Origin of the sequence: Noviherbaspirillum sp. (genome assembly GCF_035254865.1) — a bacterium.
Classification (GTDB): Bacteria; Pseudomonadota; Gammaproteobacteria; order Burkholderiales; family Burkholderiaceae_D; genus Noviherbaspirillum.
Window position 1 is genome coordinate 1 of record NZ_DATFAF010000054.1, and the last position, 57,671, is coordinate 57,671.

General features: G+C 61.5%; 48 protein-coding genes and 1 pseudogene (1 of these 49 running past the window's edge). 34 read left to right on the forward strand and 15 right to left on the reverse strand.

The window, feature by feature from the left end; all coding sequences use genetic code 11:
- Positions 1-151: 151 nt before the first annotated feature.
- Positions 152-544 (reverse strand): YkvA family protein, encoded by a 393-nt coding sequence (locus tag VJ651_RS13400; RefSeq protein WP_324107928.1) that lies wholly within the window; start codon positions 542-544, stop codon positions 152-154.
- 260 nt (positions 545-804) lie between these two features.
- Between VJ651_RS13400 and VJ651_RS13405 the strand changes: the two genes are divergently transcribed.
- From VJ651_RS13405 to VJ651_RS13455, 11 genes are all read left to right on the forward strand, one after another.
- Positions 805-2,691, forward strand: a complete 1,887-nt coding sequence (locus VJ651_RS13405) for a glycosyl transferase (RefSeq protein WP_324107929.1) — start codon at positions 805-807, stop codon at positions 2,689-2,691.
- Positions 2,692-2,968: 277 nt separating this feature from the next.
- Entirely contained in the window at positions 2,969-5,218 is a 2,250-nt protein-coding gene (locus tag VJ651_RS13410; protein ID WP_324107930.1) for a polysaccharide biosynthesis tyrosine autokinase, read from the forward strand.
- An 85-nt stretch (positions 5,219-5,303) separates the two neighbouring features.
- A complete protein-coding gene (locus VJ651_RS13415) occupies positions 5,304-6,164 on the forward strand; it encodes a formyltransferase family protein (protein ID WP_324107931.1) in 861 nt (286 codons plus the stop codon).
- 14 nt (positions 6,165-6,178) lie between these two features.
- The gene (locus VJ651_RS13420; RefSeq protein ID WP_324107932.1) at positions 6,179-7,300 is read left to right on the forward strand and encodes a hypothetical protein; all 1,122 of its coding nucleotides are present in this window, start codon (positions 6,179-6,181) and stop codon (positions 7,298-7,300) included.
- An 11-nt stretch (positions 7,301-7,311) separates the two neighbouring features.
- The gene (locus VJ651_RS13425) at positions 7,312-8,466 is read left to right on the forward strand and encodes a GNAT family N-acetyltransferase (protein ID WP_324107933.1); all 1,155 of its coding nucleotides are present in this window, start codon (positions 7,312-7,314) and stop codon (positions 8,464-8,466) included.
- Positions 8,467-8,498: 32 nt separating this feature from the next.
- The gene (locus VJ651_RS13430; RefSeq protein WP_324107934.1) at positions 8,499-9,056 is read left to right on the forward strand and encodes a sugar transferase; all 558 of its coding nucleotides are present in this window, start codon (positions 8,499-8,501) and stop codon (positions 9,054-9,056) included.
- Positions 9,053-10,027 carry a methionyl-tRNA formyltransferase gene (locus VJ651_RS13435; protein WP_324107935.1) on the forward strand — a complete coding sequence of 325 codons (975 nt, stop codon included), beginning with the start codon at positions 9,053-9,055 and terminating at the stop codon, positions 10,025-10,027. Before VJ651_RS13430 ends, VJ651_RS13435 begins: the two co-directional genes overlap by 4 nt.
- Complete coding sequence (locus VJ651_RS13440; RefSeq protein WP_324107936.1) at positions 10,024-10,701, forward strand: PIG-L deacetylase family protein; 678 nt, start codon at positions 10,024-10,026, stop codon at positions 10,699-10,701. The genes VJ651_RS13435 and VJ651_RS13440 overlap by 4 nt, the downstream gene beginning before the upstream one ends.
- 74 nt (positions 10,702-10,775) lie before the next feature.
- Positions 10,776-11,474 carry an acetyltransferase gene (locus VJ651_RS13445; RefSeq protein ID WP_324107937.1) on the forward strand — a complete coding sequence of 233 codons (699 nt, stop codon included), beginning with the start codon at positions 10,776-10,778 and terminating at the stop codon, positions 11,472-11,474.
- Complete coding sequence (locus tag VJ651_RS13450) at positions 11,431-12,621, forward strand: DegT/DnrJ/EryC1/StrS aminotransferase family protein (protein WP_324107938.1); 1,191 nt, start codon at positions 11,431-11,433, stop codon at positions 12,619-12,621. The genes VJ651_RS13445 and VJ651_RS13450 overlap by 44 nt, the downstream gene beginning before the upstream one ends.
- A 25-nt stretch (positions 12,622-12,646) precedes the next feature.
- Positions 12,647-13,243 (forward strand): membrane-associated phospholipid phosphatase, encoded by a 597-nt coding sequence (locus VJ651_RS13455; RefSeq protein ID WP_324107939.1) that lies wholly within the window; start codon positions 12,647-12,649, stop codon positions 13,241-13,243.
- Between the two features lie 71 nt (positions 13,244-13,314).
- On the opposite strand, the gene VJ651_RS13460 is transcribed toward VJ651_RS13455, so the two are convergent.
- From VJ651_RS13460 to VJ651_RS13480, 5 genes are all read right to left on the reverse strand, one after another.
- On the reverse strand, positions 13,315-15,042 hold the full coding sequence (locus VJ651_RS13460; protein WP_324107940.1) for a hypothetical protein: 1,728 nt from the start codon (positions 15,040-15,042) through the stop codon (positions 13,315-13,317).
- A gap of 308 nt (positions 15,043-15,350) precedes the next feature.
- Positions 15,351-16,475: a DegT/DnrJ/EryC1/StrS family aminotransferase gene (locus VJ651_RS13465; protein ID WP_324107941.1), complete on the reverse strand. Its 1,125-nt coding sequence runs from the start codon at positions 16,473-16,475 to the stop codon at positions 15,351-15,353.
- A gap of 35 nt (positions 16,476-16,510) precedes the next feature.
- The gene (locus VJ651_RS13470) at positions 16,511-17,944 is read right to left on the reverse strand and encodes a UDP-glucose/GDP-mannose dehydrogenase family protein (RefSeq protein WP_324107942.1); all 1,434 of its coding nucleotides are present in this window, start codon (positions 17,942-17,944) and stop codon (positions 16,511-16,513) included.
- A 52-nt stretch (positions 17,945-17,996) separates the two neighbouring features.
- A complete protein-coding gene (locus VJ651_RS13475) occupies positions 17,997-19,268 on the reverse strand; it encodes a glycosyltransferase family 4 protein (protein ID WP_324107943.1) in 1,272 nt (423 codons plus the stop codon).
- Positions 19,269-19,305: 37 nt separating this feature from the next.
- Complete coding sequence (locus VJ651_RS13480; protein WP_324107944.1) at positions 19,306-20,700, reverse strand: hypothetical protein; 1,395 nt, start codon at positions 20,698-20,700, stop codon at positions 19,306-19,308.
- Positions 20,701-21,175: 475 nt separating this feature from the next.
- Here VJ651_RS13480 and VJ651_RS13485 point away from each other — a divergent pair, with 475 nt between their 5' ends.
- From VJ651_RS13485 to VJ651_RS13550, 14 genes and pseudogenes are all read left to right on the forward strand, one after another.
- Positions 21,176-22,411, forward strand: coding sequence for a hypothetical protein (locus VJ651_RS13485; protein ID WP_324107945.1), 1,236 nt, complete (start codon positions 21,176-21,178; stop codon positions 22,409-22,411).
- Positions 22,412-22,671: 260 nt separating this feature from the next.
- The gene (locus VJ651_RS13490; RefSeq protein ID WP_324107946.1) at positions 22,672-24,654 is read left to right on the forward strand and encodes a nucleoside-diphosphate sugar epimerase/dehydratase; all 1,983 of its coding nucleotides are present in this window, start codon (positions 22,672-22,674) and stop codon (positions 24,652-24,654) included.
- 81 nt (positions 24,655-24,735) lie between these two features.
- Complete coding sequence (locus tag VJ651_RS13495; protein ID WP_324107947.1) at positions 24,736-26,046, forward strand: nucleotide sugar dehydrogenase; 1,311 nt, start codon at positions 24,736-24,738, stop codon at positions 26,044-26,046.
- An 18-nt stretch (positions 26,047-26,064) separates the two neighbouring features.
- Positions 26,065-27,138, forward strand: coding sequence for a Gfo/Idh/MocA family oxidoreductase (locus VJ651_RS13500; protein WP_324107948.1), 1,074 nt, complete (start codon positions 26,065-26,067; stop codon positions 27,136-27,138).
- A 1-nt stretch (position 27,139) separates the two neighbouring features.
- Positions 27,140-27,712 (forward strand): annotated as a pseudogene (locus tag VJ651_RS13505) (acyltransferase); the annotation flags it as partial.
- 36 nt (positions 27,713-27,748) lie between these two features.
- Positions 27,749-28,840 carry a DegT/DnrJ/EryC1/StrS family aminotransferase gene (locus tag VJ651_RS13510; RefSeq protein ID WP_324107986.1) on the forward strand — a complete coding sequence of 364 codons (1,092 nt, stop codon included), beginning with the start codon at positions 27,749-27,751 and terminating at the stop codon, positions 28,838-28,840.
- Positions 28,841-28,867: 27 nt separating this feature from the next.
- Positions 28,868-30,769, forward strand: a complete 1,902-nt coding sequence (asnB, locus tag VJ651_RS13515) for an asparagine synthase (glutamine-hydrolyzing) (protein ID WP_324107949.1) — start codon at positions 28,868-28,870, stop codon at positions 30,767-30,769.
- Complete coding sequence (locus tag VJ651_RS13520) at positions 30,735-31,910, forward strand: glycosyltransferase (RefSeq protein WP_324107950.1); 1,176 nt, start codon at positions 30,735-30,737, stop codon at positions 31,908-31,910. Before asnB (VJ651_RS13515) ends, VJ651_RS13520 begins: the two co-directional genes overlap by 35 nt.
- A 16-nt stretch (positions 31,911-31,926) precedes the next feature.
- Entirely contained in the window at positions 31,927-33,186 is a 1,260-nt protein-coding gene (locus tag VJ651_RS13525) for a lipopolysaccharide biosynthesis protein (protein ID WP_324107951.1), read from the forward strand.
- Positions 33,174-35,186 carry an asparagine synthase (glutamine-hydrolyzing) gene (gene asnB / locus VJ651_RS13530; protein ID WP_324107952.1) on the forward strand — a complete coding sequence of 671 codons (2,013 nt, stop codon included), beginning with the start codon at positions 33,174-33,176 and terminating at the stop codon, positions 35,184-35,186. The genes VJ651_RS13525 and asnB (VJ651_RS13530) overlap by 13 nt, the downstream gene beginning before the upstream one ends.
- 35 nt (positions 35,187-35,221) lie before the next feature.
- A complete protein-coding gene (locus tag VJ651_RS13535) occupies positions 35,222-36,361 on the forward strand; it encodes an acyltransferase family protein (protein WP_324107953.1) in 1,140 nt (379 codons plus the stop codon).
- Between the two features lie 947 nt (positions 36,362-37,308).
- Positions 37,309-38,637 (forward strand): carbohydrate porin, encoded by a 1,329-nt coding sequence (locus VJ651_RS13540; RefSeq protein WP_324107954.1) that lies wholly within the window; start codon positions 37,309-37,311, stop codon positions 38,635-38,637.
- 18 nt (positions 38,638-38,655) lie between these two features.
- Positions 38,656-40,389 carry an ABC transporter permease subunit gene (locus tag VJ651_RS13545; RefSeq protein ID WP_324107955.1) on the forward strand — a complete coding sequence of 578 codons (1,734 nt, stop codon included), beginning with the start codon at positions 38,656-38,658 and terminating at the stop codon, positions 40,387-40,389.
- 9 nt (positions 40,390-40,398) lie between these two features.
- Positions 40,399-41,706 carry a nitrate/sulfonate/bicarbonate ABC transporter ATP-binding protein gene (locus tag VJ651_RS13550; RefSeq protein WP_324107956.1) on the forward strand — a complete coding sequence of 436 codons (1,308 nt, stop codon included), beginning with the start codon at positions 40,399-40,401 and terminating at the stop codon, positions 41,704-41,706.
- A gap of 318 nt (positions 41,707-42,024) precedes the next feature.
- On the opposite strand, the gene VJ651_RS13555 is transcribed toward VJ651_RS13550, so the two are convergent.
- The 7 genes from VJ651_RS13555 to VJ651_RS13585 form a co-directional block, all read right to left on the reverse strand.
- Complete coding sequence (locus VJ651_RS13555) at positions 42,025-42,762, reverse strand: hypothetical protein (protein WP_324107957.1); 738 nt, start codon at positions 42,760-42,762, stop codon at positions 42,025-42,027.
- On the reverse strand, positions 42,759-43,868 hold the full coding sequence (serC, locus tag VJ651_RS13560; protein WP_324107958.1) for a 3-phosphoserine/phosphohydroxythreonine transaminase: 1,110 nt from the start codon (positions 43,866-43,868) through the stop codon (positions 42,759-42,761). Before serC ends, VJ651_RS13555 begins: the two co-directional genes overlap by 4 nt.
- A gap of 4 nt (positions 43,869-43,872) precedes the next feature.
- The gene (locus VJ651_RS13565; RefSeq protein ID WP_324107959.1) at positions 43,873-44,379 is read right to left on the reverse strand and encodes a urate hydroxylase PuuD; all 507 of its coding nucleotides are present in this window, start codon (positions 44,377-44,379) and stop codon (positions 43,873-43,875) included.
- Positions 44,380-44,481: 102 nt separating this feature from the next.
- Entirely contained in the window at positions 44,482-45,627 is a 1,146-nt protein-coding gene (pqqE, locus tag VJ651_RS13570; protein ID WP_324107960.1) for a pyrroloquinoline quinone biosynthesis protein PqqE, read from the reverse strand.
- A gap of 166 nt (positions 45,628-45,793) precedes the next feature.
- Positions 45,794-46,720, reverse strand: a complete 927-nt coding sequence (pip, locus tag VJ651_RS13575; protein ID WP_324107961.1) for a prolyl aminopeptidase — start codon at positions 46,718-46,720, stop codon at positions 45,794-45,796.
- 23 nt (positions 46,721-46,743) lie between these two features.
- The gene (locus VJ651_RS13580; protein ID WP_324107962.1) at positions 46,744-47,391 is read right to left on the reverse strand and encodes a response regulator transcription factor; all 648 of its coding nucleotides are present in this window, start codon (positions 47,389-47,391) and stop codon (positions 46,744-46,746) included.
- On the reverse strand, positions 47,388-48,782 hold the full coding sequence (locus VJ651_RS13585) for a HAMP domain-containing sensor histidine kinase (RefSeq protein WP_324107963.1): 1,395 nt from the start codon (positions 48,780-48,782) through the stop codon (positions 47,388-47,390). The genes VJ651_RS13580 and VJ651_RS13585 overlap by 4 nt, the downstream gene beginning before the upstream one ends.
- Before the next feature lie 268 nt (positions 48,783-49,050).
- Between VJ651_RS13585 and pqqB the strand changes: the two genes are divergently transcribed.
- From pqqB to VJ651_RS13620, 8 genes are all read left to right on the forward strand, one after another.
- Complete coding sequence (pqqB, locus tag VJ651_RS13590) at positions 49,051-49,977, forward strand: pyrroloquinoline quinone biosynthesis protein PqqB (protein WP_324107964.1); 927 nt, start codon at positions 49,051-49,053, stop codon at positions 49,975-49,977.
- A gap of 2 nt (positions 49,978-49,979) precedes the next feature.
- Positions 49,980-50,732 carry a pyrroloquinoline-quinone synthase PqqC gene (gene pqqC / locus VJ651_RS13595; protein ID WP_324107987.1) on the forward strand — a complete coding sequence of 251 codons (753 nt, stop codon included), beginning with the start codon at positions 49,980-49,982 and terminating at the stop codon, positions 50,730-50,732.
- Between the two features lie 109 nt (positions 50,733-50,841).
- Entirely contained in the window at positions 50,842-50,916 is a 75-nt protein-coding gene (gene pqqA / locus VJ651_RS23635) for a pyrroloquinoline quinone precursor peptide PqqA (RefSeq protein ID WP_136415777.1), read from the forward strand.
- Positions 50,917-50,974: 58 nt separating this feature from the next.
- Complete coding sequence (gene pqqD / locus VJ651_RS13600) at positions 50,975-51,271, forward strand: pyrroloquinoline quinone biosynthesis peptide chaperone PqqD (protein ID WP_324107965.1); 297 nt, start codon at positions 50,975-50,977, stop codon at positions 51,269-51,271.
- A gap of 42 nt (positions 51,272-51,313) precedes the next feature.
- Positions 51,314-51,952, forward strand: a complete 639-nt coding sequence (locus VJ651_RS13605; RefSeq protein ID WP_324107966.1) for a hypothetical protein — start codon at positions 51,314-51,316, stop codon at positions 51,950-51,952.
- A 636-nt stretch (positions 51,953-52,588) separates the two neighbouring features.
- Entirely contained in the window at positions 52,589-53,926 is a 1,338-nt protein-coding gene (locus VJ651_RS13610; RefSeq protein WP_324107967.1) for a hypothetical protein, read from the forward strand.
- Positions 53,927-54,102: 176 nt separating this feature from the next.
- Positions 54,103-55,119, forward strand: coding sequence for a nitronate monooxygenase (locus VJ651_RS13615; RefSeq protein ID WP_324107968.1), 1,017 nt, complete (start codon positions 54,103-54,105; stop codon positions 55,117-55,119).
- A 125-nt stretch (positions 55,120-55,244) separates the two neighbouring features.
- Positions 55,245-56,087: a universal stress protein gene (locus VJ651_RS13620; RefSeq protein ID WP_324107969.1), complete on the forward strand. Its 843-nt coding sequence runs from the start codon at positions 55,245-55,247 to the stop codon at positions 56,085-56,087.
- Positions 56,088-56,130: 43 nt separating this feature from the next.
- On the opposite strand, the gene VJ651_RS13625 is transcribed toward VJ651_RS13620, so the two are convergent.
- Positions 56,131-56,778 carry a SagB/ThcOx family dehydrogenase gene (locus VJ651_RS13625; protein WP_324107970.1) on the reverse strand — a complete coding sequence of 216 codons (648 nt, stop codon included), beginning with the start codon at positions 56,776-56,778 and terminating at the stop codon, positions 56,131-56,133.
- A gap of 122 nt (positions 56,779-56,900) precedes the next feature.
- Positions 56,901-57,251, reverse strand: a complete 351-nt coding sequence (locus VJ651_RS13630; RefSeq protein WP_324107971.1) for a CzcE family metal-binding protein — start codon at positions 57,249-57,251, stop codon at positions 56,901-56,903.
- 187 nt (positions 57,252-57,438) lie between these two features.
- Here VJ651_RS13630 and VJ651_RS13635 point away from each other — a divergent pair, with 187 nt between their 5' ends.
- Positions 57,439-57,671 carry the 5' portion of a 3-hydroxybutyryl-CoA dehydrogenase gene (locus VJ651_RS13635; RefSeq protein ID WP_324107972.1) on the forward strand. The gene runs 616 nt beyond the window's last position, so 233 of the gene's 849 nt are visible here — the first part of the coding sequence; the start codon lies at positions 57,439-57,441; the stop codon falls past the right edge of the window.

Consider the following 57,671-nt stretch of genomic DNA (forward strand, 5'->3'; position numbering starts at 1 on the left):
CTTGGCATCCAATGGCAACAAGGAAAGGTAGGGCGCGACGAATTCCCATTCTTCATCACTCACGTCGCTTGGGTAAGATTTGCGAGCATTCATGCTCGCCAGACTTCTTTCCCATCCCTTAGTTCATAACACTCTCTAGAACGCCACCGCATTAATTACGACGGGAGTACCACCACCAACCGAGGTAAAGGACCGCCAGCCAGATAACCACGATGGCAGCGGCACCGGCGTAGCTCGTAGGCTTTGTCTTCTCTCTGGCCATCCATTCTTTTGCTTGCATTCGACATTCCTGAGTGACATGGGCTGGGAGAAGGCGCACCGCAAGCCAAATCAGTGCGGGCAATAGCAGCGCATCATCGACGTAGCCGAGCACGGGAATGAAGTCCGGGATCAGGTCAATCGGACTTAAAGCGTATGCCACCGTGAAAACACACAGGGCTTTAGCCAAAAACGGCGTGTCTGGATGTCGGCGGGCGAACCAAAGCATCACGGCGTCTCGTTTGATACTCTTGGCCCATACCTTGATTGTTTCAAGAACCGACATTCCCGATGACTTTCCCGCTAGCGTGAACGGAAAGAATACGCCATTTCACTTGGTTCCACTGGGCATAAAGAACAACGAAGTTGTTGCGGACAGGCCAAGCTCAGAAGGGGGCTCAAGTGCTTACAACCGTAGTATTGATGGCGCCCGGCTTGTCGACAAGCAGACGATGACGTCGCTCAAGATGGAACCGGCCACCTGCGATAGCCTTCAAATACTGCGTCAGCGTGATGAGTGCGAGACCTGAGCCGGCAATTGTTGCCATGCACGCACCGCAGAGTATCTTCTTCATTAGAAATATTCGGTCTCGAGACAATGGTTCGGGGCGAAGAAAGGTTTTGGCGCCAATGCTCGAACTGCGGCCACCGCAAGCTTGCCCACGCGTCGTTTTCGAAGAGCGGCCCCAGTCCGCAGAGCACAAGGCTCCGCTAGCCCTTGACAGCGCCAGGCACGCGATCCTCGAACCGGCAAAGCCGGTCGCCCGCAGCCTGCCGGGCGCAATCTTCCTGATCCTGGTCGCCGCCTTTCTCTTGCCCGGCCTGATCGGGCATGACCCATGGAAACAGGACGAGACCTATATCTTCGGCATCATTGAGCATCTGCTGGATACTGGCGATTGGGTCGTGCCGACGATGGCAGGCGAACCTTTCATGGAGAAACCGCCGCTTTATTATTGGCTTGGCGCTGCGACGGCCCGTCTTTTTGCATCCTGGCTGCCTTTGCATGATGGTGCCCGGCTGGCGACGGGGATCTTCATGATGATCGCGTGCGGCTCACTTGGGTGGGTTTCTCGATACTGGTGGAATGCCGCCAGCGGCCGTTACAGCGTGTTCGCCCTGCTTGGCTGCCTCGGCACGGTGTTCTACAGCCACCTCATGCTGACCGATATACCTGTCCTGGCCGGTTTTGCACTGGCTGCCTGCGGATTCGCCACTGCGCGTACCAGAGCGGTCACCGGGGGTGTCGTGCTGGGGCTGGGTGTGGGTATGGGTTTTCTGGCCAAAGGCATGCTGGCGCCAGGCGTCCTCGGACTCACGGCGATCCTGCTGCCGCTATTTTTCAAGACATGGCGCGAGCGCAGCTACTATCGTGGACTGGCAATTGCACTGCTTACTGCGCTGCCCGCCTTGCTGATCTGGCCTGTCGCTTTGTACATGCGATCACCTTCGCTGTTCATGGAATGGTTCTGGCTGAATAATCTCGGACGCTTTGTCGGCTTTTCCGTCCCGATGCTCGGGGCGCCCCATACGGCGTACTTCTGGTCGGAGACGCTTCCATGGTTTTTGTTTCCAGCCTTGCCGCTGGCCCTTATGGCGCTCTGGCAGCAGCGCGACAATGCGCAGGCATGGGCGCCGGTTCAATTTTCTCTCACGTTGTTTGCCGTACTGCTGGCAGTGCTATGGATATCGGCATCCGCGCGCCCCAATTATGCATTGCCGCTGCTAGTGCCGCTGTGCCTGCTTGCCGGGCCGGCGGTCGATGCGTTTCCGGCCCGCCTCGACCGCGCCTGGGATTGGAGTTCGCGCGTGCTGTTTGGCACCTTGGCGGTGGTTATATGGTCGATATGGGCATGGTTGCTGGTGCGAGGCCCGCTTCCGGAAAGCTTGGCGGCTCTGGGGCAATATCTGCCACTTGATTATCGACCGACGTTCGACGTCAACATCGTGACCACGGCCCTGCTGCTGACGGCGTTGCCGGTACTGGTGGCCAGGGCGCTGAAGGGCGTCCAGGGCCGCGGCCTGGTGACCTGGGTTGCCGGGCTGGCTTTATGCTGGGGACTCATTTCCACGCTCTGGCTGGGCTGGCTTGACTATGCAAAGAGCTATCGCAGCGTTTTCGTGTCGATGCGGATGGCGCTGCCGCGAGAGCATCATTGCATTGCGAGCGCCGGACTCGGTGAATCGGAACGGGCAATGCTGCACTATATTCTCGGTGTCAACACTGTGCGAACTGAAGTCAAGACCCACAATAACTGCGACTTGCTATTGATTAACGGTCTTGCGGTCATGCCTCCACATAATGTCGACCGCCGCTGGCGGCTTGTCTGGGAAGGAGCGCGTCCCTCGGATTTGCGTGAGCGCTTCTGGCTCTTTGAGGCATCCAGCCTCGCCGCACGGCTCGTAGTTGTGTCTTCGTCCGATAACCATTGATGTCGAGCGGCGCCTTGCCAGCCGTTCCGGCAGCGCCAATCGAATAATTCAATCGGTCAGCCGGTGCGCGTCATCGTCGCATCGAAATTCGCTACTTATTTTTCGCATCCAACATCAGTAAAGTAAAAAGGGGCTGCGGCATGCGTCGCGGCCGGAAGATTACTGATTACAACGCACCGATATCGTCGGCACTTGGCATTCCTGCATGGAAAAATCCGGGATGCGAAAGACGGCCGTGCGCAAACCGCCAGGCACCACTGTCCAGCAAAGCATGCACATGAACGCACCCATCCAGCAGGTACAACCTCTTGCCGTCCAGCAGATACATCCCATGAACGAGAGGAGCGATGCGGTCGAGGTCGGAAAACATCTCTCCTTCCTTGCTGACTACCGCTGGCTGATCGCCGGCATCGCGTTGCTGGTCACCTTGCTCGCCGTGACGTATGTCCTTGTTGCCGTGCCGATCTACGAAGCGAACATTCTTGTCCAGGTCGAAGACACCTCGGCCAGTTCCAGTACTGGCGCGCCAAAAAATATCCAAAGCGACCTGTCGACTGCGTTCGACATTCGCACTGCGACGGCATCGGAAATGGAAATCCTGCGCTCGCGCACTGTCCTGTCGCGGGCGGTGCAGCATATGCGGCTTGATCTCGTCGTGAAACCGAAGTATTTCCCCGGTATCGGCGCATGGGTCGCGCGCCGCAGCAAGGGTCTGTCGAATCCGGGATTGCTTGGCTATGGCGGCTATGTCTGGGGCGCGGAGCGCGCGGATGTGGATGTCTTCAATGTGCCGGCCGCGCTGGAAGGCCGTACCTTCGTTCTGACCGCGCAAGGGGACGGCACGTACCGTCTGACGCGCGACAGGGACGGGATCGATCTCAAGGGAAAGGTAGGCGAACGCCTGGTCGCAAGGACTGATGGCGGTAACATCGAACTGAGTGTGACGCATCTTGCTGCGCGGCCCGGCGCGCAGTTCGAGCTCATCCGCCATGCCGAGCTGGAGGCTGTCGAAAAGCTGCAGAAAGACGTGCGCGTGACGGAAAAGGGCAAGCAATCCGGCATCATCGCGGTGGCACTGGAAGGTGGCGATCCCGTGCTGACCAGCGCCGTGCTGAACCAGATCGGCCGCGAGTATGTGAGTCTGAACGTGGACCGCAAGTCGGAGAAGGCGCAGAAATCATTGGCATTCCTCGACAGGCAGTTGCCCGAGCTGAAGGAACAGCTTGAAACATCGGAAGACCGCTACAAGGAGTTCCGCAACCGACACAGGACTTATGACCTCGCTGCCGAAAGCAAGATGCTGCTGGACCAGTCGGTAGGCATCCAGAATCGGCTCGTCGAGCTCAACCAGAAGAAAATCGAATTCCAGACCAAATACCAGGATCAGCATCCGGTGCTGGTCCAGGTGAACCGGCAGATCGAGGGGCTTGACCGGCAACTGGCGCGACTGGAATCCAGGATCAGGGAGCTGCCCGACCTCGAACAGGAGGCAATTCACCTGAGCCGTGACGTGAAGGTGAATACCGACCTCTACACCAGCCTGCTCGGAACGGCGCAGCAGCTGCGGTTGGCGGCCTCCAGCGAAGTCGGCAATGCACGCCTGCTGGATATCGCGGCGGTGCCGATCAAGCCCGTCAAGCCAAAGGCGCTTTTGATCATCTCGCTGGCGCTCATTGCCGGCACAGTGCTGGGGATCATTTTTGCGTTCATATGGAAGACGATTCATGGCCGCGTCGACACCCCGTACGAAATCGAACAATTGCTCGGGCTTCCGGTCAGCGCGACGATCCCGCACCGGCCGGGTCAGGCGAGGCTGCCCGGACCATTTGGCGGCGGTGCGCGCAAGCCTTCCATCCTGCCGCAGGATGCGCCTTTCGACAGCACGCTCGACAGCCTGCGCCGGCTGCGTAATTTCCTGCAGTATGCGATGGCCAGTTCCAGCAACAACATCATCATGATCACCGGCCCGACGCAGGGTGTCGGCAAGTCTTTCGTGTCAGTGAATTTTGCCGCCGTGCTCGCATCGCTCGGCAAGAGGGCGCTGCTCATTGATGCCGATCTGCGCGCCGGCGACCTGCATCGCTATTTCGATATGGAACGTGGCACCGGCCTGGCGGATGCCATCAGCGGCAGCATCGGGCCGGAACGGGTCATTCACCGGGGCGTGGTCGATAACGTCGACTTCATCACGGCCGGCAGCATGACGAAACGGCCGGCGGAACTGCTGGCGCATGGCAACTTCGGTCAGCTCCTGGCGGCGCTTGCAGGGCATTACGACTACGTCCTGATCGATACCCCTCCGGTGCTGGCGGCGTCGGACGCGCTCGCTGTCGCATCGCACGCAGGCGTGATCCTGAATGTGGTGCGCGGCGGCTACAGCACCGTGGTCGAAATCGAAGATGCGGTGAAAGGCCTGAACCAGGCCGGCTATACGGTGACCGGCACGGTATTCAATGATGCGCGAACCGGATCCGCGCGCTATGGCTATGGGGCCAGATATGGGAAATACAAGGCTACCAATGCGTGACGCTGCCATGACAGAAGCGGCAGGCGCTTCATGCCATTCCCGTGCGTCGTTAACCATGCATCCCAACAGTCCGAACGATTAAACAGTGAAAGCATTATTTGTCGGTAGCCGGTCCGCGGTCCTTGATGCGGCATGGGAGCTGGGCCTGGAGCTGTCCGCAATTCTCGCCGTGGACGGCTCGCCGCTGCAGGAACGGCTCGCGCGCAGCGGCGTGGAATTCACCGTGCTGCACAGCAAGCGGCAATTGATCAACGCGGTGCGGCAGGCGGATTTCGAGTTGCTGATATCGAATGGCTGCCCTTACATCATTCCGGTCTCCCTGCTCAAGAAGGACGGCCAGCAATTCGTCAACGTCCATCCTTCCCTGCTGCCCAATTTGAAGGGCAAGCATCCGGTGAACGGCGCGATCCTGTACAGCCAGCCGCTCGGTGCAAGCTGCCACGAGATGGATGACGGTATCGATACGGGCGCCGTCATCGCGCGCGTCCACGTGGATGTGGAAGAGGGCGCCGATCTCGGCCTGCTCTATCGGCTCGCCTTCCTGGCAGAAGGCGATGCCTTCAGAAAGGCGCATGCCCGCGATTTTTTGCCCGGCCAGGATGAGCTGCGCCATTTGAGCAGCGGCCGACTTTACTTCAACCGCAGCGACAACGCGATGCAGATCGATTTCAAGGATCCGATTGACCTGACCCTGCGCCGGATCGCAGCGTTTTCTGTTCCAGGACAAATGGCGCGATTCCGGTTTCGAGACACTCTCTATCTTGTACCGCGTGCTTCGCGCGTCGTGGGCAAGTACATGGACGAAAAGTTTTCTTCCGTAAGTGATGGGACGGTCATCTTCAACTATGACGATACGCTCGTCGTGAAGCTCAGGGATGGCTATCTGCGCATGTCCGGCATCGACGGTGGGCGCGAACTGCGCGAAGGAATGGCCTTAACGAACTGATGAGGAAGATTCAATTGCCGAAAACCACAACACGAAGTGAGGAAAGATGGGAGCAGGGATCGGATTTCCACCTGATGCAGTATGCGGCCGCCGACCGGACGGCCGATCCGTGGCAGGATGACGCAAGACCTTATGCCTCGGGACGCGACGCCTTCCGCGCGCTTCTCCTGCATGGCATGAAGACACGCGGATGGAAGCGCCTGCTGGTGCCGTCGTATTACTGCCAGTTTGTGGTCGCCAGCCTCAAGGGCGCAGGCATGGACATGGTCTTGTACCCGGATGAGCCCGGGCCGCGGCACATCCCCCTCGGCGATGTTGCGACGAGAGACGGCGATGTCGTCCTGAAAGTGAACTTCTTCGGTCTCGGCAGCAGGCCGGATTACCGGGACATGGCGCGCGGACGGATCGAGATCATCGAGGATCATACGCACGACCCCTGGTCGGACTGGGCCATGTCAAGCAAGGCCGACTGGTGCGTCGCTTCCCTGCGCAAAACGCTGCCGGTTCCAGACGGCGCAATGTTGTGGTCGCCGGCCGGCCACGCGTTGCCACCGCCGGTCGGTCCGACTCGGGAACGGCAAGAAGCATCTTCGAAAAAGATCGCCGCGATGCTGCTCAAGAACCTGTACCTGTACGGGCATGCGATCAGCAAGGACGATTTCCGCAATCTCTACGCCGAGGCAGAGGAAAGCCTGCGTACCGGGGATGCTTCCGCGATGACGATGTGGAGCGCGAACCTGCTGCGCAGCCTTCCCGTACAGCACATGCGTTCGACACGCCGGCAAAACCACGCGTGCCTGAGTCAGACGCTGCGAGAGATTCCGGGCCTGGAAGTTTTGCCGCCGGGCGACGGGCAAGGGATATGCCCGTTTTCCTGCGTCATTGTGCTCGACACGCCGGCGCGGCGGCGTCATCTGCTGGAATACCTGATCAGCCGTCGCGTCTATCCCGCAGTCCTGTGGCCGCTGGAGACCCCGGTGTGTGAAGGCGTGCCGCCGGAGCACCGGGAGTTGAGCCGCAAGATGCTGTCCGTTCATTGCGATGCGCGCTATTCCGAGGCGGACATGGCCCGCGTGGCCGGCCTTGTCCGCGAATTTTCCATCTCGTATGCGCCGCAGCGGCACGGCGAAGCATGACGATCCGAGCCATGGACAAGAACACATCGATAACCTGGTTGAACCTGGATGACCGCACCGATTGCGCCGTCTACGAGAAATACTGGGAGGAAAGCGAACACAAGCGGCCGCATGACCATCCAGGCTTCCTGGAGCTGGTGCGGCCCGAACATTACCAGCCGGCGGCCGTGGTCTGCCAGCATGCGGAGGGCGCGAGGATCATTTATCCCTTCTTTCACTGCGGCGTCAACAGCTTCCTCCCGTTCAGGGACGTCCGGCAGTCGTGGCGGCATCTCGTTTCCCCTTACGGATACGGCGGCGCGCTCTTTGAAGGCAAGGTGGAGCACATGCCGGCCGCCTCGCAAGCCTTCGAATGCCTGCTGGACCAGGAACTGAGGGAGCGGCATTTCGTCAGTCAATTCGTGCGCGAGGACATTTTCCCGGCGAGGCTTGCGCGCCGCACGCAAGGGGAAGTGGACCAGCAGCCGAATGTCCTCGTCAAGCTTGACCGCACGCCGGAAGAGATCTGGAGCAAGTACAAGCATGCCGTGCGCAGCAATGTGAATCGCGCCATGAAATCGGGTTTGCGCGTGGTGTTCGACCCGGAAGGCGAGCATCTCGACAGCTTTCTCGATATCTACTATCAGACAATGACGCGCCGTGGCGCGGCCGGCAGCTACTTCTTTGCTGCCGAGCGTTTCAGGCAACTGGCATTCAGCTTGGGAAAGCGCAAGGCGACGATGTATGTGCATGTCTATGATCAGGATCAGATCGTGTCGTCGGAACTTCTGCTGCTTTCCCGTGACACGATTTATTCCTTCCTTGGAGGATCGCTGGCATCGGCGTTTGCGAAGCGGCCCAACAACCTGCTCAAACACGAAGTGATCCTGTGGGGAGGTAGGAACGGCTACAAATGGCTGGTGCTGGGCGGCGGGCTGGGGCCAGGCGATGAGTTGTTCCGGTTCAAGCAGTCGTTCGATCCGGACCACATCGTCCCGTTCACCCTGCGCAGGATCATCCACGATCCGGATGCCTATCGTTGTCTTGAGGAAGTGCGGCGCGACCATGAACACCGCAATGGAAGGTGCTGGCTGCCCGTTCCCGGCTTTTTTCCGCGCTACCTGGCGCCCGTGGAAGACCAGCAGGACGAGGGAAACGAGGAGCTGCGGCGCAGCGGGTCGCAATGACGAAGGCGGGGCAGGCAATGTACAGGATTTTCTTGAAGCGACCTTTTGACTTGCTGGCAGCTTTCGCCCTGCTGCTGCTCGTCGCACCGATCCTGCTCCTGACTGCCGTGCTGTTGAAGCTGGACAGTCCAGGTCCCATCCTGTTCACGCAAAAACGGCTGGGGTTGAACGGAAGGATATTCGATCTGTACAAGTTCAGGTCCATGGCGGATGTGCCGCGCACGCCGGCGAGACAGGTATATGGCAGCGATCCGGAAGTCACGCGCGTCGGGAAGTTCATCCGGCGATTCAAGATCGACGAATTGCCTCAGCTGTTGAACGTATTGAAAGGGGACATGAGCATCGTCGGGCCGCGGCCATGCCTGCCCGATCTGCAGGAGGAGTTCGACGAGAACGGCAGGTCGCGCATTGCCGTGCGCCCGGGCCTGACGGGGCTGGCGCAGGTCAATGGCAACATCTTTCTGAGCTGGCCGGAGCGCTGGCGCCTGGACCGCATGTACGTCGACAACCTGAGTTTCGTCACCGATTGCCGGATCCTCTGGAAAACGGTTTTTGTCGTGCTGTTTGGTGAAAAGAGAACGGTGCCATGAAGCTTGCATTGATCGGTGCCGTCAATTCCAGCCTGCTGACCCTGCAGAAACTGCTCCAGCATGGAATGGCGCCGCAGCGCGTTTATGGCTATGAGCCGGAGGACGATTCCCGGGTGAGCGGCTACGCATCCCTGCGTGCGCCTTGCATGGAGCGCGACATCGCCTATACGCCCTTCCGGAAAATCAATGCCCACGAGGAGGAAATCGCTGCGGCCGGCTACGACCTCATCTTCGTGGTCGGCTTGTCGCAGCTGGTGTCGGAAGCGATCATCGCCAGCGCGCGCCTGGGCTGCATCGGCTTTCATCCGACCTGTCTGCCCAAGGGACGGGGCAGGGCGCCAATCGCATGGCTCGTGCTGGAGGAAAACGTGGGCGCGTCCACGCTGTTTCTCATCGATCGCGAAGCGGATGCGGGTCCGATTTTCAGGCAGGTATCCTTTGCCATCCTGCCGGATGACGATGCAGGCAGCGTGGAAAAGAAGGCGCTGCGGGCGCTGGCAACAGCGCTTGACGACTGGCTGCCCGCGCTCAAGCGCGGCGAATGGGACCCGGTGCCGCAGGACGATCGGCTTGTCACCGAGTATGGCCGGCGCGCGCCGGAAGACGGCAGGATCGACTGGCATCGCGACGCAGTTGAAATCGATCGCCTGGTCAAGGCCAGCACGCGGCCGCATCCCGGCGCATTCACCTTCACCGATGCGCGCAGGCTGTTCATCTGGCAGAGCGCGATCGAAACCGGACTGGCGATCAAGGGCGTGGTCGGGCGCATCCTGAAGATGACAAGCGACCGCCGCGCGCTGGTGCAAACGGGCAACGGCCTGCTCTGGATCAACGACTATTCCTTCGAGCATGACGCGGGACGGCAGGAAACCGGGCTGCGCGTTGGCATGCGCCTGGGATATTGCCCGGAAACCGAAATCCATGCGCTCAGGCGCGAACTTGATCTCATCAAGGGGAGGCTTGGCTTATGAATATCCTGGTGATTGCGCCGCATGCGGATGATGAAGTGCTGGGCTGCGGCGCCAGCATCGCCCGGCATGTGGCCGCCGGCGACAAGGTGGCCGTCGCGATCATGACCAATGCATCTCTCGGCGCACCGGAGATTTTCCCGGTCGCGGCAGTGGAAGCGGCGCGCAGGGAGGCGCAACGCGCCCATGCATTGCTCGGCGTGCAGCGGACAGTCTTTTTCGATTTCCCCGCGCCCCGCCTCGACCAGTATCCCCGCTACAAGATATCGCAGTCGCTTGGCGAAGCGATCGCCGAGTTCAGGCCGGAGACCGTCTATGTGCCGCACCGCGGCGACCTGCATCATGACCATGCGGTTGTGTTCGGCGCGGCTCTGGTGGCATGCCGGCCGCTGGCACAGTCGAGCGTGCGTAATATCTATGCGTACGAAACGCTGTCCGAAACGGAGTGGGGCCATCCCTTTGGCGATGACGCCTTCATCCCGGACCACTTCGTCGAAGTCAGCAGCGTATTTTCGAAAAAGCTCGATGCGATGCGCTGCTTCGCTTCGCAGCTCAAGGACTCGCCGCATCCCCGCTCGCTCGATGCCATGGATGCGCTGGCGCGTTTTCGCGGCGCGACCATTTCGGTGAAGCATGCGGAGGCTTTCATGACGGTCCGCACGGTGCTGCGGGAGTAATCCGGGAGTGAGGAAGAATACGGCAGATGCGGTGAGGGCTCAGGCATGAACGGACAACTCAGGGATAAACCCACGTGAGGCGGCTTGCCATTCTCGGCGGAGGCGGGCACGGCAAGGTCGTTGCCGATGCGGCGGAAGCATGCTGTCGCTGGGACGATATCGTCTTCTACGACGACGCCTGGCCGCAGCGCGTGGAGAATGGGCCATGGCCTTATGTCGGATCGATTCACGCCTTCATGCAACTACCGTCGGACAGCTGCGACGTAGTGGTTGCCATTGGCGACAATGCGCTGCGCGCGCGTATTGCGTTTCAGTTGCAGGATGCGGGCTTCTCACTGGTGAACGTGATTCATCCGGCGAGTAGCGTCAGCCGGCACGCCAGCATTGGTGCCGGCAGCGTGGTGTTTGCCGGCGCGGTGATCAATATCGGCGCCATGCTTGGACCTGCCTGCATCATCAATACCGGCGCGATTGTGGAGCACGACTGCGTGCTGGGAACCGCCGTGCACGTCAGCCCGGGGGCCAATCTTGCCGGCGAGGTGGGCATCGGCGATGCGAGCTGGATCGGCATCGGAGCGTGCATCCGCCAGCAGATTACCGTCGGCAGCAAGGTCATGATCGGCGCCGGCGCAGTGGTGGTGTCGGATGTTCCGGACGGCGTCACCATGGTAGGCAATCCGGCAAGGATCATGCACAGGAAAGAAACAGACCGTCGAGAGGAGACCAGTCATGCTGAATACCCCGTTCCCCCCGTGGCCAAGCTACACAAGTGAAGAGGCGAACTCGGCCAGGAACATACTGCTTTCCAACAAGGTGAATTACTGGACCGGCGTCGAGTGTTGCGAGTTCGAACGGGAGTTCGCTGCCTGGGCCGGCACGCAGCATGCCGTCGCGCTTGCCAATGGCACGGCGGCGCTGGAGGTGGCGCTCCATGCGCTGTGTATCGGGCCGGGCGATGAGGTGGTGGTCACGCCGCGCACCTTCATGGCTTCCGCCAGTTGCATCGTCGGCCGCGGTGCCAGACCGGTGTTTGCCGATGTCGACCGGAACAGCCAGAACATCAGCGCAGACACCATCCGCGCGGTGCTGACGCCGCGCACCCGGGCAGTCATCTGCGTTCACCTGGCGGGCATGCCGTGCGACATGGATCCGATCATGGCGCTGGCGGGCGAACATGGTCTGCATGTGGTCGAAGACTGCGCGCAGGCGCATGGCGCGCGCTACAAGGGGCGCAGTGTGGGCAGCCTGGGGCATATCGCGGCCTGGTCCTTTTGCCAGGACAAGATCATGACGACAGGCGGCGAGGGCGGCATGGCGACGACCAGCAACCGGGAATGGTGGGCGTCCATGTGGTCGTTCAAGGATCATGGAAAGTCATGGGAGGCGATGCATGAGCATGCTGCCGCGCCGGGTTTTCGCTGGGTGCATGAATCTTTCGGCACCAACATGCGGATGCTGGAAATGCAGGCGGCGATCGGCCGCATCCAGTTGCGTCGCATGCCGGAATGGGGCGAGCGGCGGCGTATGCATGCCGAGCGCATTGCCACCGTGTGCCGGCAGTTTCCCGCCGTGCGGGTGCCGGACGTTCCCGGCCATGTGCGGCATGCCTATTACAAGTTCTATGCCTTTGTCGAGCCGGAGCGACTGGCCGACGGTTGGTCGCGCGACCGCATTCTTGCCGAAATCGTTGCGCGCGGCGTACCGTGCTATCACGGCACCTGCCCCGAGGTCTATCTTGAGAAGGCATTCGACGGCAGCGGCTATCGGCCGGCGGAACGGCTCCCGGTTGCCAGGGAACTGGGCGAAACCAGCCTGATGTTCCTGGTGCATCCGACGCTGTCCGAAGCCGACATTGAAAAGACATGCAGCGTGCTCGAAGAGGTTCTGACGCAGGCGTCCGGCGGAACCAGCGGCACATGAGGAGGGACGGAACTTGATTCCATGGATGAAACTGGTTTATGTGGGCGGCACGTCGTTCATGCTGCCTGCCGCGGCGGCCATCGGTGCCTGGCTTCTCGTATCGCGCGGATATCGCGTCGCGTTGTGGTGGTCCTTGCTGTTCCTGTCCGGCCTTGGTCTGATCATTGCATCGAAGATGGCCTTCATGGGATGGGGCGTCGGGATCCCGTCGATCGCGTTCAAGGCGATGAGCGGCCATGCATACCTCACCACCTCCGTGGCACCGGTGGGGATGTATCTGCTGTTGCAGGGGAATTCAGTGAAGGTGCGGGCCGTCGGCGTACTGCTCGGCATCGCCTTCAGCCTGGCGATGGGCGCATGCCTGGCATTCTACGATTTCCATTCGATCCCGGAAATCGTCGGCGGCACCCTGATCGGCGGCACGGTCAGCCTCGGATTCATCAGGAAGTCGGCCAGCCTGCCGACGGCGCCGGTCAACCCTGCACTGCTCGTGGGCAGCGCACTTGTCTTTCTTGTGGTCTGGCAGCTCAGGCCAGGTTCGCTGGAGCGCTGGATGGTGTCGGCCGCGCTGCACTTGTCCGGCAACGAAAAGCCGTTTATCACCCGTGACTCGCGCTGCTGACGGCGCGCCAACAAAAAAAGCCGGCATGTTGCCATGCCGGCCTTTCCATATGCGCGGTCAACAGGTGGCGCTTACCATCCCACGACGTTCGGCACGCCGACCAGGCTCGGAATGAACATGAACTGCGAAATGGCTTTGTTCTCCGGATCACCCGAGGCGCTCAGGCGCTGGTAGTACTTGGTCATGAATGGCGACCCCGAATCGGTCGGCGAATTCATCATGTCGTACAACCTGACACCCAGTTCGGCGATGAGCGGGAAGTGGCGCGCCCAGGTGATGTAGCCGCCGGTCGCGAAGGAGTCGGTAATCCCGTAAGGCACATGTCCTTCCACGCAGGTCGAGCTGTCGTACTGGGCGAGATAGTAGCCGTTGGCGCCGCTCCAGTAATTGGAGAACAGCGGCGCGGCCTTGTCGCCATTCCAGACCGTATTCACCAGCGTGGCCGCAAACGCGCGCGGCAATGCGGTCGATGGCAGCTGCGCATCGGTCAAGCCGAAGGCGCTCTTGAGCGTGTCGCGGCTGCGCTCCAGCGCATCCATGCCGTGCACGAGACGACGCGCGTGGTTGAAGTCCCAGCCGATATCCGGGCTGCGGGTCGAGCTGCTGGATGCAACATTGACCTGCTTGGTCGGCGAGCACTGCACCGGCTTGGTGCTGCCTTGATAGCCGGACCAGCCGTTATGCGCGGCGAGCCTCCAGTAGCCGCGGTCCAGGTCGGCCATGTCCGCCGTCGACATGTCCGCGCCGAGGCGGCCGGTCGAGGTGCGCAGCAGCGAGACGCGTGCGTTGAAGAGCTTCAGCAGGGCGCTCAGATGGTCGTGCATGCGGGTGGCGTTGTTCAGCACGACGGCACTCTCGGCGATACTCTGGTCGTGCTGCCATTGGCGCAGGCCGGACAGCTCCGAATAGATGATGATCTGCCAGAGGTATTTGTCGGAGAAGAAATACGCGTCCGAGCTGTCCGTGATGTCGGCCGCGGTCTTGGTGGCGATCTGGTTCAGGTTATTGATGGTCCAGTCGCTGCCCCAGCGAGCCATGTGCTCGGCGGTGATCTGGATGGTGTCGTTGATGAACTGCTTGTCAGCGTCGGTCAGCGTCGCGCCGGAATGCGCGAGCGCATTGGCGACCTGGGTGGCGAGGCCGAGGAACTGCACGCTGGCCAGCATCACTTCCTTGCCGATGTAACCGTTGTCGGTGCAGATGGAGCCGCCGCGGCAGATCCACTGGCGTCCCGTCGAGGTCTGCTCCAGGGCGCTGTATGCGGTGCGGATGTGCTGCGCGACCTCCCGCAGGCGGCTGGGCTCGCCGCAACGCTGCGCCATGAACCAGGTGTTGTTGGAAATGATCTGGAACTCGTACAAGGCGTACACATCGTGCTGCGTGAGCAGACGGTCTTGCAGCAGGTTTTGCACCAGATAGTTGTGCATGTAGGTATTGCCGTCCCACAGCTTCCATACCGCGGCTTCCGCACTGCCGCCACAGGCGAAACGGTTGACCGTTCCCGGATCGGGAGCAGGCGCTGGGGCCGGTGCAGGTGCCGGCGCGGGTGCAGGAGCAGGTGCTGGTGCAGGAGCAGGTGCTGGTGCAGGAGCAGGCGCTGGTGCCGGAGCGGGTGCCGGGGACTTCTTTTTCCAGCGCAGATATCCCGCCGTGAGGTTCGTACCCGCATTTTCGGAGGCGGCTTGATCGGATTGCGTCGGATCGTCGGTGCTGCCGCCACCACAGGCGGCGAGCAGGACACTAGCACAGGCGCAGGACACTGCAGCTCTGAAAAACTGCTGCTTTAATATAGATGACACGTTGGCTTCCCTCTGAATTGACGAAACAAAAATGCCCACGTCAGAGCTTGCCGAAGGGAAAATAGTTCCCATTGGAATTTGTTTCATTGCGTTACAAGGGGAGCAATACGATGAAAAATGCGCTAAGAAATCGCACTATCGCGGCGTGCGACACGCTGACGGCATGCGTGCGTGGAGGGAGATGCGATTCGCGGACTTCATCGCAATGCATTGCGATGAAGTCCGCGAGCGGCCCGTGCCGCTGCAGCACGGGTCTTCAGGAAGTGCGGGATTGCTGCGTCATTCGTGTGACGCAGCGTTGCATTGCGTCAGGAAGCCTTCGCCCCGCAAAAGCGTGACACTTCGGCCACGACATGTGAATGCTGGCCGTGCGTCATTTCCGGAAAGAGCGGCAAGGAGAGAATCGTTTGCTGATTCGCAAATGCATTCGGAAAATCCTCGTGGCGATGTCCGAGGCGGCGATAGGCGGGAAGAAAGGGAAGTGCAACCGGATAGTTGACCACAGTCTGGATGCCGGCATCGCGCAGATGCGCCGCCAGCGCGTCGCGCAGGCGGTGGCGCACGACATACAGATGGAACACATGGTCGCGTCCCGGGGCCGCATGCGGGACCGACAGGTCCGGCGTGGCGGACAGCGCCTTGCGATAGCTGGCGGCCCACTCGCGGCGCGCATCGGTCCACGCGGCGAGATGCCGCAGCTTCACCGACAGGATCGCCGCCTGCATGCCGTCCAGCCGGCTGTTGATCCCCTCGATCTGATGGTCGCCCTTGAACAAGCCGCCGTGCCGTGCGTATATCGCCATTTGTTGCGCCAGTCCGGCGTCGGCAGTCACGATTGCGCCGGCATCGCCCATCGCGCCGAGGTTCTTGCCCGGATAGAAGGAAAAGGTGGCGGCATGGCCGAAGGTGCCGACCATGCGTCCCTGGTAACGGGCGAAGTGGGCCTGCGCGCAGTCCTCGATCACCCACAGCTTGTGCTTGCGTGCGATCGCCATGATCGGCTCCATGTCGGCAGCCTGGCCGTAGAGATGCACCGGAATGATGCCGACGGTGCGCGGCGTGATGCGGGCCTCGACCTGCGCCGGATCGATCGTGAAGGTGTCGGCATCCGTGTCGCAGAACACCACCTTGCCGCCGGCCTGGGTGACGGTTTCCGACGTCGCGATCCATGAGTGCGCGGAGGTGATCACCTCATCGCCGGGGCGCACCCCCAATGCATGCATGGCAATGTAGAGCGCATCGGTGCCGTTGCCGCAGGAAACGCAATGCGGCATACCCAGCGCGGCTGCAAATTCCTGCTCGAAGGTCTCGACATGCGGGCCGCGGATGAAGGCCGATTCGCGGATCACCGCGGCGATCGCGGCATCGATTTCAGGCTTGATGGAAAGGTATTGTGCGTACAGGTCCGCAAACGGGACGGCAATGTTTTTCATGGTATGGGTCGCGATGGTGGTTGACAATTTCCGGATCAGGACCAGGCCGCATTGTGCGTGCCCGCAATCGGCTCGCGGGACGGCAGGGGAGGCGGGGGCGGCATGCGCGAACTGCGGCCGATTGCGCGATAGTCGATTCCGGCCTCGCGCATCTGTGCCGGGTCGTACAGGTTGCGGCCGTCGAAGATCAGCGGTTGCCTGAGCCCCGCCTTGATCGCCGCGAAGTCCGGGCTGCGGAATGCCTTCCACTCCGTCACGATCACCAGTGCATCGGCGTCGGCGAGCGCATCCATGGATCGTCCGACATAGGAGATATGCTCCAGCAGCCGGGGCGTGTCCGCGAAATCCCGCGCGAGCACGTGCTGTGCTTCCGGCATCGCCACGGGGTCATGGGCGCGGATGCGCGCGCCGCGCGAGAGCAGTTCGCGGATTAGGACACGGCTCGGTGCCTCACGCATGTCATCGGTGTTCGGCTTGAACGCGAGACCCCACAGGGCAAAGGTCCGGCCTGAAAGATCATCGCCGAAGCAGTTGACGATCTTTTCGGCCAGCACCCGCTTCTGGCTGTCGTTGACCGCATCGACCGCATCCAGCACGTTCAGCGTGTGGCCGAAGCGGGCCGCGACGCGCGACAGCGCCTGCACGTCCTTGGGAAAGCAGGAACCGCCATAGCCCGTGCCGGCATACAGGAAGCTGTAGCCGATGCGCGGGTCGGAGCCGATTCCCTGGCGCACCAGCTCGATATCCGCGCCCACCTTGTCGGCGAGGTTGGCCAGTTCGTTCATGAAACTGATGCGGGTGGCGAGCATGGCATTGGCGGCGTACTTGGTCAGCTCCGCCGAAATGACGTCCATGTAAAAGGTGCGCTCATGGTTGCGCGTGAACGGCGCGTACACGGCGCGCATGAGGCTTTGCGCACGCGCCCCGGTCGCATTGTCTTCCACGCCGATGACGATGCGATCCGGATGCATGAAATCCTCCACCGCCGACCCCTCCTTCAGGAACTCGGGATTGGACACCACCGCAAACTCCAGCCGGGGCAGGTCGCGTTGCGCCAGTTCTTCCGCGACCGCCTGCCGCACGCGTTGCGCGGTGCCGACCGGCACGGTCGACTTGTTGACGATGACCTTGAACCGGTCCATATGGCGGCCGATGTTGCGCGCTGCGGCCAGCACGTGGCTCAGGTCGGCCGAGCCGTCTTCGTCGGGCGGCGTGCCGACCGCGATGAACTGGATGTCGCCGTGGGCCACGCCGGCCTTCACGTCGGTGGAAAAGAGCAGGCGTCCCGCCGTGCGGTTGCGCTCGATGATGTCCTTGAGCCCCGGTTCGTAGATCGGCACCTCGCCGGCATTGAGCATGGCGACCTTGCGTGCATCCACGTCCAGGCAGAGGACGGTGTTGCCCAGCTCGGCGAGGCAGGCGCCAGTCACAAGGCCGACATAGCCGGATCCGATAATCGTGATATTCATTCCTGGTTTCCAGTCAGTAGTTTGAAGGCGAAATTGGTAACCTCGTCGCGTGTCAGCCGATGTGCACCGTGTCGTTTGCTTCGGCTTGCGTCGCGCTGGGCAGGCATTCGTCGAGCGCGACCGCCAGTCGTGCGGCCAGGCGGTTGAAGCTGTAATGCATCTCCACATGGCGGCGTCCGGCGACGCCCATGTGCAGGCGTTCCTGCGGCGACATGCGGTAGAGCGTGAGAATGGCTTGCGCCAGCGCGTCCGGATCATCCGGCGGCACCGTGAGCCCGGCATCGGCATCGCGCACGGGATTGTTGGCGGCGCTGGAGGCGATGATCACCGGCCGCGCCGCAGCCAGATAGTCGAACAACTTGTTCATGCTGATGCCGAAACGATACAGGCGCGGCAGACCGACCACCGTGATCACGAACGCATCGGCCTGGGCGGCGAGCGCGGGAATCGCGTGCTTGGGGACGGCCGCTTCAAAGGAGATGTTGTCAAGGCCGAGCGACTGCGCCAACTGCATCAGCCGCGGCTTCAGCGGCCCGCCGCCGATCATGCGCAGGCGCACTGCGCCGGCCGGAACGTGATCGGACACGAGTTTCATGGCGTGCACCAGCGGTTCCAGTCCGTTGGCCTGTCCATGTGAACCAAAATACATCAGCTCAAATGCGGCCAGCGGTCCCGTCCGCGACATGTCGGTGCTCTCCCCGAAGGTGGACAATTCGACGCCATTCGGAATCCAGACGACCTTCTCCCGGGAAATGCCCATCGATGCGATGTAGTCGCCGGCGTAGGGCAGCAAGACGACGATGCGCGCCGCGCGCCGGTACAGCCAGCTCTCGAGTCGGCGCAGCATCCATGCAGTCATGCTCCGCTCGCGCAGCTTTCCGAAATCGATGAGCGTCTGCGGCCAGAGGTCGCGCACCTCGAAGATGAACGGGACGCCATGGCGCCGCGCCAGCACCAGTCCGGCCAGTGCCGCCAACGGATGCACGCTGGAGCCGACCACAATATCGGGCGGGGCAAGCCCGCGCACGGAGGAGGGCAGCAGCACGCGCCAGGTGTAGGCAAACATGTTGAGGATGCGGGATAGGCCGTTGCCTTTGTATTCCGGGGTACGTATCCACAGGAAGGGGATGCCGGAGAGGCACTCGTGGCGCCGCCGTTCATCCGGCGCGAGGCGCTGCCGGCCGGTCGGATGCTCGACGCTGGCCGCAATGATCGTCGCCTGCCAGCCATGCTCGCGCAGGTTCGCGGCGAGGTCGAAGTGGCGCGTCCCGCCCGCGCTGCTGGGCTCGAGCGCGTAGTGATTGAGGATCCATACCTGTTTCATGCAGCACTCTCCCGAAATGATCGGCCTGGGTGGATTGTCATTTGCCCACGCTTCCGGCCAGCGACGACACGAACATGAATCGCGACAGCATGCGTGCCGGCGCGTTCGCCGCCGGCCCCAGCGATCGATAGTAGTGATCGACGAAGGACCGGGCGTCCGGGTCGGAGCGGTTCGTCAATGCGTAGAGATTTTTCCCGAGCGTTCCGATGGCCGGGTTGTAGCGCGCCCAGGTCACATAGCCGCCGGTGGGGAAGGCATCGCTCAATCCGAAGGGCGGCGTTCCTTCGACGCACTGGCCGGTGCCGTTGTCGTAGGCAACGCGATACCAGCCGTTCGCGCCTGACCAGTAATTGGAGAACAGCGGGCGCTCCGTGTCGCCGTTCCAGATATCGGCGACCAGCGCGTTGGCAAATGCGTTGACAAGGCCGGCCGGCGGCAATTGCCTGTCGTCCAGCGCATAGTCCGCCTTCATCGCCGCGCGGTTGCGTTCGAGCGCATCGAGTGCATGCACCAGGCGCCGCGCGTGGCTGATATCCCAGCCGGTGTCCTGGCGGCGCGGCACCGATTCGGCCGTCACCCGCACATGCGGCCTGGCATCCTTGCTTCCGTCGTCCGCGGGTGAACACACCACCGGCTTCTCCGCGCCTTCGTAAGCGGCGTAGCGGCCGTCGGCATAGTGACGCCAGTAGCCGCGGTCCAGGTCTGCCGCTTTTCCGCGCACGGGCGCTTGCTTGCCTGGAGCGTGATACGAAACGCGTGCCGAGAAGAAGCGCAACAATGCGCCGAGGTGCCTGCGCATGCGCTCGGCCTCGGTGCGGTTGACTGTACCGTTCAACGTGGCGAGCGAGGGATCCTTGCGATAAAAGATGCCGGCCAGTTCCGCGTAGATCGTGATCTGCCAGAGTGGCTTGTCGGTGAAGAACAGTTCGGAAGTACCGTCCTTGACCTGGTCCGGACGCGCGCGGGCATTGACCTCCATGCGCTTGATCGCCGCGTCGTTTCCCCATCGCAGCAGATGTTCGGCAGCGATGTGGGCGGTGTCATGTACGAAAGCGCGATCCGTGTCTCCCAGGGGACGGCCGGAGGTTGCCAGCGCATTGGCAAGCGAGGACGCGAGGCCGAGGAACTGCACGCTGGTGAGCATCACTTCCGTGCTGAGCAGACGGTTCTTTTCCGTGCAAATGGTGCCGCCGCGACATATCCATTTCCGCCCCGGCGACAGCACTGTTCCCGGCTCCATGGCCTTGTAGGCATCAGCGACCAGTGCCGCGATGTCGGAAAGGCGATCGTTGCGGCCGCAGCGCCGTGCCATCGATACCGCGTTGTGGGTGAAGGTCTGGAAATCGTAGAGCGCGTACACATCGCCTTGTCCCAACAGACGGTCACGCAGCAACTGCTGTTGCAGGTAGGCGCGCACGTCCGTATCCCACAAGCTCCAGGCTTCCGCCTCGACGCTTGAACCGCATGCAAATCCGGAATGCGGTGTTGCGACCTGCTGGCCGCTTGCACCTGTCCAGAAAACCGCGAGGAAACAAAAAGCGTAAGGTCGAAAGATTCTCAATTTTCAGCCGGCACATGCGTGAATAAAGGTGACACGGAAAAGACACTTCCCCTGCGAATACATGCTGAATACATGCTGAAGCGCAGCCCCGTTCCCAGTCTAGTGAAGGCTGTGAAAAATAAAAAATACAAGATATTGATGCGTCGGCCGCAAACGTGTCGGATCCGAGCAGTTTTTTCGATGCATTCCGTGCGTCGCATCGATGTTTGAAAAAGCTCAAGCCGTGAACACTGTCTTCTGCGCAGACTGCGGACTTGGAGCCTGCTTGAAAAACTGCAGTGCGCGACGATTTTTCAAACAGGCGCTTGGGCCGCTGCGGCCACCTGCGATCAATATGACAAGAGTGATGTTCAGTTCAGTCAGCCGGAGCATGGCGCATCTCGCCTTCTTCGCGTTGTTTCCCGGCTTTTTCTTTTACCATTCAGCCTTGGGCACCGAAATGATCGGCCCCATGCTGGGCGGGTATTTTTCATGGGTTGCGCTGGCGTTCGCGCCGTTCCTGTTCGGTCTCTATCTGATCGAAGTCATGAAGGACTTGCGTTACCTGCCGCGCTTCGACATCTTCTTCTTTCTTTATCTCCTGTATTTTCTCTTGGTCGTTGCATTCAATGCGGCCGGCGGAGCCGACCAGGATGTCGTCAAGGACCACCTTCTTGCGATTCTTCAATTCGTCGTCGTCTTCATCGTCTTCAAGATGGCCGACTTCCGAGCCAGCATTGTCAGATGGGCTGCCTTTGTGACCCTGATTGTCATGACCGCGCTGGTGTTCTATCTGTCGGTCGACGGCATGTTCTACCTCAAACAGGACAGCGCGCTCGGCGACACCGAAAGCCTCGCGTCGTACCAGGGATTCGCGCGGTCCTACTTCCTCACGGCACTGGCAGTGGCGGCATTCACGAACAGCATTCCGCTGCGCATGCTGATATACGCGCTCTGCATTCCGGCGCTGTTCATGAACGGCGCGCGCAGCGAACTCATCGCCTTGACGATCACGGTGTTCCTGATCGAAGTCTTCTATGCCAGGTACCGCTGGCTGATCCTTGTATTCGCGGGTGTCGTGATCGCGCTGTGCACGCTTTACTTCGATGAATTGATTGCCGTCCTTCCAAGCAACAGGACGCTGGAAATCCTGCACTTGTCGGCGGATTCTTCATGGCAAGCGCGCAATTCCCTCCTCCTGCACGGCCTGAGGACGATCGCGGACCATCCGCTGCTGGGTGACTATGGTAGTTATGTGGCGCTCGGCGGGTCCGGCGACTATATCCATAATATTTTCTCCGCCTGGGTCGACCTCGGCCTGTCGGGCTTCCTGTTCCTGGCCGGCCTGTTGCTGGTGCCGATGTATCGCGTATGTGCCGACATGGCCATGCAAGACAGGAAAGCGCGATCGGATGAATTCGTGCTGAGCTTCGCGCTGCTGTTCGTCACGATACTTTTGCTTTTGACCGCAAAGAATTTCACTGACGTACTCATCGCCGCCGCGCTCGGCCGATATTCGCATTACTGCTGCAGCCGATCGTCCTGGCACGGTCATCCGTCTTCCGCACGCCCGCAGCTGGACATCATGCCGCTATCCGCCTGACACGCCATTCCACTGTACCGATCGCAAATTTGAATTGGCGACGCCTGCGCGCGACGCATGCCCACCGCTTGCCTGCATCAGATGGTTGCGCGCGCCGCGCATCGAAAAAATGGATCGGCAAGGCCGCTTATTCAATAAATCGATCGAAATTAAATACTTATTTTTTTGTCACCCGAACGTTACAGTTAAGGTGTCGTTTCGACGGCAGGGACGATGGAGTTTTGTTCATCAATACGCATCAATGTGCGAGGGAGATTCGGTTGGAAACAAGCCAGACGTTTGCCTATCGCTTCGGATTGGCGCTGGTGTCCATGTCGAGGCGCAGCAAAGTGGCGCTGATGATCGTCGTCGACCTGGTTTCCCTTCCTCTGTGCTTCTTCGTCGCGATGCTGCTCCGCGTCGGCCACGCAGGTGCAATCGTGGACCATGGCATCGCTCCGTATATCCTGATACCCCTGATCACCATCAGCGTGTTCGCGATGACCGGCCTGTATGGCGCGGTCGTCCGCTTCATCGACCAGCGGCTGTTGACTGCGACCGGATTCGGACTGGCCCTTGCCATCCTGTTCACCTACATGCTGCTGCGCCTGCTGGATTACCGCGGCCTGCCGCACAACGCGCTGATGATCTACTGGTTCACGGCGTTTTCGTATGTGGTCACGTCGCGGCTGGTGGCGCGCGCCTTCCTGCGCAACAGCAACCCGGCCGCACGCATGAAGCCGGAATGCCTGGTGGGAATCTATGGCGCGGGTGAAGCGGGCTCCAAGCTGGCGCGTGCCATGCGCGTCAACGGCCGCTATCTCCCGGTCTGCTTTTTCGACGACAAGCGCTCGCTCGATCAGCGCAACGTGGCCGGCCTGAAGGTGTTCCACTCGGAGCGCCTGGCCGAGATCGTAAATCAGCGGCGCATCGGTCTGATTGTCATCGCGATTCCTTCCGCCACGGCCGAGCAGCGCAGGGAAATCATGTATCGCGCCAACCGGTCGAACGCGCGGGTGAAAATTCTGTGCAGCCTGATGGAGCTGGCCGACAACGCGATTTCGACGCGCTCCATCCGCGACCTGAAGGTCGACGACCTGCTTGGCCGCGAGCCGATCCGGCCCGATCCCGATCTGTTCGCCAGATGCGTGCGGGGCAAGAATGTGCTCGTGACGGGCGGCGGCGGCTCCATCGGCAGCGAGCTGTGTCGTCAGATCATCACGCTGGCGCCGCGCACGCTGCACGTGCTGGATCATTCTGAATACGCGCTCTACAGCATCGAGTCCGAACTCCAGGCGCGCTTCCCGGACGGCTGCATCGTCAGCCATCTTGGCTCGACGTGCGACGCCGGGCTGGTGGAACGCATCATCGATGAACATGAAATCAATACGATCTACCATGCAGCGGCCTACAAGCATGTACCGCTCGTGGAAAGCAACATGGCCGAGGGAGTGCGCAACAATGTCATGAGCGCCCAGGTCGTCGCCAATGCGGCCCACAAGCTCCATGTCCAGACCTGCGTGCTGATATCGAGCGACAAGGCCGTGCGTCCCACCAGCGTGATGGGCGCCAGCAAGCGTGTCGCCGAACTGATCTTCCAGGCGGCGGCGCTCAAGGCTGCCGCCGGCACGAAGTTCTGCATGGTGCGTTTCGGCAATGTGCTGGGATCCTCCGGATCGGTAGTCCCTTTATTCCGAAAGCAGATCGAGTGCGGCGGTCCGATCACCATTACCCATCCTGATATCGTCCGCTACTTCATGTCGATCCCGGAGGCCGCCCAGCTCGTGATGCAGGCCGGCGCGATGGCAACCGGCGGCGACGTGTTTGCGATGGACATGGGCGAACCGGTGAGGATAGTGGATCTGGCGCGCACCATGATCGCCATGAGCGGGCTGAGCGAGAGAAATGAAAAGAACAGCCGCGGCGATATCGAGATCCGCTTCGTGGGCTTGCGTCCGGGGGAAAAACTGTATGAAGAACTGTTTACCGCATCGGACGCCGTACGCAGCAAGCACCCGCGCATCATGACGACGACGGAATACGTGATCGATCCCGAAGAACTCAACCAGCAGCTCATTTACCTGATGGTGGCATGCACGACCAATGACAGGAACATGATCCGTTTTCTCCTGCAAAAACTGGTCCGGGAGTATACGCCGAGAGCGAATGACGACGACATGTCGGAAGACATCAGGGCATTGGCCGGCGCACTGGCTTCGACATCACGGCTGCGATCCCTGTCGCTTGTCGAGAATTTCAGGTAGCGCGGACTCGCGGCGCGCCTGCCCCAAACCAGCAGTCTTGTCTGATTGCACAGCCACTCAACTTTCGTTTTCGCCAATGACATGAGACTCCTTGAACAGCTCGTTTCCAGATTTGAAAACCGATCGGCCGTGATCGGCATTGTCGGCCTCGGCTATGTCGGATTGCCGCTTGCGTTGCGTTATGCCTATGCCGGCTTCAAAGTGATCGGCTTTGACGTCGACCACGACAAGGTCCGCAGGCTGAACGACGGTGACAGCTATATCGAGCACATCTCCGCCAAGTCGATCAGGGAAGCCTCGGAGAGGGGGTTCGAAGCGACTGCCGAGTTTTCGCGCGCGGCGGAGCCGGATGCACTCATCATCTGCGTGCCGACGCCGCTCAATGCCTACCGCGAGCCGGACCTGAGCTTCATCCTGAATACGGCGGATACCCTGGTGCCTTATATGCGCATCGGCCAGCTCCTGTCGCTGGAAAGCACGACCTATCCCGGCACCACGGAGGAAGAGCTCAAGCCGCGTATCGAGGCGCGCGGATTCAAGATCGGAGAGGAAGTGTTCCTCGTGTTTTCTCCCGAGCGCGAAGATCCGGGCAACCCGAAATTCAATACCCGCTCGATTCCCAAGGTGTGCGGAGGCGTTACCCCGGCATGCCGGGAGGCCGGTGTCGCGCTCTATAGCGCTGCGGTGGACAAGGTGGTTCCGGTCAGCTCGACACGGGCGGCGGAACTGACCAAGCTGCTGGAGAACATTCACCGCTCGGTCAACATCGGTCTGGTCAATGAAATGAAAATCATCGCCGACCGCATGGGCATCGATATCTACGAGGTCATCCATGCGGCGGCGTCCAAGCCGTTCGGCTTCACTGCCTATTACCCCAGCGCCGGAGTCGGCGGGCACTGCATTCCGATCGACCCCTTCTATCTGACATGGAAGGCGCGGCAGTATGGCCTGCATACCCGCTTCATTGAATTGGCCGGCGAGATCAACAATGACATGCCGCATTGGGTCGTCAACAAGGTGACCGGCGCGCTGAACGAACACGGCCGCTCCGTCAAGGGCAGCAGGATCCTGGTGCTCGGCGTGGCGTACAAGAAAAACGTCGACGACACGCGCGAATCGCCGTCGGTGAAGCTGATGGAACTGCTGCGCGAGAAGGGCGCGCACATCGACTACTCCGATCCCCATGTGCCGGTATTCCCGAAGATGCGCGAGCACCATTTCGATCTGGAAAGCGTCCGTCTGACGCCCGAGACGCTTGGCTCCTACGACCTGGTGCTGCTCGCCACCGACCACAGCGCATTCGACTACGAACTCATCCAGAAGCGCGCCAGGCTGATCGTGGATACGCGCGGCGTGTACCTCGAGCGGCTGCCGAATGTGATCAAGTCATGATGATGGAAGGATAAAGTAATGAATCAGTTTCCCTCTGCATACAGCAACAGGTACGAGGACCGAAAGATCCGCTTCGGGCTGGTCGGCTGCGGACGCATCTCGAAGAACCATATCGGCGCCATACGGCAGCATGAAGACAGCTGCGAGCTGATCGGCGTGTGCGACGTGGACCCGCGAGCGTTGGAGGCCGCTGTCGATGCGACGGGCGCGAAGGCCTACCGCAGCCTGGATGTCATGCTGGCGGAATGCAAGGCAGACGTGTTCGTGCTGGCCACGCCCTCCGGCCTGCATTCTGCGCAGGCGATCCAGGTCGCCCAGGCAGGGCGCCATGTGATCACCGAGAAACCGATGGCCACACGCTGGGAGGACGGCAAGCGCATGGTCGCCGCCTGCGACGAGGCGCGGGTGCGTCTGTTCGTCGTCAAGCAGAACCGGCACAACACGACATTGCAAATGCTGAAGAAGGCGATCGAAGGAAAACGCTTCGGCAAGATCAATATGGTCAACCTCAACGTATTCTGGACGCGACCGCAGGAATATTACGACAGCGCGAAGTGGCGCGGCACCTGGGAATACGACGGCGGCGCCTTCATGAATCAGGCGAGCCATTATGTCGACCTGGTCGAGTGGCTGGTCGGGCCGGTGGAGAGCCTGCACGCCTACACCGCAACCCTGCAGCGCAATATCGAAGTCGAGGATACCGGCGTGCTGAGCCTGCGCTGGCGCAACGGCGCGCTGGGGTCGGTCAACGTCACCATGCTGACCTATCCGAAGAACCTGGAAGGCAGCATCACGGTGCTCGGCGAACGCGGCACGGTACGCATCGGCGGCGTCGCGCTCAACGAAGTGCAGCACTGGGAATTCGCCGACCACGGCGACGATGACGATAAAGTAAAGGCGGCAAGCTACGAAACCGGCTCGGTGTACGGATTCGGCCATGCGAAGTATTACGACAATGTGATCAAGGTGCTGCGCGGCGATGCGGAGCCGGAAACCGATGGCCGCGAAGGGCTGAAAACGCTGGAGGTGCTGATCGCGACCTACCTGTCCGCGCGCGACGGCAAGCGCATCGCCTTGCCGATGGAATACTGACATGCAGCAGGCCATCCATCCCAGCGCCATCGTGGACGAGGGGGCAACCCTCGGCGAGGGCGCGCGCGTCTGGCATTTCGCGCATGTGTGCGGCGGCGCCCGCGTCGGCCGCGGCTGTTCGCTTGGACAGAACGTGTTTGTCGGCAACGAAGTGGTGATCGGGAATAACGTCCGGATCCAGAACAATGTCTCGGTGTATGACGCGGTCACGATCGAGGACGACGCCTTCTGCGGGCCGAGCATGGTGTTCACCAATGTCTACAACCCACGATCCGCGATTCCGCGCAAGGACCAGTACCGTCCGACGCTGGTCCGGCGCGGTGCCACGCTCGGCGCCAACTCCACCATCGTATGTGGCACCACCGTGGGGCAATATGCCTTCGTCGCGGCCGGCGCCGTGATCAATCGCGACGTGCCCGATTTTGCCCTGATGGCCGGCGTCCCCGCCCGGCAGATCGGCTGGATGAGCCGTTTCGGCGAGCGCCTGGACCTCCCGTTGCGCGGCGATGCGGAAACCACCTGCCCGCATACGGGGGAACGTTATGTGCTGAAGAACGGCGTGTGCGCGCTCGCGGAGCAGGCCGCGCCGGCAGGGCAGAGTGCCGGGAAAATGGAATTCATCGATCTCAAGAGCCAATACCAGGCGTTGCGATCGCAGATCCATGCGCGGATGCAGGCGGTGCTCGACCATGGCAACTACATCATGGGGCCGGAAGTGCAGGAACTGGAAGCGCGCCTGGCGGAATACACCGGTGCAAGCGAGTGCGTCACGGTCGCCTCCGGAACGGAAGCGCTGCTGATCGCGCTGATGGCCATCGGCATCGAACCGGGTGACGAAGTGATCACCACGCCGTTCTCCTTCATCGCCACGGCGGAGGTCATCGTCCTGCTGGGAGCGATCCCGGTGTTCGTCGATATCGAACCTGACACCTGCAACATCAATGCCGCCCTGATCGAAGAAAGGATCACGTCGCGCACGCGCGCAATCCTTCCGGTGTCCCTGTATGGCCAGCCGGCGGACATGGACCAGATCAATGCCGTCGCTGAAAGGCACGGCCTGGCCGTGATCGAGGACGGCGCCCAGAGTTTCGGAGCAACGTACAAGGGCAGGAAGAGCTGCAACCTGTCCGCCATCGGTTGCACCAGCTTCTTTCCCAGCAAACCGCTCGCTTGCTATGGCGACGGCGGCGCGATTTTCACGAGCGACGCGACCCTGGCGCAGGCGATGCGCGAAATCCGGATTCACGGGCAATCCGGCCGCTATGTGCACACCCGCGTGGGCGTGGGCGGGCGCATGGATACGCTGCAATGCGCGATCGTGCTGGCGAAGCTGGAGCGCTTCGAGTGGGAACTGGCGCAACGGCGCCGGATCGCCGCGCGCTACCACGAACTGTTCGCCGGACGGATCGACGTGGTGCGCCAGCGGCCGGGCTGCACCGGAGCGTTCGCGCAATACACGATCAGGGTCGGCAACCGCGCCGAGGTGCAGGCCGAGCTCAGGGAACGCAACATTCCGGTGGCGGTGCATTATCCGGTGCCGATTCCCATGCAACCCGCCTATGCGAAGCATGGCCCGTCCGCGCATATTCCCGTCGCAGAGGAAATGGCACGCAGCGTAATGAGTCTGCCGATGGGGCCGTACATGGACGACGTTTCGGTGGAGCGTGTCGCGGCTGCCGTGCTGCACGTGGCCGCTTGCTGAACATCACAATGCCTGGAGTCATCCTTCATGTGTGGAATTGCAGGAAAAATTCGCAAGGGAGCCGCGCGCGCCGACGAGATGCTGTCCGCAGACCTGCCGGCCATCCTGCGGCGCGGACCGGATAGCCGTGACGCGAAGGCCTTCGCCTGCCGCGGGCATACGATAGGCTTGGCGCACAGCCGCCTATCGGTCATCGACCTGTCCGAGCTCGGCAATCAACCCATGCATGATCCTGTTTCCGATTGGTGGATCGCGTATAACGGCGAAATCTACAACTACGTCGAGCTGCGCGATGACTTGCAGCGCATCGGCTGGACTTTTCGATCGGGCAGCGACAGCGAAGTCGTGCTCAAGGCCTGGGCGCAATGGGGGCTGGACGTCTTGCCGCGTTTTAACGGCATGTTCGCCTTTGCCGCGCTGCATTGTCCTTCCGGCCAGTTGTGGCTGGTACGGGATCGGTTCGGCGTGAAACCCCTGTGCTGGGGCAGGATGCCGGATGGTGGAATCACGTTTTCCTCCTCCGTGGCCGGGGTCGCCGCCCAGGCCGGCGATGAGGTGGATCTCGAATATTGCGCGCGCGGCGTGCGCTACAAGGTCTTCGAGACCGCGCAGTCGGGATCGCCGTTCCGGCATGTCAGGTCGGTCCCGCCCGGAGGCTGGATCAGGTTCCAGGTGTCCGACAGCGCGGTGGCGATCGAGGAGGGCCGGTGGTACGACCTGAAAAGCGCGGTCGATGCATGCGGACAGGCCATCCTGCGCAGCAGCCATGACGAACTGGTCGATCGCTGCCGGCATCTGCTGGAGAGCGCGGTCCGTTTGCGCTTGCGCAGCGACGTTCCGGTTGCCGTATCCCTTAGTGGCGGGCTGGATTCGTCGACGATTGCCGCGTTGGCGAGCCGGAAGGTAAAAAAGCTCGCCGGATTCACCTACGGATCACCGTCGGCAGCGGCATCGGAAGGGCCGCAGGTGCAGGAATTTGCCAGGATGCTGAACATCGACGTGCACTATGTATGGCCGGAGTCGAGCGCCGCGACGCTGGGCGCGGCGCTCGAACGCACAATGGCCTGGCAGGAAGCGCCGTTTTCCGGCCTGAGTCCGATTGCGCAGAACGAGGTATTCCGCGCCGTGCGCATGGCGGGATACAAGGTGCTGCTCGGCGGGCAAGGGGCGGACGAAGTATTCGCCGGTTACCGGAAATTTTTCATCGTCGCTCTGCGTGAAGCACTGCACGCGCGCCAACCGACAAGCATATTGCGCCTGCTTTATTCCTTCGGCCTGATGCTGATGCATGAAGGAAGCCACGTGCGTCTCTACTGGGAAAACCGGCATCGTTATTGGGGAAAGACAGGAGGATCCTTCCGTCTGCTTGACTGGAAGCCGCCCAGCGAAAACCTGCTGGGCAGTCCCGGCCTGACGGCGCGCCAGATCGACGATGTGCAGCAATGGAGCTTGCCGACCTTGCTGCGCTATGAAGATCGCAATTCGATGGGATACGGCGTCGAAAGCCGTCTTCCCTTCATGGACTATCGCCTCGTCGAACTGGCGCTGGCATTGCCTGCAGGCCTGAAGGTGCGCAAGGGTTTCGGCAAGTGGACGCTGCGCGAAGCGAGCGCACAAGCCGTGCCGGATTTCATCCGCCTGAACCGGTTGAAGCGTGGCTTCGACGTGACGCAGGCCTGGCTGTCCGAGGGCATGGGTGCGAGCCTGCGCGCGCAGATATTCGATCAGCGCGCTGCGCTTTCCAGCCATCTGCGTCCCGATGCCGATCTTGACCGCCTGCTGTCCGACGCATCGCTCGCTGCGGACAGCAATCTGCTGTGCGAAGCCTTGATGCTCGCATGGCTTGCCAAGCCTGTCAGGCCACCCGTCGTCGATCACATGGAAAAAACCCATCATGAAAAAGATTTGCCATATTTCATCGGTCCATAGAGGGCTCGATATCCGGATTTTCCGCAAGGAGTGCATATCGCTCGCGAACGCGGGCTACGACACTCACCTTGTGATCGACGCCAGTGCCGCCGATATCGCCGAAGCCGCAACGCATGGAGTGACGGTCCATCCGGTCGCGCCTGACATGGGGGGAGGCAGGTTGTCGCGCATGATTGCACACACCCGGCGTTGCTACCAGACGGCGCGTGAACTCGATGCCCATCTGTACCACTTCCATGATCCGGAACTGATCCCTTATGGCGTCATGCTTGCGCGGGCCGGGAAAAAGGTGATTTTCGATGCGCATGAAGATCTCGTCGGCGACATCCATGCCAAGGACTGGGTGCCGGTGCGCGCGCGGCGCGCCGTAGCGGCCGTTGCCGGCGCGGTGCAGGATTTCGGTGCACGTCGGTTTTCCGCGGTAGTGGCGGCGACGCCTTTCATTGGGTCGTTGTTCGTGAACCTCGCAAAACGCGTCGTGGTGGTCAACAACTTCCCGCTGCTGCACGAGTTGCCGCCGGCGCGGGATGTCGATGTCAGCGAGCGCGCCGGCGTCTGCTATGTCGGCAGCATCCACAAGCATCGCGGCATACGCGAAATGGTGAAAGCAATCGGCTTGAGCGACGAGGAACTGCTGCTTGCCGGCGACTTCCAAGCCGGCCCGTTGCGCGACGAGGTGACGGGCTATGGGGGCTGGCGGCAAGTCCGGGAATGCGGCGTGGTCGACCGTAAGGGCATCGCCGACATCATGGCGCAGAGCTTCGCCGGCATGGTCATCTTTCATCCGGTGCCGAATTTCATCAATGCGCAGCCGATCAAGATGTTTGAATACATGTCGGCCGGCGTGCCGGTCATTGCATCCGATTTTCCGCTGTGGCGAGAATTTATCGAAGGTAACCAGTGCGGCATCTGCGTCGACCATGCCAGGCCGGAGGCCATCGCCGCCGCCATCCGGCATCTGCGCGCGCATCCCGAAGACGTGATCCGCATGGGCACCAACGGAAAGCGCGCGACGGCGGAAAAATATCGATGGGATCTGGAGGAAACGAAACTGCTTTCCCTTTACAGCACTTTGCTGGAGGAACGCCAGCGGGGCCGATCCCTGTCCGATGCGGATGACCAACGCTTGTTCGAAGCATGACCACCGGGGCTGTTGCATGTCCGATCAAGTCCAATCGCGGAAATCCTTTCTGAACCATACGCTGGTCAACGCTGGCGGCATCGCTGCCGGGCAACTGATCGTGCTGCTGGCCACGCCCGTCCTGGCCCGCAGGTACACGCCCGCCGAATTCGGCGTGTATGCCAGCCTGGTTGCCGTCTGCGGCGTGATCGCCACCGGCGCGGCGCTGCGCTTCGACAAGGCCCTGCCGGCGACGCAGGATGGGGAGATTCCGTCCATGTACCGACTCGGTCTGCTGGCATGCGCGGCGAGCCTTCTGCTTGGCGCGTTCGCGGTCGGGCTCGGCGTGCAGCGTTACCTGCCGTGGCCGCAGCCGCTGGCTTCAATGGCCCTGGCCATGCTTTGCGTCGCGAGCGGCGCCTTGCAGGCGCTGATGGCGATGTCCGGCGCGGTCCTGGTGCGGCGCGGCGCATTTCTCCCGCTCGCATTCCTGCGGATGGCGCAGCCCGCATGCTTCGTCATGGCGGCGCTGCTGTCCGTGCCAGGCGGCTTGCCGGTCGCATTCACGATCGGGCTGGTCGCGGCCGTCTTGTCGGGTTTTGCCTTCTCCTGGCGCGAGCTGGTGGCATCGGCACGCGTCCGCGCGAAGGCGGTTGCCCGCAAATACTGGGAATACCCGGTGGTGTCATTGCCGATGGCGGTGCTCGATACCCTGACGCTTTCCCTGCCGCTCTTGTTCATCGTGCAGCGCTACGGCGACGCGGCCGGCGGAAACTACTCGCAGGTGCAAAGGCTTGCCGCCGCGCCTTTGCTGTTGCTGGCCAATGCCATTTCGCAGGTGTTTTACAAGCATGCCGGCGACGTGGCACGTGCCGGGCAATCGCCGCGCGCGCTGATGTGGCGGACGGTGCGCGACCTGGTGCTGGCCGGGGCGGCGATCATTGCGTTCGTCGCGCTGGCGGGCGAGCCGGCGCTGTCGTTGTTCCTCGGGAAAGGATGGCGCACAGATTCGCACTATCTGCTGCTGGTGCTGTTGCCGGCCGTGTTCCGCGTAAGCGTCTCGCCGATCACGTCGATCTTCCTCGTCATGGAACAGGTCAGGTTCGGCGCGCTGTGGCAGGTGATCTATGCCGCAGCGACATGGGGCGTACTGAGCTTCGTCAGCGGGCGCTCCTCGCTGGACGACCTGCTGCTGGCGGTGCTGCTCAACGAACTGGTCTTGTACGGACTGTATTTGTGGATGGCAGATATTGCCGTCCGCCGAGGTGAAAGGAAAGCAATTCAATGTGCGGCATAAGCGGATTTCTGTCGAGCCGGGCAATTCCTGCCGAACCGGTCGTCCGGATGAACGACCTGATCCGGCATCGCGGCCCGGATGACGAGGGTTTTGTGTTGTTCCAGTCGCCGGTGTCGCAACCACTCGTCTGCGGCGGCGCCGACACGCCTCAGGACGGCTACGCGGCCGCACTTGCGTGGTCGCCGGAGCACAGGATCGCGGAGTGCAGGGAAACACCGGTGACACTCGCATTGGGCCATCGCCGCCTGGCAATCGTCGACCTCAGTCCGGGTGGCCATCAACCGATGTGTACCCCTGATCGGCGCTACTGGATCGTGTACAACGGCGAAATCTACAACCATATCGAGCTGCGCGCGGAACTGGAGGCGCTCGGCTACCGCTTTCAGTCGCATTCGGACACCGAAGTGGTGCTGGCCGCCTATGCTGCATGGGGCCCGGAATGCCTGCGCCGCTTCAACGGCATGTGGGCCTTCGCGCTCTATGATGTCACGAAGCAGGCCTTGTTCCTGGCGCGCGACCGCTTCGGCATCAAGCCCTTGTACTACTGGCTCGCGCCGGACGGCAGTTTCTGCTTTGCCTCGGAGATCAAGCAGTTCACTGCCTTTCCCGGCTGGTCGGCATCGCTCAATCCGGGAGCCGCCTATGACTATCTTGTGTGGGGGTTGATCGACCACACGCATCAAACCCTGTTCTCGCGGGTGCATCAGCTTCGACCCGGGCATTTCATGCACCTCGACATTTCCCGCATTGCCGCCGACACCCAGGGCAGGGTCGGCTCGACCCAATGGTATGAGTTGCAGGCGACGCCGTTCGCCGGCACCTTCGAGGATGCGGCGCAGATGTTCCGGGAGCGATTTATCGATGCGGTGCGCCTGCATCTGCGTGCCGATGTCCCGGTAGGATCTTGCCTGTCAGGCGGACTGGATTCCTCATCCATTGTCTGCGTGGTGAACCGTTTGCTGCGCGAACAGGACGCGACGCAACTGCAGATGAGCTTTTCCGCGCGGGCCGACGACAAGCGCGTCGACGAGAGCGCGTGGATAGACGAGGTGGTGCGTGCGACCGGCGTGCAGGCGCACTACGTATGCCCCGCGATCGACAAGCTGTTTTATGAATTGCCGCTCATCACCTGGCATCAGGACGAGCCTTTCAGCTCGACCAGCATCTACGCACAGTGGAACGTGTTCCGTCTGGCCGCCAGGAATAATGTAAAGGTGATGCTGGACGGGCAGGGCGCCGATGAGCAACTGGCCGGCTACCATATGTATTTCGGCCCGCGCTTTGCCGCGTTGTTGCGCGCCGGCCGCTTGCTGCATCTGTGGCGGGAAATCCAGCTTACCAAGCGCGCGCACGGCTATTCCGAGCTGCGCGCGATGATGTACATGGCCAACGTGCTGCTGCCGGAAGTCATCAAGCAGCCATTGCGTGCATTCGCGGGACGTGCGTACAGCAAGCCGTCCTGGCTCGACATCGATGCCCTCGGGGTGGTACCGAGCGATCCGTTGACGCGACCGGGCATCGACATGGATAGCATCCACAACATGTCGCGCGCGCAGCTCACCGCCACCAACCTGCAGATGCTGCTGCATTGGGAAGACCGCGATTCCATGGCGCACTCGGTCGAGTCGCGGGTTCCCTTCCTGGACTACCGCCTCGTCGAATTCGTGCTCGGACTGCCCGATGAATTCAAGCTGTCCGGTGGCGTCACCAAGCGTGTGCAGCGCGCCGGGATGAGCGGCATCCTGCCTCCGCGGATTCGTGACCGCGTGGACAAGATCGGCTTTGCGACGCCGGAAGAAGTCTGGCTGCGCCAGCGTGTCCCGAATCTGTTCAGGTCACGGATGCGGCGTGCCGTGCAGGCGGCCGATGGGCTGTTTTCGCCGACGTGCTTCGACATGCTCGAAGACATCATCGACGGCAAGAAGCCTTTCAGCCACGTGCCATGGCGTGTAATCAATTTCGGTGAATGGATCAATACGTTTTCGGTTTCTATAAAGTGACACAGAAACCACCTTCACCAGTATAAGGAGGCGTTATGTCCCCAGGAATGCAGAGCGAAGCAAGGCCGGATGGGCGCCGCGCCCACCGGCAAAGTGCGCAGCAGGGCGAAGGGAAGCGCACGCACGACGTCGATCGCGTCGAATGGGTCGATTATGCCAAGGGAATCTGCATCATCCTGGTGGTGACGCTCTATGCGACGCACCATGTGCATCAGCTGACGCATGCGAGCGGCTGGATGCAGCACGTGGTCGATTTCGCCCAGCCGTTCCGCATGCCCGACTTCTTCCTGATTTCAGGTCTGTTCGTCTCGCGCGTCATTGATCGGCCCTTGCGATCCTACATCGACACGAAAATCCTGCATTTCGTCTATTTCTACGCACTCTGGGTCACCTTCCGTTTTACCTATACCGACCTGCGCCATGTGCTCGACGCGGACAAGTTCGCTGTCTTGTCCGGCTATCTCCACCTGTATGTGCAACCTCCCGACGGGCCGCTCTGGTTCATTTACATCCTGTCGCTCTTTTTTCTTGCGGTCAGGCTCTTGCGTCGTGTTCCCGCGCCGCTGGTGCTGGCTGGCGCGGCCGTGCTGCAGGTAGCGAATTTCAATACAGGGCTGCTGCTGTTCGACAAATTCACCCACTACTTCGTCTTCTTCTATTCGGGGCACATCTTCGCCCGCCATGTGCTCGGCACGGCGGCATGGGCGCAATCCCATGCTGCCGCAACCGTCGCCACTCTCGCCGGATGGTTCCTTGTCAACTGGACGCTGGTCGAGCTCGGGTTTGCCACGCGGCCGGGGGTATCACTGCTGATGGGGTACGCCGGCGCATTCGCCGTGCTGCTGCTCGCTACGCTGCTGTCCCGCGTGCGATGGACGCACTGGCTGCGCTACCTCGGCCAGCATTCCATTGTGGTGTATCTCGGATTCGTCCTCCCTCTTGCATTGATGCGGGGACTGATCAGCGAACGTCTCCTCATCCACGATATCGGCAACCTTGCGCTGGTGGTTACGGTCGTGTCCGTTGCTGGCGCCATGATGCTGTACTGGATGGTGCGCAATACGCCGTTCCGCTTCCTGTTTGCGCGGCCGGCGTGGGCCGCGATCGCGGCCAGGCCTGCATCCTTGCCGCGACCGGCGGGTGAGCGGGTGACGCTGAACCAGGCGGGAGAGTAGGGCGCTGGAAGCAAATCCGGTTGCCGAGCCGCGGCCACACAGCCTTCACTGCAGCCTGAGATAAAAATCCATCCAGAGATTTTGTTTGCGGTCCATATCTCCGAGCATCTGTTCCAGATCACATCATCACCCTGCCTCAACGCATAACTTGACAGCTGTGCGGCACTCTATTGACATGTTTCATCATTGCCAGCCCACCAGCTCACGCATTAGAGCTTGTGGAACATGGCATCCGGTTGCGCGTGCGTATCGGATACCGAGTTGTGCCGAGCGAAGATGACTTGCAAGCAGTCCGCATCTCCCTGGAACCTGAACGTTGCGTCAGGCGGGGTGGTGGCAATGGCGCCGAGCACGGACGAACCGGTGCGGCAGCGATGAACTGACTCCGTGGGTGATGCCGCTATTCATCTCTCACTTCGCCAGTTTGCATCGAGCGCGTGGAACAAGATTTTTCAGCATAGAGCGGTGACGGACGGATACGCGCCATTGTGCTCAAGTCGTCTTTAACGCATATCAAGGCACTCTTGTTCTAACGTGCCGTTGTCATGCCCAGGAAAGATGAAATAAATCCATAGCCATTCCACTTCTGTTGATCCGATGCATCTTTGAATTGATGGACATTTTCTTGACACAATAAAGCCTACCCACTTAGAATCCGCCTGTTTTTATTTTTATGGGGTCCCTTTCATGGGCACTTGTTCGAGTGGTGGTTGTTGCCGGATTTTGTCCGGTTCTGCCTCGGCAAGATAACGCAGGGTTTCCCTCCTCCTGCCGTCATCGCGCCATGGGCGGATGATGGTATCCCGATGTCCGGCCCCGTACCGGATAGTCTGAATTCCAATAAACAATTCATTAGTGCCAAGACCGCTGTTCTCATCACCGGCGGTCGTGATCGCGTTCGCAAGCGCAAATGAAAGGTGCTCTCGTTTTCATTGACGGAGGTACCCATGTTTCAGTCGAGTGCCAATGCGGCAAGAATTATTTGGCTGGCAGCCCTCGCTGGTTTGCCATTCCTGTCCTATGCGGATGAGATCCGGGAAGAGGCCTGGAGCGCGCACTTCCAGACGACGTACATCTGGGAAGTTAAACCTTCGTTGTCCGCTCCGTATACTGGCGAGTTCAGCCTGCGCCCCGAGCGCGAAAAAGCCTATTCCTTCAGCGCTACTGCGGCTCTCGGCTTCCGGCCCTGGGCTGGCGGCGAACTTTATTTCGACCCGGAGCTTGTCCAGGGCGTGCCGCTATCGAACCTGCGCGGCCTGGGTGGTATGGCCAATGGCGAACAGCAAAAGACCGGCGGCCCGAATCCCACCTTGTACCGCGCCCGCCTGTTTCTGCGCCAGACCTGGGGTCTGGGAGGAGAAAAGGAAGCGGTCGAGTCGGATTTCAACCAGATGGCAGGCATGGTGGACAAGCGGCGCATCGTCGTCACCGCTGGCAATCTCTCTGTCACCGATATCTTCGACAATAGCGCTTATGCACATGATGCGCGCACCCAGTTCATGAACTGGGCACTGCTCGCGTACGGCGCCTATGACTTTGCTGCCGATGCCCGTGGCTATTCCTGGGGCGCGGCCGTCGAATACATTTACGACGATTGGGCTGTTCGCGGCGGCCGCTTCATGCAGCCTGCCGAATCCAACGGGCTGCCACTGGACAAGCGGATTTTTACCCATTATGGCGACCAGCTTGAAGTCGAGCATGGTCATACCTGGGGCGGCCAGCCGGGCAAGGTGCATGTGCTGGCCTTCCGCAATCGCGCCAATATGGGGAGCTTCCGCGATGCCTCGGTGGATGCCGCCAATAATGGCGGCGTGCCGGATGTGGCACGCGTCCGTACGGAGCGGACCAAGATCGGATTCGGCGTTAGCGCAGAGCAAGGCCTGACTTCCGACATCGGCGTGTTTGCACGGGCGAGCTGGAACGACGGCGCTTCGGAGACATACGCCTTTACTGAAATCGAACGCTCGTTCTCGGCCGGTGCGGTTGTCAGAGGAGGCGCCTGGAATCGCGTCGATGATACGTTAGGAATTGCGTGGGTTCGCAACGGTTTATCGCAGGCGCACCGGGATTATCTGGCTGCGGGCGGCGTTGGTGCGTTTATCGGCGACGGCAGGTTGAATTACCGGCCGGAATCGATTGTTGAGGCCTATTACAGCTTCAAGTTAGCACAAGCCGTCACCTTGTCGCTGGACGCTCAGCACATCGTGAATCCAGCCTATAATGCCGACCGCGGTCCGGTGAATGTCGGCTCGATCCGCCTGCACGCCCAATACTAAGAAAAACGGAGCGACATCATGTTCGAGCTCTTCACTCCCGGACGTACTGGCCGGTCCTTCCTGACGACGACACCCAACCGTTGGGACTGGGCGCTGTTGCCGCTGGTGCTCGCTGTGCTGGCCGCCCTGGCTTTCGGTGCAATGCAGATGAGCCGGCCCTTTACGGTTGGGCAGCCAACGCCGATTTCGCTCGACCCGATGTATCTGCCTTATTACCTGCTGCGCACCATTCTGCGCATGTTTACGGCATTGGGATTCGCGCTGCTGTTCACGTTTGTGTTTGCAGCTCTTGCAGCAAAATACCGTACGGCCGAGAAGGTCTTGATTCCATTGCTCGATGTGCTGCAGTCGGTTCCGATTCTCGGCTTTCAGGCGATTGCGATTGCACCGTTTATCGCGCTGTTCCCGGGAAACCTGCTCGGGGTCGAATGTGCAGCGATTTTCGCCATTTTTACCTCACAAGCGTGGAACATGGCGTTCAGCCTGTATCAGTCAATCAAGACGATTCCGCCGGAGTTGAATGAAGCTGCATGCGTATTCCGGCTATCAGCCTGGCAGCGCTTCTGGCGGCTGGAGCTTCCTTTCGCAATGCCCGGCCTGCTGTGGAACATGATGATGTCGATGTCCGGCGGCTGGTTCTTCCTCGTGGCAGCAGAGGCAATTTCGGTAGCCAATCAGGACATCAAGCTGCCCGGTATCGGCGCTTACATTGCCGTCGCTATCGACGAAAAAAGTGGGGCGTCCATTGCTTGGGCGATCGGGGCTATGTTGTCGGGGATCATCCTGTACGACCAGTTGTTCTTCCGACCGTTGCTCGCATGGGCAGACAAGTTTCGTTTCGAAGAATCTCAGGGCGAAACAGCACAGCAGTCTTGGCTACTCGACTGGGGCCGGCGAAGCGTGTGGATACGCGCGGTGACCGACCGCTTTTGGACGATGCTGGGCCGCACCCTTGGCTGGTTCAGCTCCCGCCGGGACGGCGCCGTCGAACCGGGCGAATCGAAACCCCGAAGTGTCTTGTGGTCCAGAGCATGGGACGCTGTGATTCTGACCGCCGCCGTGTTTGCTGCCTGGCGCTTCGTGGTCTTCGTGCACAGTGACGTTGGCTGGGGCGAGGCCGCCCATGTCGTTGGGCTGGGCTTCATTACGCTGGCCCGTGTGCTGTTGTTGATTGCGCTGGCTTCTGCTTTATGGGTTCCCATCGCGGTCTGGATAGGCTTGCGCCCTCAATATTCGCAAAAAGTGCAGGCCGTCGCACAGTTTCTGGCGGCGTTTCCGGTCAACCTGATGTTTCCGCTCGTGGTCTATGTGCTGGTGACCTATCGCCTGAACCCCAATATCTGGCTCAGCCCGCTGATGGTGTTCGGCACTCAGTGGTACATCCTGTTCAATGTCGTGGCCGGTGCATCGACCTTGCCCAATGAATTGCGGCTGGCAGCCGACAACCTGGGATTGAAAGGCTGGCTCAAGTGGAAGCGGGTGTACCTGCCTGCGGTATTTCCGAGTTTCGTCACCGGCGCCATCACCGCCAGCGGCGGTTCCTGGAATGCCAGCATCGTCGCCGAATATGTGACCTGGGGCAAAACTTCTTTGGTCGCAGACGGGCTGGGAAGCTATATCAAGCAAATGACCGACGCCGGCGATTTCCACCGGATTGCACTGGGCATCGGTGTGATGTGCGTGTTTGTGATGTTGTTGAACCGATTTTTCTGGCGCAAGCTGTACCTGCTTGCCGAAGACCGTGGCCATTGAGGGAGCGTGATGAACAACAAAAATCCATTGGTTGAATTGAACGGCGTTGCCAAGTCCTTCCGCAGCGCTGACGGCGCTCCACGCAAGGTTCTTGACGACGTCAACTTCTCCCTGGCCGAAGGAGAAATCGTCGCCTTGCTCGGCAAGTCGGGTTCGGGCAAGTCGACCTTGCTGCGTATTATTGCAGGATTGATTCCCGCCGATGCCGGGAAAGCTGCCTATCGAGGACATCGCATTCACGGTCCGGCGTCCGGCATTGCCATGGTATTTCAGTCATTTGCGTTATTTCCATGGCTGACAGTACAGCAAAATGTCGAGCTGGGCCTGGAAGCGCAGGGCATCGCTCCGGAAGAGCGCGCCAAGCGTGCGGACGCCATGCTTGAACTGATAGGTCTGGCCGGTTTTGGCGGCGCGTTGCCAAGGGAGCTGTCAGGCGGCATGCGGCAGCGCGTCGGTATTGCCCGAGCACTGGTAACCGACCCGGACGTCTTGCTGATGGACGAAGCATTCTCAGCGCTGGATGTGCTGACCGGCGAAACGCTGCGCAGCGACATTCTGGACCTGTGGGACAGCAACCGGATTCCGACCAAGGGGATTCTGGTCGTGTCCCACAATATCGAAGAGGCGGTGATGATGGCGGACCGCATTATCATCCTGTCGAGCGATCCGGGGCGCATACGCAACGAAATCAATATCGGGCTTCCACGGCCGCGCAACGCCGATTCGCTGGACGTCCGCGCCCTCATCGATGAGGTGTACGGACTGATGACGATGCGCCCGGTGCAAGAGCCGGTTACAGGCGCCGCGCCACCCATCACGCATCCCGGCTATCGCTTGCCCGATACCGATGTCACCCGTATTGAAGGCGTGCTCGATCTTCTGGCCGACGCGCCTTTTAACGGTCGAGCGGACCTTCCGCATCTCGCAGAGGAATCGGAACTGCCGGACGAAGAGTTGTTCCCAACTTATGAGGCACTCGGCATGCTCGGGCTGGCGCAAGTCGAAAAAGGAGACATTACACTCACGCCACTTGGTTTTCGCTATGTGGAGGCCGACCACACGCTCAGGCAGGAAATCTTTGGCCAGCAATTGCTGACGCACGTCCCGCTGGCTTCACACATCCGGCAGCAACTGGAAGCAGAGCCCAGCGGAGCACTGCCTGAGAAGCAATTCCTTGAACTGCTGGAAGAGTTTTTAAAAGCCGATGAAGCCAAGCGCGTGCTCGAGATTGCCATTGAATGGGGGCGCTACGGGGAAGCCTACGAATACGACTTTCACACCGGCCGCCTGAAACTTCCTGACCAGGCGGATGAATAGGGAACGGCCTCGGCGCATCACCCCGATTGCCGGAGTCGACTGCCCTGTGCCGGGTTGCTGCCAGGGCTTGACTTCAAAACGCATAATGCAAGCCGGGTTCTGAATGCAGTCATTCGCGTGCAAATCTCGAGAGACTCGTAAGAATCTACGAAATCGGTGGCGATTCAGTATATGGGGGCCTGACGACCCACAATGTTTCAAAAAAACTGCGTCACTTATGCTCGATATTGGCTTGGCCCTGTGACCTGGCCTGCGATTTTCGGCCAGTAGAAATCTGAATACATCGCTCCCAAGCAAAAGCGGGTGATGAAGGATTGCTTACACAGCATCCACCAGTGCAGGCAGACATGCCGCACCGAGTTCCGCAAAGACCCTGTGTACTTGCACGCCGTCTGCCCCGGCCGCGCAGGCTGCCTGTGCATCAGCCGCATTTCGTATGCCGCCCACTGCAACAAGACCGGCCCTGCCGCGCAAGCGATCAGCGAGCAGCCGCAGTCGATCCAGCCGACGAACGTCCTCAGGAAGCACCGCGATGATCGCGTCGAATCCGTTGGCGGCAGCCGCCTCCGCCAGGGTTAGCGGAAACGCATCTTGAACACCCAGTGGCAGCTTGAGCGCGAGTGGGACATGGCGCCCCTGTTCTGATTGACGCACGGCAGCGACGGTTTCAAAAGCATGCCGGAGCAGCGGCAGGCGCGCGGCGTTGAGCAAGGATTGATAGCGACGGGCACTCAGATTGAAGCAGACGTAATCGGCAATATGTCGCGCGCCACGCAGTCCGGCAGCCCACTCGGCGGGGAGAGCGGATGGCGGGGCGTCGCTGCCCATGCCGATGCCGATCCCGATATGTGGTTTGACGGTCAGGCGCGGCGAGAGTGCCGCAAGGCGTGAGACCAGCGCGGCGAGGCCGGGATTGCCGCCTTCCTCCGGTTGCGGCGTGACGGTGCCGAATTCCACGCTGTCGAAGCCTGCGGCCAGCAATTCGACCGCGCGGCTGCCATCCTTGTCGATGCCGCCGGCCAGTCCCAGCCGGCAAGGCCATGATCGCTTGTTCATCCCTTGCACCGTTTGAATTCGGCCATGAAGTTGACCAGGGCGGTCACGCCGGCCAGGGGCATGGCGTTGTAGAGGCTCGCGCGCAGGCCGCCCACGTGGCGATGGCCGCGCAGATGTATCAAGCCGGCCTTTTCCGCATCGCTCAGGAAGCGTTCCGTCAGGCTGACGTCGGCAAGGTGAAAACGCACATTCGTGATCGAGCGATGCGCGGCGATGACCGGCGCGGTGTAGAAGCCGTCGCTGCCGTCGATCGCTCGATAAAGCAGCTCGGCCTTGCGCCGGTTGGCTTCCGCCATGGCGGACAATCCGCCGGATTCCGCGATCCACTGGAAGACCAGCGCCGCGAGATGGATCGCCATGACGGGCGGTGTGTTCAGGCATCCATCCTGCTCGGCCTGCAGGCGATAGCAAAGAGGTGACGGCGCCGACTGCGCGGGACGCCGCAGCAGGTCCTCGCGCACAATGACGACCGTCATGCCGGACGGGCCGATGTTCTTCTGCGCACTGGCGTAGACGAGGCCGAAGCGCGCGATATCGAGCGGCGCGGAGAGAAAACTGGAAGTGGTGTCCGCCACCAGCGGAACGTCGCCTGTATTGGGCCATGCGGGATAGGCAAGGCCGTCCACCGTCTCGTTGGCAGTGATGTGGCAGTAGGCGCAGCCCTGCGGCAAACGCCAGTTGTCCTCGGCTGGAGCGGCGAGGGCTTGGCTTCCGTCGTGCCTGGCGACCACGCTGACCTCGGCAAACCTTGCTGCTTCCCGCATGGCGCGTCGCGACCAGTAGCCCGAGTCCGCATAGGCAGCGGTTCGCAGGCCGGATGCCGGATCGATAAGATTCATCGGGACCGCGGAAAACTGGTGCATGGCACCGCCGGCCAGGAAAAGCACGTGATAGTTGGCAGGAATGTCGAGCAGTTGCGTCAGACGCTCGCGCGCCGACTCCAGCACGGCACGAACGGCATTGCCAGTGAACGGCCGCTCGATGACGGCTGCGCCATCTGCGCCGCGCCGGAACAAGACATCGCCCGCACGCGCCAGGACGGCGTCCGGCAGTCGTGAGGGTCCGGCTGCAAAATTCCACACCGTGCCGGACGAAGAAAGTGTCATCGTCTCATCCCGCCAGCACACCGCCATGGGAGCCGCCGGCCATGAAGAACAACAGCGGAATCGACAGCATGGTATTGGTACGTGAAGACAGATGCGTAATCCGCGAGCAGCGCAGCCGCTCTTCCACCGTTGCCGGTTTCAGACCGAGGACCTTTTGCTGGTGCGGCCAGAGCACCAGCCATACATTGGCCATCATCAGCGTGCCGAGATAAGCGCCGATACCGATGGGCGCCAGCGCGCCCTGCAATCCGAGCGCGCCATACAGCCAGCCGCGCTGCCAGAGCATCAGGATGCCGGCGCACCAGGCGACGACAGAGGCCCAGCGGAAGAAGCCGTGCTCGCGGTTCAGCAGGGCCTGGAAGCGCTGGCTTTGGTCGTCGATCAGGTCGGCGGCGGTCAGCGGCTGCCAGGACGGTCGCTGCACCACGCTCGAATAGTTGTGCCCAACCCAGATGATGCCTGCGATGAAATGCGTCCAGCGCAGCAGGAGATCGAAGGGAATGCTATCCATGATGCCTCATGCCGGAAGCAGCCGGACCAGTGCGGCGAGCAATGCCGTCAGCATCACACCGAGCAGTATCGTGCCGGTTGCCGTGTCGTAGGGATGGCGCATTCAATCCTCCATGAAGGCGGTGGACACGGCGGCGCCGGTGCGTTTGAGCAGCGGCTTGCGAAAACGCAGCGGGTGCACGACGTTCTTGACCGTGTCCTGCACGATGTAGTGATGCGGCGAGCGGCTGCAGGCCGGATCGGTGTTGCTCGGATCGCCGGTCAGCAGGAAGGCCTGGCAGCGGCAGCCGCCGAAATCCTTTTCCTTTTCGGAACAGGAGCTGCATGGCTCGGGCAGCCAGTCGAGGCCGCGGTATTTGCGAAACAGCGGCGATTCATGCCAGAGCCAGGACAGCGGTTTGTCGCGCACCGACTGGAAATCCAGCCCCGGGATCACGCGCGCTTCCTGGCAGGGCATGGCCACACCGTCCGGTGCGATAGTCAGGTGGATCGCACCCCAGCCGTTCATGCAGGCTTTCGGACGGCCTTCGTAGTAATCGGGAATGACGAAATAGATCGTCATGCTGTCGCCCAGCTTCTTGCGCCAGCGTTGCACGGTGGCTTCCGCTTCGCGCACTTCATCCAGGCTGGGCATCAGTTCCTCGCGGTTGACCAGCGCCCAGTTGTAGTACTGCAGGTTGGCGAACTCGATGTACTCGACGCCGATCGACGAGGCGAACTCGCACATGGCATCGATGTCGCGGATGTTCTGCTTGCAGACCGGCATGTTCATCACCATCGGGAATCCGTGCGCCTTGATCAGACGCGCGGCCTCCAGTTTTCGGGCATGTGCCTTGGCGCCGACCAGCTCATCGGTCAGCGCCGCCCTGGTCGATTGCAGCGACAGCTGCACCTGCTTGAGGCCGGCTTCCTTCAGGGCGACCATGCGCGCTTCGGTGAGGCCGATGCCGGAGGTAATGAGATTGGTGTAGTAGCCGAGGCCGTCCGCATAGGCGACCAATTCTTCGAGGTCGTCGCGCAGCAGCGGTTCGCCGCCAGTGAAGCCGAGTTGCAGCGCGCCTAGCTCACGGCCTTCGCGCAGCACCCGTTTCCATTCCTCGGTGGACAGCTCGTGGTTCGCGTAGTCCTTGAAGTTCAGCGGGTTGTTGCACCATGGGCATTTCAAGGGGCAGCGGTAAGTCAGTTCCAGTGTCAGCCACAGCGGCTTGCCGTCCCCGTCCAGGCTGACGCCGCGCGATTCCTTCGGCATGATTGCGTCCTTTCGTCTCCGTCGCAGCGGTGCGGAAAGCCCGCTGTCTTGCATCCATTGTGGATCGGCGGGAAAGGCGGCGCGACGAGAAGACGTGGAGAGGGCCATCGATCTTTTATCGGGTTCGGACTCGCGATTTTCTGGAGTGCCGGGTGGGGTGATCGGCTCAGAACTCGGCAGACGCCGCAACGGAGGCCAGCGCCGCAATACATACGACGGCCATGTCGGCGGCAAGCGCGTTGTGCCCGCCGGCTTCGACATGACGCAGTACCGCATTCGGCAGTGCGCGCTGCAGGCGCTCGGCGGCGCGCGGCGGACAGACTGTATCGCGGCGACCCTGCACGATGCAGACGGGTAAATGGCGCAATCGTGCACAGGAGGCCAGCACCCCGGCCACATTGGAGAAGCAGGCGTTGGCGAGGTAATGCGCCTGGATCATGGTCTTGGCGAGACGCCGTGCATCCGGCGCGTCCGACAGCGGCGGTTCGCCCATCAGCGCGCGTTCGTAGTCGAGCCACCGGCGGGCCGCGACGGTATCGCCGGCCAGCAGGCGTGACGTGTAGGCGCGCAGCAGGTCACCGCGCTCCTCCTCGGGAATGTCGCCCGCGAGTGCCTTCCATGCGAGCGGCGCGGCGCCTTCGGCATCGGTTACGTAGCACCGCAATTCCTCCTCCGAGCCGAGAAAGATGCCGCGCAATACCAGCCCGGCTACGCGCGACGGATGCCGTCCGGCGTAGATGAGTGCAAGCAGGCTGCCCCACGACCCGCCGAAGACGAGCCAGCGTTCGATGCCGAGCGAAATGCGGATGCGTTCGATATCCTCGACAAGATGCGCAGTCGTATTGCTCCTCAAGCCAGCCAGGGGCGTGCTGTTGCCGCATCCGCGCTGGTCGAACAGGACCGCACGAAAGCGCGCCGGGTCGAAGAAGCGGCGGTGCGCGGCGGAACAGCCGCTGCCGGGGCCGCCATGCAGAAACACCACCGGTATGCCGTCCGGCCGCCCGCACTCTTCGACATGCAGGACATGTCCGTCGCCGACCGGCAGTCGGAGCGTGCGGTACGGCGTTATCGGCGGAAAAAGCGGATCAGGCATCACGATGGGACGCTGTGCGCGGCTTACGCCTCCATCAAGCCGGAACGCATCGCGATCACCGCCAGTTCGGCCGCATTGCTCGCATTCAGTTTTTGCTTGATGTGGTACAGGTGTGTGCCGATGGTGCTCGCGCTCAGATGGAAATCCTGCGCCACCTGGTTGACGGAACGCCCTTGCGCCAGTTGCAGGAAGACGGTGAATTCCTTCTCCGTCAGCGTTTCGGCAGGATGCGCGGTGCCTGAAATCTGCGCGAGGGCCACCTGCTGCGCAAGTTCCGGATCGAGATAGCGCCGCTGCCGGCTGACCTGGCGCACCGCCTGCAGGAATTCGTCGGGCAGACAGCGCTTGCACAGGTAACCGATGGCGCCGGCCTTGAGCGCGCGCACCGGGATGAGCGCGTCCTGGTGCGCGGACAGCATCAGCACGCGCGCGCCGGGATGGCGCGCCGACAGGCGTTCGAGCGCGGCAAGTCCGCCGATGCCCGGCATCGATACATCCATCACCAGCACGTCCGGTGCCAGCTCGCCAAAGAGGCGCAAGGCTTCCTCTCCGCTGCCGGCTTCGCCGGTCACGACCGCGCCAGCGCCTTCCAGCAACAGGCGAAACCCCATGCGCACGATGGCATGGTCGTCGGCGAGCAGGATCTTCAGGCCGGAAAGGGATGTGCTCATGTTGATTGCTCCACGGGATGGTTTTTCGTAACAGGCAGGCGTACGCACAGGCGCGTGCCGCCGCCGGCCGAGGTATCGAACCGGAGTTCTCCTGCCAGGGCGACGGCGCGCTCGCGCATGCCGGCCAGGCCGAGGCCGCAGCCGGCCGATGATGTCGGCGTGCCCAGACCGCGGCCGTTATCGGCGAGGACCAGTTCCAGCCAGCAGCCGTTGCCGGCATCAAGCCGCCGCAGGGAGATCTCCACGCGCGTTGCCGCCGCATGGCGCACCACGTTCGTCAATCCTTCCTGCGTGATGCGAACAATCGCCTCGATGACGCTGTCGCTGACCGGTTCGCTGCCTCCGGCGATCTGCATGCCGAGACGGATATCCGGATAGTGCTGCTGCCATGCCTGCAGATAGCGTCCCAGCGCGTCGTCCACGCTGGCGCCATGGCCGCCTTGTTGCGGGCGCAGGCGATGCAGGATGGTGCGCACGCCGTCCTGCATCTGGCCGGTGACGGCGATGATGCTTTGCGCCGGAACATGCAGTGCTGGCTGGTCGACCGTGCGCTGCACGAGCGCGCCGGCAAGTGCGCGTACGGCGGTGATGCCCTGCGCCAGCTCATCATGCAGTTCGCGGGCGATGCTGCGGCGGTCGTCTTCGATCCGGGCCTGCAGGCGTTCGTTGAGTTCACGCTCGCTGCCGAGACGCACGTTGTCATTGACCGCTTCCACGAGACGGTCCGCCATGCCGTTGAATGCCTTGGCGAGGCGGCCGAGTTCCGGCTCGCGGAAGACAGGCAGGCGGGTATCGAAACAGCCGCGCCCGGTGCGGTCCAGTGCTGCCATCACCTGCCCTAGCGGGCGCAGCGCGCGGTCGAGCGCATGGCGGACCGTGAAGAACAGCGCGGACAGCAGGACGGCGGCCCAGCCTGCCATCGCGCAGAGATCGTCCCAGGCATCCAGCGTCGCGCGCGAGGCATCCGGATGGAGTATCAGCGCCAGTTCACCCGCGTCGACGTGGCGCGCTGCAAAGCCAGGCTCGACCACGGCGGCAAACCAGCCGGGGGCGGAGCGGCCAGCCTTGTAGGTCGGGCTTGGCGACAGGTAGCGGCGCGCGCCGGCGGCATCGATCACCTCCAGCGCATTGGCGCGGATCCGACCCACGGCCCGCAGGTGCGCGAGCAGTTGCTCGCTGCTCAATCCGCCTTGCCGGGCATGCAGTTCGCGCGCCGAAACGGTCAGCCATTGTTCGGCGACGCGTGTGGCAGCTTCCACTTCTTCGTGGATGCCATCCCGCGTCTGCTTCAGCCACAGGCTTCCCAGCGCCAGCACGAGCACGGCGGCAAGGGCCGTCAGCACGAGGCTGATGCGCGTGTGCAGGCGCATTTCATCCAGTCGCAACGTCATGGCGGCACTCACTCCTGATAGGAACCCGGGATTCGGCTCTCCCATCAACGCAAATTTCGAGCCAAGCCCGGGAAGGGGCGAGCGTGCAGTGCTGATACCGCGTACCGCAAGTCGTCAATCCATGACGCAACACCTGTCACTGTCCGGAATTCGAACAAGCTGTACCAAAGTGGAACACTCGCCTTGGCGGACAACTCCAGAAAACCACGACGGCGTTTTCGTGAATCTCCGCATGCGGTACGGCGATGACCGCGCCCATACTGAACGCATGAAACTGCTTGTACTTGGATCTGCCGCCGGCGGCGGCTTCCCGCAATGGAATTGCAACTGCCGCAATTGTGACGGCGTGCGCAAGGGGACGGTGCGCGCGCTGCCGCGCACCCAGTCGTCGATCGCGGTCAGCACGGATGGCCGCGATTGGGTGCTGTTCAACGCCTCGCCCGACATCCATGCCCAGATCCGCGCCCATCCTTGCCTGCAGCCGGGCAGGGGACTGCGCGATACCGGTATCGCGGGCGTGGTCCTGATCGATGCCCAGATCGACCACACCACCGGTCTCGTCATGCTGCGCGAAGGCAGGCCGCTCGATATCTGGTGCACGCCGCAGGTTTGCGAAGACCTGAGCACCGGCAATCCGGTCTTCAACGTGCTGTCGCACTTCTGCACGGTGCGCTGGCAGCCGCTGCAGGTGACGCCGCCGGTCGCCTTCACCGTGCCCGCCGCGCCGGGCCTGCGCTTCACCCCGGTGCCGTTGGCCAGCAAGGCGCCGCCGTATTCGCCGCACCGGCACGACGCGCATGCCGGCGACAACATCGGCGTGCTGATCGAGGAAACCGCCACCGGGAAAAGGATTTTCTATGCGCCCGGCTTCGGTGCCATGGAGGACCATCTGGAATCCTGTCTCGCTGACGCAGACTGTGTCCTGCTGGACGGCACCTTCTGGACCGATGACGAAATGATCCGCATGGGCCTGTCCGCCAACACCGCGCGCGGCATCGGACACCTGCCCCAGAGCGGACCGGGCGGGATGATGGCCTTGCTGTCGCGCTACGGCAAACCGCGCAAGGTGCTTATTCATATCAACAACACCAATCCGATCCTGGACGAAGACTCGCCGGAACGCGCCGAACTGACGCGCGCCGGTATCGAGGTGGCGTGGGACGGCATGCTGATCGACACAGGAGACAAGCAATGAAGATGAATGACATGCGGCCATGGACCGATGAGGAATTTGAAGCCCGCCTGCGTGCCATGGGCGAGCGCTACCATATCCATCATCCGTACCAAGTGATGATGCATCGCGGCCAGCTCAGCCGCGAGCAAATCCAGGGCTGGGTGGCGAATCGCTACTATTATCAGATCAACATTCCCATCAAGGACGCGGCGATTCTTGCCAACTGCCCGGAACGCGAAGTGCGTCGTCATTGGGTGCAACGCATCCTCGACCATGACGGGTTCAATGGAGAGGATGGCGGCATCGAGGCCTGGATCCGGCTCGGCGAGGCAGTGGGCCTGTCGCGCGAGGCGATCGTGTCGCAGGAGCGGGTGCTCCCCGGCGTGCGCTTCGCCGTGGACGCCTATGTGAACTTCGCGCGTCTGCGCCCCTGGCAGGAAGCGGCCGCTGCGTCGCTGACAGAATTGTTCGCTCCGACCATCCATCAGTCTCGCCTCGACTTCTGGCCGAAATGCTATCCATGGATCGAGCCGGAGGGTTACGACTATTTCCGCCGCCGCCTGAGCGAAGCGCCGCGCGACGTCGTCAACGGACTGCGCATCACGCTCGGACACTTCAACACGCGCGAGTTGCAAGAGCGTGCTCTGAATATCCTTCAATTCAAGCTCGATATCCTCTGGTCCATGCTTGATGCGATGCTGCTGGCATACGCCGATGTGCAGATCGAGGGCTGGGGTGCGTATAGACCGATGGGGGCGGGCACTGCCCAATCATGATTTTCATGAGCGGCTTCTGGCAAAAGCATGCTGTTGCGCGCCGGCGTGAATGTCGATAATCAGGCTAGGGGCGGCATGTCGCCGCCTCATTCAACAAAGGAGACTTACCATGACTTGGGAAACCCCCGCTTTCTGCGAAATCCGCCTCGGCTTCGAGGTAACCGCCTACGTCTACGTGCGCTGAGCGGCCTCCGGGCGGCGGACGAGTGAGCCTTCCGCCCGGCGCTGCGGCCCCTGCTGCCATGACCAACACTGCACCAGAAACCTCAACGAGCGGCCATGCCTGTCCGAGGCTGTCGCCGCACTTCGTCTTCCGCTGGGAGAACAGCCAGAATGCCTACATCCTGCTGTATCCGGAAGGCCTCATCAAACTCAATCCGTCCGCCGGCGAGATCCTGAAGCGCTGTGACGGCAAGCAAAGTATCGACGCCATCATCGCCGACCTCCAGTCGGCATTTCCCGACGCTACCGGCGAAGTCGCCGAGGGCGCGCGTTCCTTCATCGACATCGCACGCACCAAAGGCTGGCTGCGCTGCTGATCTTCCGGCGGCGGTCCTGCCGCCTGCCGGACCACTGCGGCCATGTCTGGAAAGAATGGCTTCTACAGTCAATCAATAAATGTTGCAGGACTGAAAACTGTCCATATCATTAGCGTTTTACGCTGGCAAAATTTAAACCACTTGACACTCTTGAGCACAAACCTGAAGCGGCCGCTGTCGATCGTGATGATCTCTATTTTCCTCTGCGCTTGCGGCGGAGGTGGCAAGGACACGCCTTCAGGAGCGGATACCGTGTCGATGCAGCCGACAACAACAGCGGTATCAAGCACGAATCCAAAGGCGACATTCGTCGACACGCAAGCGTTTTCATTCAAGGTTGCAATCAACCCAGGTACGTTCACTACGATCCCGGAGAGGACCATCAGCTTTTACAATCTCTTGCTGACCGGGCTCGGCAGATCTTATGCGATCGCCACGCAGGAAGAGTTGAACGCCTTTAATCAGAAAGTGCCCGCCAGTCAGATGCTGGCACTGGATGACCTCGGAACATATACCTATTTCCTTGTCAGCATTCCCGGCTGCAGCGAGTTCCTTGAATACGCGAGCAGCACCTACGGAGGCGGGACCTTTGCAGTGTCCTTCAACCATTTCAGACTACCTGACTCTACGTGCCTGGGTGTGATGGTTGACTCGTACTACGTTTTTAGAGCGAGGAAATAAGCTTTTTTCAACGGCGAGGAATTGACTGTTTTGACAGTAAAGCGCAGCCGGCGGATTTGGCGGGGCCAATCCTGTTGGTCCTGTCAGCGGCCGGCATCGCCAGACCAATTCTCTCCATCGGAAGCGGCCTACATCCTCGCGTGTTGCAATCCGCAGACAGACACGCAAGATCAGTTTACGGAGCAAATCCGTGCTGCTATTGTTTCGTTGACGCACCACTTCCTTCCGTTTCTGCCCCATTCGCATCGCCATGCTATTCCGTGACCTCGCCGACATTGCACTTCGTGCCACTCTAGCCTCAGTCGCTGTGACAGGCATCGCTATTCTGCTCGCGAGCTATTCCGGCTTTTGATGTCGCTGCGCTTCAGGCAGTACCTGTCGCCTGTCGCTTCAGAAATTTCCTTGTTGATCCGATGCGTCGATCTCGCTGACGGAGACGCCGCTCAGGATGAGGTCGCCGGCATTCCGCACGGCGATGTGAAGAACGTCGCCTGCTGATCGCGCCAACGCCGGAACGCAAGCGCGCCCGACTTCATCCAATGTCTTGTCCAGAGTCGGACGCCATGTTCCCGGTCGGCGCAACCGGAGCGATTCCATACCAGCATCAGGGAGTCTTCGAGAGAATGGAGATTCGTGATGGAACGAGTACTGACAATTTCTTTGGCCACGCTGTTTGCCGGCGCCGTGGGAATGGTCGGCGTCCTGTCGATCAATGCCGCAGCGAACAATGCTTCGACCGCCGGCCCGACGCGTCAAGCCGGTGGCGACAACGGCACGAAACAGCTTGCGGACGGTCGGCAGATATTCCGGTTTGACACCTTCGGCGACGAAGCCTTCTGGGGCGATACCTTGCGGCTGCATCAAGCCTTGGCAGGAGAAAAGAATGGCGGCGTAGGACCAGGTGTCAGTCCCAGGACGGCGCTCGCAGTCGGCCTGAAGGTCGACGCGGATGCCTTGCCGGAAGACCTGAAGGAAAAGATCCGGGGCGGCCAGGTCAATCTCGACGACCCCGCCAATACCGTTGCCTTGCTGCGGCTGGACGCGGTCGTCGGAGTAAAGGGCTTGTTCGATTCCAGCGGCAATCTGCGGTCGATGGGTGTGCAATGCGCGTTTTGCCATTCGACAGTCGATGACTCGTTGACGGCCGGCATTGGCAAGCGCCTGGACGGCTGGGCCAATCGGGATCTGAACATTGGCCAGATCATTTCGCTTGCGCCCAACCTCACCCCGTATATGGAGCTGCTTGGCGTCGACGAGGCAACGCTCAGGAAAGTGCTGGCGAGCTGGGGGCCGGGGCGCTTCGATGCGCTGCTCGACAAGGATGGCAAGGCGTTTCGGCCGGATGGCGGACAGGCCGGTACGGTGATTCCGCCGGCATTCGGGCTGGCCGGGGTCAACCTGCATACCTGGACAGGAATGGGTTCCGTGCCGTACTGGAACGCGTATGTCGCCGTGACCGAGATGCATGGTTCCGGCACCTTCATCGACAAACGCCTGAACGACCCGACGCGCTATCCGGTCGCAGCGAGAGCGGGAACCGGCGAAGTGCGAAAGACGCCGGATCTCGTCACCGCGAAACTGCCCGCCTTGCACGCCTATCAGCTCTCGCTTGCTGCGCCGAAACCGCCACAGGGAAGTTTTGATGCGGCGGCGGCCGAGCGCGGCAAGACGGTCTTCACAGGAAGGGGGCAGTGCGCATCCTGCCATGTTCCGCCGCTCTATACCGAGCCCGGCGACAACCTCCACGCACCGAGCGAAATCGGCATCGACTCCTTCCAGTCGGAACGTTCGCCCACGCAAAAATATCGAACCGCGCCGCTTGCCGGCTTGTGGACGCACCAGAAGCCGGGCTTCTATCACGATGGGCGCTTCGCCACCCTGATGGATGTGGTCGAGCACTACAACACGACCAAACAACTCGCTCTCAGCGACCAGGACAAGCGCGACCTGGTTGAATACCTGAAGTCCTTGTAGCGGCGATGCAGCGTTGAGGATCACAAACCTGCTGAACGCACCGCGCAGCGCGGTAAGCCGGTCCTCAGCGCGACATCCCGTTTCTTGTCAAAATGATGACCGGGCAAGCAAGCTTCCCGATAATTCGACAGGGCGGTTTTCAGCATGCCTCATTCAACTTGACCAAGGAAAGATCAATGGCAAAGCTCTCGAACAGATTGACACGTGCGCTGAACATTCAGCATCCGATCGTCTCCGCGCCAATGGCCTTTGCAGCGGGCGGCACACTCGCTGCCGCCGTCAGCAGCGCCGGGGGGCTCGGTCTGATCGGCGGTGGATACGGAGATCCGGCCTGGCTGGAGGATCAGTTTGCCGCCGCCGCGGGCCAGCGGGTCGGCGTCGGATTCATTACGTGGTCGCTACGCAAATCGCCTTCCTTGCTGACCGATGTGCTGAAACACCGGCCGGCGGCGGTCATGCTGTCCTTTGGCGATCCGCGTCCCTTTGTCGATGAAATTCGGGATGCGGGCGCGGCCCTGATCTGCCAGTGCCAGAACATGGAGCATGTGATGGACGCGGTCGATGTCGGTGTCGACATCGTCGTGGCGCAAGCCGCGGAAGCAGGTGGTCATGGATCGCTTCGAGGCGCATTGAGCTTCGTTCCGGAAGCCGCCGATTACCTTGCGCAGCATGCGCCGGATACCTGCCTGCTTGCCGCAGGCGGCATTGCGGATGGGCGCGGACTGGCTGCCGCCGTCATGCTCGGTGCGGATGGCGTCCTGGCCGGAACGCGTTTTTGGGCGACCAGGGAAGCCCTGGTGGGCGAACGCCACCATCAAGCCATTGTCGATACGGACGGGGACGGCACCCTGCGCACGCGGATCCCGGACATCGCGCGCCAGATTCCCTGGCCACAGGGATTCACCGCGCGTATCCGTCGCAACGCATTCACCGAGCGCTGGCACGGCCGTGAAGAATTGCTGGAAAAGAACGTCGCGGTGGAGGGGCCTCGTTACCGGCAGGCCTTTGCGGAAGGCGACCCGGACAACACGGCCGTCTGGTTCGGCGAGGCTGCGGGTCTGATCCATGTCATTGAACCGGCGGCCGTGATCGTTGAACGAATGGTGGACGAAGCGGCTGATCGTCTTGTCCGTCACGGCGGCGTGATCGTTTCCCGATTCGGTGAAACCGGTCCGGCGCAGACCTTGCCTTGAGTCCCAAACATTTTCTTTTGAGGACAACAATCGACATATTGACCTGGATCACCCGAATTCGCCAGCCGCAGTCATAGCATCTTGCATATAGGGCCGAACTTTCTCAAGGCTCTGCGGAGAATGAAATGGATCGCGCAACGTTTGTCGTTCACATCAATTCCTCGCGCCATATGCCTGATCGCGTTCGCATGGCGGCGCAACTCGCGGCGAGTACCGGCGCGCATCTTGTCGGGGTAGCGTCGACATTGATGGACGAATCTCCTTACATGAATTGCGTCGGCAGCGAAGCCGCATCTGTACTGAGCGCTTACCTTGAGTGTGTTCGTGAGAAGGCGGCGGCCGATCTCGACGTATTCGAGAGCATCGCGCGCAGCAACGGCGTCGGCTCGACCGAAAAGCGCATTATCGAAGCCGACCCGGGCATGGCGCTCTGCCTTCAGGGGCGCTACAGCGACTTGCTGATTGTCGGGCAAGTCGATCCGGACGATCCGCTCGACGAGCCGCGCAATCTTCCGGAATATGTTCTGGTCAATGCGGGAAGGCCGATGGTGATCTGTCCGAATTCCACGCGTCCAGAGACGATTGGCACGCGCTGCGTTGTGGCATGGGATGGCAGCACGGAAGCATCGCGCGCGATCTCTGGCGCCATGCCCTTTCTGCGCAACGCAGGCCAAGTGCTATTGAACGTGATCGATCCGAAGATCGGGGAGGGCGCGCACGGGCAAGAGCCGGGAGCGGATATGGCGCTCTATCTCGCGCGGCACGGCATCAGGCTGGAGGTCGCCATGATACGTACTGGCGAACAGATCGACATCGGTGAAGCGCTGTTGGCGCAGGCCGCGCGCTTCGGCGCCGATTTGCTGGTGATGGGCGGCTACGGGCATTCGCGCTTTCGCGAAATCGTGCTTGGCGGCGTGACCGCAACCGTGTTCCGGTCCATGACCTGTCCCGTTCTCATGGCGCACTGACGCGGCGCTGGCCAAGCAGCGGTGCAGAGCGCCCGATCCCTCATTACGTGCCGCGGGGATAACCGACGGTCTGTGATAACAACACCTGTTGATCGTGCGTCAAGCCAAGCGCGTCGGCCATTGCCGACCGATCGATCCAGGCGCGGATCACCGTTGCCAGGCCATTGCTGGCCGCGAACAGGTACACGTTCTGCGCAATCGCGCCGCATGCCGCATAGGCATAGGCCTCGCGTTGGCTTGCCGGCACCATGCTCATCCGTCGATGGTCGGCAACATACACCAGGTCCAGCGGCGCCTCATCCACGAAATCCTGATATCCGGTCACCCGCCGCACGTCGGTTCCCGACACCAACTGCAAGGCATGCGCCGTGGGGTCGTATCGATATGCGCCGCCGGGAAGGGCCACGAACACGTCGATCTCCTGGGCGTTCAGCGCGGAAGGTGCGGTGCGGAAGCCATCCGGCCGGTTCACGCCATAGGCTGCCCAAAGCAGTCCGGAAAGCAGGGGCGGGGTCAGCGCATCTCGTGCGAATTCACGCGATGACCGGCGCTCCGCAAGCGCTTCCATCAACGGGAGGCCGCCATGTTTCACTGGCGGCGGCAGCGCAATGGAGGCTGACGATTCTCCGAGTGCAGGCCTGGGTCGCAGCTTGCCCATCATTCCGAGTGCCAGTTTGGTCATGGTCGTCATCACTATCCTTTGCTCGATGCGGGATTGCACGCATGGATCAAGGCTATTCCGGTGCCGTACCGGCATGTTGACCGTGCTCAATGTTGAAAGTACGGCGGTGTTCCCGCAGACATGCGCTTCGCTTACTTCGCGCCGCCGTCGAAACCGTCCGCGCCGAAGTACCGAGGGTCGGGCGCGACATAGGCCGTCACCGGATGGTCCAGCACGCCCGGTGGCGCCACGCGGCTCAGGTCAAAGGAGTTGACGGTGCGCGCCACGTCGAAGGTCCAGGCAAACGCCTTGTCTCCCGCGACGAATTTGACGGTGTCGCCGCCGGTGACATTGACCCATCTGGTGCCGGGTTGGATCGTGATGGTTTGTGTGGCAGCCGTCAACGGCGCGGGATCGCCAAAGAGTGCCGTCATTTGTTCCGGGCTCTTGTGCGCGCATGCGGACAGGAAAAGCATTGTTGCGCAGGTGAATAGTCGCTTCATGCGTATCCCCTTCGATTGACCACCTGATTTCGACACCGGCACGCGATTTCGGTTCGTCGCGCATGATGCTGCGGCGCATTGCGTATTCCGGGAATGGCGCAGAATGTAAAATGCTGCCGAATCCTCTCCGTTATCCGGGGATGCGCATTTTCAGTACAACGCATTTCATCCAATCAAAGGGAACATCATGGGCATTCAAACGATAGGTATCGTCGGCGCTGGACAAATGGGAAGCGGCATCGCGCAGGTATGCGCATTGGCGGGCATGAACGTCATCATGCGCGACATCAACGACGCGGCCGTGCAACGTGGTGTCACGGGTATTTCGTCGCTGCTCGAACGCGCGGTGAGCAAGGCAAAGATGACTGCCGAAGAGAAGGACGCGGCGCTCGGGCGGATCAGCGGCACCACCGAGCTGAG

Excerpts from the sequence above, each read along its gene's own strand:
- VJ651_RS13400 (WP_324107928.1), bottom strand. The coding sequence starts at position 544 with ATGTCGGTTCTTGAAACAATCAAGGTATGGGCCAAGAGTATCAAACGA.
- VJ651_RS13405 (WP_324107929.1), top strand. The coding sequence starts at position 805 with ATGCACGCACCGCAGAGTATCTTCTTCATTAGAAATATTCGGTCTCGA.
- VJ651_RS13410 (WP_324107930.1), top strand. The coding sequence starts at position 2,969 with ATGAACGCACCCATCCAGCAGGTACAACCTCTTGCCGTCCAGCAGATA.
- VJ651_RS13425 (WP_324107933.1), top strand. The coding sequence starts at position 7,312 with ATGGACAAGAACACATCGATAACCTGGTTGAACCTGGATGACCGCACC.
- VJ651_RS13435 (WP_324107935.1), top strand. The coding sequence starts at position 9,053 with ATGAAGCTTGCATTGATCGGTGCCGTCAATTCCAGCCTGCTGACCCTG.
- VJ651_RS13440 (WP_324107936.1), top strand. The coding sequence starts at position 10,024 with ATGAATATCCTGGTGATTGCGCCGCATGCGGATGATGAAGTGCTGGGC.
- VJ651_RS13450 (WP_324107938.1), top strand. The coding sequence starts at position 11,431 with ATGCTGAATACCCCGTTCCCCCCGTGGCCAAGCTACACAAGTGAAGAG.
- VJ651_RS13455 (WP_324107939.1), top strand. The coding sequence starts at position 12,647 with ATGAAACTGGTTTATGTGGGCGGCACGTCGTTCATGCTGCCTGCCGCG.
- VJ651_RS13465 (WP_324107941.1), bottom strand. The coding sequence starts at position 16,475 with ATGAAAAACATTGCCGTCCCGTTTGCGGACCTGTACGCACAATACCTT.
- VJ651_RS13470 (WP_324107942.1), bottom strand. The coding sequence starts at position 17,944 with ATGAATATCACGATTATCGGATCCGGCTATGTCGGCCTTGTGACTGGC.
- VJ651_RS13475 (WP_324107943.1), bottom strand. The coding sequence starts at position 19,268 with ATGAAACAGGTATGGATCCTCAATCACTACGCGCTCGAGCCCAGCAGC.
- VJ651_RS13485 (WP_324107945.1), top strand. The coding sequence starts at position 21,176 with ATGTTCAGTTCAGTCAGCCGGAGCATGGCGCATCTCGCCTTCTTCGCG.
- VJ651_RS13495 (WP_324107947.1), top strand. The coding sequence starts at position 24,736 with ATGAGACTCCTTGAACAGCTCGTTTCCAGATTTGAAAACCGATCGGCC.
- VJ651_RS13500 (WP_324107948.1), top strand. The coding sequence starts at position 26,065 with ATGAATCAGTTTCCCTCTGCATACAGCAACAGGTACGAGGACCGAAAG.
- VJ651_RS13510 (WP_324107986.1), top strand. The coding sequence starts at position 27,749 with ATGGAATTCATCGATCTCAAGAGCCAATACCAGGCGTTGCGATCGCAG.
- asnB (WP_324107949.1), top strand. The coding sequence starts at position 28,868 with ATGTGTGGAATTGCAGGAAAAATTCGCAAGGGAGCCGCGCGCGCCGAC.
- VJ651_RS13520 (WP_324107950.1), top strand. The coding sequence starts at position 30,735 with ATGAAAAAGATTTGCCATATTTCATCGGTCCATAGAGGGCTCGATATC.
- VJ651_RS13525 (WP_324107951.1), top strand. The coding sequence starts at position 31,927 with ATGTCCGATCAAGTCCAATCGCGGAAATCCTTTCTGAACCATACGCTG.
- asnB (WP_324107952.1), top strand. The coding sequence starts at position 33,174 with ATGTGCGGCATAAGCGGATTTCTGTCGAGCCGGGCAATTCCTGCCGAA.
- VJ651_RS13535 (WP_324107953.1), top strand. The coding sequence starts at position 35,222 with ATGTCCCCAGGAATGCAGAGCGAAGCAAGGCCGGATGGGCGCCGCGCC.
- VJ651_RS13540 (WP_324107954.1), top strand. The coding sequence starts at position 37,309 with ATGTTTCAGTCGAGTGCCAATGCGGCAAGAATTATTTGGCTGGCAGCC.
- VJ651_RS13545 (WP_324107955.1), top strand. The coding sequence starts at position 38,656 with ATGTTCGAGCTCTTCACTCCCGGACGTACTGGCCGGTCCTTCCTGACG.
- VJ651_RS13550 (WP_324107956.1), top strand. The coding sequence starts at position 40,399 with ATGAACAACAAAAATCCATTGGTTGAATTGAACGGCGTTGCCAAGTCC.
- VJ651_RS13555 (WP_324107957.1), bottom strand. The coding sequence starts at position 42,762 with ATGAACAAGCGATCATGGCCTTGCCGGCTGGGACTGGCCGGCGGCATC.
- serC (WP_324107958.1), bottom strand. The coding sequence starts at position 43,868 with ATGACACTTTCTTCGTCCGGCACGGTGTGGAATTTTGCAGCCGGACCC.
- VJ651_RS13565 (WP_324107959.1), bottom strand. The coding sequence starts at position 44,379 with ATGGATAGCATTCCCTTCGATCTCCTGCTGCGCTGGACGCATTTCATC.
- pqqE (WP_324107960.1), bottom strand. The coding sequence starts at position 45,627 with ATGCCGAAGGAATCGCGCGGCGTCAGCCTGGACGGGGACGGCAAGCCG.
- pip (WP_324107961.1), bottom strand. The coding sequence starts at position 46,720 with ATGCCTGATCCGCTTTTTCCGCCGATAACGCCGTACCGCACGCTCCGA.
- VJ651_RS13580 (WP_324107962.1), bottom strand. The coding sequence starts at position 47,391 with ATGAGCACATCCCTTTCCGGCCTGAAGATCCTGCTCGCCGACGACCAT.
- VJ651_RS13585 (WP_324107963.1), bottom strand. The coding sequence starts at position 48,782 with ATGACGTTGCGACTGGATGAAATGCGCCTGCACACGCGCATCAGCCTC.
- pqqB (WP_324107964.1), top strand. The coding sequence starts at position 49,051 with ATGAAACTGCTTGTACTTGGATCTGCCGCCGGCGGCGGCTTCCCGCAA.
- pqqC (WP_324107987.1), top strand. The coding sequence starts at position 49,980 with ATGAATGACATGCGGCCATGGACCGATGAGGAATTTGAAGCCCGCCTG.
- pqqD (WP_324107965.1), top strand. The coding sequence starts at position 50,975 with ATGACCAACACTGCACCAGAAACCTCAACGAGCGGCCATGCCTGTCCG.
- VJ651_RS13605 (WP_324107966.1), top strand. The coding sequence starts at position 51,314 with ATGTCTGGAAAGAATGGCTTCTACAGTCAATCAATAAATGTTGCAGGA.
- VJ651_RS13610 (WP_324107967.1), top strand. The coding sequence starts at position 52,589 with ATGGAACGAGTACTGACAATTTCTTTGGCCACGCTGTTTGCCGGCGCC.
- VJ651_RS13615 (WP_324107968.1), top strand. The coding sequence starts at position 54,103 with ATGGCAAAGCTCTCGAACAGATTGACACGTGCGCTGAACATTCAGCAT.
- VJ651_RS13620 (WP_324107969.1), top strand. The coding sequence starts at position 55,245 with ATGGATCGCGCAACGTTTGTCGTTCACATCAATTCCTCGCGCCATATG.
- VJ651_RS13625 (WP_324107970.1), bottom strand. The coding sequence starts at position 56,778 with ATGACGACCATGACCAAACTGGCACTCGGAATGATGGGCAAGCTGCGA.
- VJ651_RS13630 (WP_324107971.1), bottom strand. The coding sequence starts at position 57,251 with ATGAAGCGACTATTCACCTGCGCAACAATGCTTTTCCTGTCCGCATGC.